Here is a 54,963-nt window from a genome sequence, read left to right as displayed (position 1 = left end):
CTACGATAAAACGGCCAGCAGCTTTTTGGGAATGGTGCACTTCGTTTCGGCCCTGTTGTGGCTCCGCTAATTGTCCGTGCAACCTAAGAAAACGCTGTATAAAATTCTGGCTTTTTTCAGCAAAAGAGTGGCTCTGGCCGCTCTTTTTGCGTATCGGGCACCCCGGCCTATTGTTCGACTCACACCCACTGTGCACTGGTTTGCAATTTTTAGCTTTCTTTACTTCTCACAGACCTACTGATGTTGACGTCGCGGGCCGGATTATTCACCTTTTCACCTTCCTCTATCTGATGTTAGACTACGTGAAAATGATTTTGCTGAAAGTAAGCTTCAGCAAGGCGCTGTTCGAAAAAGAATTGCGCAAAGCCCTCAAAATGCTGCAGCCAGCCGAGTTGCCGGATTTTCGCACCTGGTGCTACCAGCAGTTTTCGCGCCTCTATCGTCGTGTTCTCAAACGGGTTTTCGGCGAACTCAGCCTGGGAGCATAGCAGGAAGCCAACAGTAGCCCGCGCATAAGCACTATTGCGGCGGAACCTCGCTTATAAACCGGATGTTGCGCTTGAGGCCCTCGTAACCGGTGCGCTTCACGGCCGACTGGCGGAATAGCTCGGAGAACAATTCGTGGGTGATTTCGCGCCAGTCGCCGGGCGTAAGGTCTTTAAGGCCCGGAGCAGGGTCGAACTGGGGCTCGCTATGTGGCTTTGAGAAGCGGTTCCAGGGGCACACGTCCTGGCAGATGTCGCAGCCGAAAATCCAATTACCGAACTGTCCGGCTACTTCGGTCGGAATCTGGTCCTTCAGTTCGATGGTGAAGTAGCTGATGCACTTGCTGCCGTCCACCACGTAAGGCTCGGTGATGGCCTGCGTGGGGCAGGCGTCAAGGCATTTCGTGCAGGTGCCGCAGTAGTCGCGGATGGGCCCATCGGCGGGCAACTCTACGTCCACAATCAGTTCGGCAATGAAATAGAAGGAGCCCGTGCCTGGGGTTATTAGGTTGGCGTTTTTGCCTACCCAGCCAAGGCCGCTCTTCTTGGCCCAGGCCTTGTCCAGCACCGGCGCCGAATCGACGAAGCAGCGGCCACCAATCTGGCCAATTTCAGCTTCCATATCGCCCAGCAGCGTCTTCATCTTGTCTTTGACGACAAAGTGGTAGTCGCGGCCGTAAGCGTATTTACTAATTTTGAGGGTATCGTCGGGCTGCTGGTTTTCAGGCGCGGGGTAGTAGTTGAGCAGCAGCGAAATCACCGATTTTGCGCCGTCCACCAGCAGGCGCGGGTCGAGGCGTTTGTCGAAGTGGTTTTCCATGTAGCCCATCTTGCCGTTCATGCGGCGCGTGAGCCAGGTTTCGAGGCGCGGGGCTTCTTCTTCCAGAAACTCCGCCTTCGAAATGCCGCAGGCCATAAAGCCCAGCTCCGCCGCGCGGCGCTTGATGAAAGGGGCCCATTCGGACTGTGGAAGCATTGGCAACAGCTAAGGAAACACCTAAAAATAGTCATCCTGAGCGCAGCGAAGGACCTTATCACCTCTGAACACCACCACAGCATTTCGGTGCGGCAAATCGTTCTAGGGTGATAAGGTCCTTCGCTGCGCTCAGGATGACAAATATGAAACCGCTTTAGCCCTGGGTAATCTCGTCAAACAAGCTAGCGCCGTTGTTGCCGCGCAGGTGGTTGGGTAACAGGCGGCCCAAGTGCTGGTAAGCGGCTTCGGTCGCCTCCCGGCCGCGCGAGGTGCGCTTGATGTAGCCTTCCTGAATCAGGAACGGCTCGTACACTTCCTCGATGGTTTCGCCCTCCTCGCCGCAAGCCGTGGCAATGGTGCTGATGCCCACCGGGCCACCCTTAAACTTGTCGATAATGGTGGTGAGAATGCGCTTGTCCATGTCGTCGAGGCCGCGGGCGTCCACGTCGAGGGCATTCAAAGCAAACTGCGCAATATCGACCGTGATGGTGCCGTCGCCTTTGATTTGAGCGAAGTCGCGGGTGCGGCGCAGCAGGTTGTTGGCAATGCGGGGCGTACCGCGCGAGCGGCGGGCAATTTCGAAGGCCGCATCCTCGTGAATGGGCGTGCCGAGAATCTCCGCCGAGCGTTTTACAATGCTGGTAAGCAGCTTCGAATCATAGTACTCCAGGCGGGCCGAGATGCCGAAACGGGCGCGTAGCGGCGCCGTGAGCATGCCCGAACGCGTGGTAGCGCCCACGAGGGTGAAGGGCGACAGCGAAATCTGCACCGAGCGGGCATTAGGGCCCGAGTCGAGCATGATGTCGATGCGGTAGTCCTCCATCGCTGAGTACAGGTACTCTTCCACCACGGGGTTGAGGCGATGAATTTCGTCGATGAACAGCACGTCGTGCGGCTCCAGGTTGGTGAGTAGGCCGGCCAAGTCGCTGGGCTTGTCGAGCACCGGGCCGCTGGTCATTTTAATGCCCGCACCTAGCTCGTTGGCGATAATGTGCGAGAGGGTGGTTTTGCCCAAGCCGGGAGGGCCGTGTAGCAGCACGTGGTCGAGGGCATCGCCGCGCTGCTTGGCGGCGGCCACGAACACCTTCAAGTTTTCCAGAATCTTTTCCTGGCCGGTAAAGTCGTCGAACGACAGCGGCCGCAGGGCCTTGTCGATGTCCTTGTCGGTGGCGTCGAAATGTTCGTTTTCGCCAGTGAGGAAGGCTTCGCGCATAATGTTATTGCTAAAATGATTGGTCGGCGCTTGCTAAGCTATTGAGTAACTGTTTTGGAAGCAGAAAAGCTCCCTTCGTGTCGATAATTGTCCTCCCAAGCGCCATTTGTCATCCTGAGCTTGCGAAGGACCTTATCACCTAAGAACCGTTTGCATTAGGTGAGTTGGCGCAAGATTGATAAGGTCCTTCGCAAGCTCAGGATAACATGAAGTGCCCAGAATTACCTCAATTACTCGTGTAGTAGCACTTCAATATCCAGATGCAGCCAGTCGGTTTCCCAGGATTTGTGGTTGAGGCGGGCCGAGAGGTGCTTGCCGGCGTCGAGCAGGCGAGCCACGGTTTCGTTGCGGCCCTCGGGCAGGTAACCCAACCACACGTTGGCCGGGTCGGTGGCGGGAGCAGTGTGTACCTGCACGGCCCAGTCGTCGTACTTGCTGTCCACTTCACGGGTTAGGTGCAGGGCCTGGCCTACTTGTAACTTGGGTTCGTACTTCTCCAGATTGGGGCGATGCGAAGTCCCCGCCACGAGGCATTCAAGCAACACAAGGGGGTCAGAAGTAGGGACGATTTTCATCATGGGGCCAAATTACGGTACGGGCGGCGGGTTTTGCTGAGCGCGACGACTTTAGTCCAGGCCCAAATCGTTGGTGAAGCTGCTGCCAAGCCGGACTTCCTCAACGCTTAGCCCGCATTGGTCGCAGGTGAGACCAATGACGGCCTGTTCCACGTCGTATTGATTGTGGTACGGTGGCGGCAGCAGCAGCTCGAAATTCAGGGCTACGGTCCAGTCGATGAGCTCGCCCAGAGTGCTGGTGCTCAGGGCGGGCCGGGGCGGCAGCCTGTCGCTGCCAAACAGCCGGGCCAGCCAGCCAAGGGCCGGGGTGGAGGGAACCAGGGGCAGCCCTGGCAGCTTCAGGCCATGCTGGGCCTGCAACTGAGCAGCGGAGTCTTTCCAAGCAGATGGGTCGGGCCGCAGCGGCAGCAGCGGCGTCGCTTCAGCCACTGCGGCGGCCAGGGTAGCGGGTAGCGAAAATAGCGCCCGCAGCTGCGTGGCCACCGCCGCACGGGCAGCCGAATCGCGCCGGCCGGTGGTGCCCAGCTGCTGGCCTAGCCACGCAGCCATCTCGCCCACAGTACCGATACGCTCAGCCACCCGGTCGGGAATAACCAGTCCAAAATGCTTTTCGAAGTTGACAATCAACTCTACGGTATCGAGTCCCATAATCGAACCTATGCCAAGTAGATAATAAGCGCCTGCCCCTGCGTCGCAGCCCGCCGTAGAAACCCGCGCAGCCCGGCGGCGGCCTCAGTTAGAAATCCGAAGTTGTTTTCGGCCTCATCTGGCCGTTCCCATATCCCAGGGTAAATATCGAGCCGGGTCATCTCGGCGGGCTGGTAGCGCAGCTCGATTTCGGCCGGCGTAAGGGCCGCCACAGCGAAATTGAAAGCGGCGACCTGCGCAGGCATCAGGATGCGGGCGGGGCCATAGCCGAAGACATCGTGCTCTTCCTCGTCGCCTACCTGCTCTCCGCCGGCCAGCAGGTAACAGGCAGGTTCGGTACCAGCCCAGGCCGTCCCCGTGAGCAGGTAGTGTAGGCCATGCCAGGCCTTATCCAAATTAAGGTCTTCGCCTTGGGCGGCTTTGGGCAAGCGGCCCGATTCGACACGTTCGGCGTAGTGCAGCACTCGGTCAGGGTCGGCAAGCAACTGGCTGGCATAGTCGGGATTGAGCTGGCGCAGCTCGCAGTACATTCCCATATAATAATCAACTGAATCAGCAGCCACTCTTACCATAGTGGTAGCGAGGGCCTATTAGGCTGCCAAACTACACCGCAGTTTATCTTTAAAGCGTTTCACGCTTTCACCCTGTCCCGATTTCTCATGAAAAAGATGTTTCTCTCCGCCGCATTGGCGCTGGCCGTGGCCGGCTCGTGGGCGTTTTACCCGAAGGCTCCGGCTGATGCTTCAGGTTATATGATGGTCATCAGCCGCTTTACTGGCGGCGGCTTCAGCGCCAAAAACACCATTTCTGTCATTACTCCTGAGGGGCAGATTCAAACGCAGGAGGCCGACGCCAAAACAGGTACTATAACCAAGGTAGCCAGTTCTTTCGACCAGATGCACCTCACTGAGCTGAAAAAAATCAATGAACTTCAACAGGTGGGCTGGCGCGTGGTTAATTCTACACAAAACAGCGTGGGGAATGGAGCCATCACCGAAACCATCTACCTGCTGGAGAAACGTTAATAAACAAAAGCGGCCACCCCATTGCTGGAGCGGCCGCTTTTGTTTTTGCAGTTGATAAGCTACATCATGTACCAAGCCTACTTGAACGCCTGAATGCCCGTAATATCCGCCCCCGTAATCAGCAGGTGAATGTCGTGCGTGCCCTCGTAGGTAATCACCGACTCCAGGTTCATCATGTGTCGCATGATGGGGTACTCGCCCGTGATGCCCATGCCGCCGTGAATCTGGCGGGCTTCGCGGGCCACGTGCAGAGCCATGTCCACGCTGTTGCGCTTGGCCATCGAAATCTGCGCTGAAGTGGCTTTGCCTTCATTTTTGAGCACCCCGAGGCGCCAGGCCATGAGCTGGGCTTTGGTGATTTCGGTAATCATCTCGGCCAGTTTCTTCTGCTGCAGCTGGAAGCCGCCGATGGGCTGGCCGAACTGTTCGCGCTGCAGCGAGTACTTCAGGGCCGACTCGTAGCAGTCGATGGCCGCGCCGATGGCTCCCCAGGCAATGCCGAAACGGGCCGAATCGAGGCAGGACAGCGGGCCTTTCAGGCCGTCGATGTTGGGCAGAATGTTCTCCTTGGGGATTTTCACGTCCTCAAACACCAGCTCGCCGGTGCAGGAGGCGCGCAGGCTCCACTTGTTGTGAATTTCGGGCGTTGAGAAGCCTTCCATGCCGCGCTCCACAATCACGCCTTTGATGCGGCCTTGCTCGTTTTTGGCCCACACCACGGCCACCTGGCACTCGGGCGAGTTCGAAATCCAGAGCTTGGCCCCGTTCAGCAGGTAATGGTCGCCCATGTCCTTGAGGTTGGTGGTCATGCCGCCGGGGTTCGAGCCGTGGTCGGGCTCCGTCAGGCCGAAGCAGCCGAGCCACTCGCCGCTGGCGAGCTTGGGCAGGAATTTCTTGCGCTGCTCCTCGGAGCCGTAGGCGTAAATCGGGAACATCACCAGCGAGCCTTGGACCGAGGCGGTGGAGCGCATGCCCGAGTCGCCGCGCTCAATTTCCTGCATAATCAGGCCGTAGCTGATGTAGTCGAGGCCGCCGCCGCCGTACTCCTGCGGGATGGTGGGGCCGAACGCGCCCACATCGCCAAACTTGCGCACGATTTCCGAAGGGAAGTGCGCGTCCTGCGCCCATTTCTCGATGTTGGGGTTGATTTCCTTTTTGACGAAGTCGCGGATGGACTGGCGAATGAGCAGGTGCTCTTCGGTCAACAAACCGTCGAGGTCGAAATAATCGGTGAAGCCGTTGGCGTTGGTGCTGCCTTTTTGGGCAGTGTGGGCTTTGGATTCGGGGGAGAGAACGTCTGCTTCCGAGGACATGGGTGGGGTGGTGAGGTGGGGATTCGGACAAAGATAACAGGCGGGCGGAAGGAGTGTTGCCTCAGGTTGGCAACAGTCCTTAACCGCCTGCTGCCCGGAATCCCCTACCGGCTATCGCTGCCTGCGAACCACTAGCGGAATAGAGGTGTTTAGATTCAGTATCTTTGCAGTCTATCTGATTATTTTCCGAACACCCGATGCTCGATAAACTAGAAGCCATCAACCAGCGCTACGAAAACGTCAACGAGGAGTTGATGCAGCCCGACGTGATGTCGGACCTGAAGCGCTACAAGTCCCTGAACAAGGAATACAAGGAGCTGGGCAAGATTGTGGCCCAGTACCGCAACTACCAGGGCGTGCTCAGCAACATCGAAAACGCCCGCGAAGTCATTGCCACCGAAAAGGACCAGGACTTCCGCGAAATGGCCAAGGCCGAGCTCGACGAGTTGCAGCCCGAACAGGAGCGCCTTGAAGAGCTCATCAAAGACCTGCTGCTGCCCAAGGACCCCAACGACTCGAAGGACGTCATCATGGAAATCCGGGCCGGTGCGGGCGGCGACGAAGCCGCCATTTTTGCTGGCGACCTGCAGCGCATGTACATGCGCTTCGCCGAAAAGCAGGGCTGGAAGATGGAGTTGATTGACGCCATGGACGGCACCGCCGGTGGCTACAAGGAAATCATCGTGGCCGTGCGCGGCGAGGACGTGTACGGCAAACTCAAGTTTGAAAGCGGCGTGCACCGCGTGCAGCGCGTGCCGGCCACCGAAACCCAGGGCCGCATTCACACCAGCGTGGCTTCCATCGTGGTGATTCCGGAAGTGGAGGAATTCGACGTGGAGCTGAACATGGGCGACATTCGGAAGGACTACTTCTGCTCGAGCGGTCCCGGCGGTCAGTCCGTGAACACCACGTATTCGGCCGTGCGCCTCACCCACTTGCCTTCGGGCCTCGTGGCCCAGTGCCAGGACCAGAAATCGCAGCTCAAAAACTTCGACAAGGCCCTGGCCGTGCTCCGCTCCCGCGTGTACGACATGGAGCTGGCCAAGAAGAACGAAGCCGACGGCATCGTGCGCAAAAGCATGATTGGCGGCGGCGACCGTTCCGATAAAATCCGGACTTATAACTACCCGCAGGGCCGCGTGACCGACCACCGCATCGGCTACACGGTGTACAACCTGGCCAGCGTGATGGAAGGCAACGTCGACGACTTCGTGGAGCAGCTCCGCATCGCCGAAAGCGCCGAGCGCCTGCAGGAAGGCGTCACGAAATAAGCGTGGGGCGGGGCTGGTTTTACTGGTCCCGCCGCTGCTGCTGCAATACCAAACCGGCTTTATCGTTTCGTGGGGGCGCTGCCCCTTTTGCTGCGCCCCTGCTTATGCGCTACCTCTTCCCGCTGTTTCTGGTACTGAGTTGCCTGCTCACTATCCTGCCCGGCTGCGAGCCGAAGGAGGACCTGATACAGACCACCGGCCGCCTGGAATTCGACCAGGACACGGTGCTATTCGACACGGTTTTTACCACCATCCGCACGGTAACGAAGCGGCTGTGGGTGTACAATCGCAACAGCGGCGCGGTGAAGACAGACATCAGCCTGGCAGGCACGGCAGGCACCACGTATTCGCTGATTATTAACGGCGACGCGGGCGTGGCGCAGAGTGGCGTCCTCATTCGCGGCAACGACAGCCTGCAGGTGCTGATACGAGCCGTGCTCGGCGACAACGGCCAGGCCACCGCGCCCAAGAAGTTTCTGGTAGAAGACCAAGTGAACTTCCGCACCAACGGCAACGACCAGAACGTGAAGTTGGTCGCTTATGGCCAGAACGCCTATTTCCACCGGGCCGACCTCATTCTGACCAATACTACTTGGCGTACCGATAAGCCTCATGTCATCATTACGGCGAGCCGGGTGATAGTGCAAGGGCAACCGCCCCTTGTGTTTGGCGTGCTGGTTGGCGAAAACATCACGCTCACCATTCCGAAAGGGGCTCGCATCTATAGCCACGCCGGGGCTTACCTACAAGTGAATGGGACCCTGCGTGTGAACGACAACTTTGTGCCGGGCACTGGCGCAACCGATACAGTTAAAGCTAACAACCCTAATATCGTGCGCTTTCAGGGCGACCGGCTGGAAACTTATTATGATGATATCCCTGGTCAATGGGGTGGCATTGTGTTCACATCCACCAGCCGCAACAACAGCATCCGCTACGCCGAAATCAAGAACTCCACGTTCGGGGCCCTGTTGCTGAACCCTGAGGACAAGCTTCCTCGCCCGGACCTGACGTTAACCAACACGGTCATCCGCAACATTTCGGGCTCCAACCTCTCGTTTGCTAACACAACGGCCACCTCCGGCGGTGGCGTCATCAGTTACTCGGGCAACCTGACGGCCACCAACTGTCTGTTCACCAACTGCGGCGAATATGCCGTGGCTGGTGTGGGCGGGGCGTACGACTTCAATTTCTGCACCTTCGCCAACTATACGCCCGCTTTCCGCCGCGAAACTCCTTCGCTTGGCTTCACAAACGTTAACGCCCTGAACGCGAAGAGCCCGCCGCTTAGCCTCAGCCTCAGCCTTCGTAATTCCATCGTGTGGGGCTCCAACCTTGGTCTGGGCACCATCGATGACGAGCTTTTCCTCGAGAATTACCCGCAGTACGTCAGCAACGTCAGTATCCGCAACACCCTGCTGCGCACCAAGGACTACGCCAGTACGCCCGCCGTGGTGGGCGCGCCCGGCATCAACCTCCTGAATGTGGACCCATTGTTCGTGCGCACGGCTCTTATCAGCAGTCGGCCCGACTACACCTTGCAGGCCACCTCGCCGGCCAACGCACCCCGCCGGCCAGCCGCCGGCAACGTCCCGCCGCGCGACCTGCGCAACCTGCCCCGCCCGGCCACCGGTCAAACGCAGCCTGCCCTGGGAGCCTACGAGCACAAGTAGTCCCATAGTGCGGGCTTTGCTAGTTCACTCACTGCCCCAGCTTTTGCTTATTCGCAGTTGCGCTACTGCTCCACTACGCCGGCCGCTGAGTAGCGCAACGTATCGAATAACACAAGTTTCTGGGTGCCTACTACCTCATAGCGGCGCAGCTGGCCATGCTGCAACTGCATCCGCAGCTGCTTTTGGGCTGAGAATAACGCGTTGCTCTGGATGATAGTAGCCGCGATTTCCTGCGGTTCCGTCCCTTGCTGCACTACTACCAGGCGGGTTACCGGTGCATTGGGCTGGCCCGACCGCCGCGTATAAGTTCGGCGCAACGCTCCATCGGGCAGTGCCACCGAATCGACGGCGTATGCCCCGCGCAAAGCAGCTTTGTTGATATCCGCCTGAAAAAATATCTGTAGCTCGTCGGCCCACTTCACAGCGGGTACCCGCACGGTTTCGGGCGCTTCGGCCCGCAGCCGCACATGCTTGGTTACTGTGGCATGGCGCTGCTCCAGTTGTGCCACCTGCTTTGTGAGCAGGCCTTTCACATCAAAATAGAGCGGCCGGCGGGGCTGCGGCGCAGCCGGGCTGGCCTCGCCGCAGCCCGCCAGCAGCAGGGCCAATACGCCGCCCGCCCAGGCGGCCACACTGCGCCTACGCATTCGGCACGAGGCTGGGGCGCAACAGACTCAGGCCGGTCATCTCAACTGGCTTAGGCACGCCCATCAGCTCCAGAATGGTGGGGGCCAGGTCGCCAAGCTTGCCCTCGGCGAGGGAGCCGTGGTAGTCGTTATCGACCAGAATGCAGGGAACCAAATTGGTGGTGTGCGCGGTGTTGGGCGAGCCGTCGGCGTTGCGCATAAACTCGGCGTTGCCATGGTCGGCGATGATGATGCTGGCGTAGCCGGCGGCCAAGGCCGCTTCTACCACCGCTTGGGCGCAGGCATCGGTGGTTTCCACGGCCTTCACCACGGCTTCGAAGACACCGGTGTGGCCCACCATGTCGGGGTTAGCAAAGTTTAGCACCACAAAATCGGCCGAATTAGCCTGCAGCTCGGGAATGAGGGCATCGCGCAGGTCGGCGGCGCTCATCTCGGGCTGCAGGTCGTAGGTGGCCACTTTGGGCGAGGGGCGCAGGATGCGGCGCTCGCCTTCAAACTCATTCTCGCGGCCGCCCGAGAAGAAGAACGTTACGTGCGGGTACTTCTCGGTTTCGGCAATGCGAATTTGGGTTTTGCCGTGCGCGGCCAATACCTGACCCAGGGTGTTATCGAGGTTGTCCTTTTGGAAGATGGGCGTCACGCCCACGAACGTTTCGTCGTAGTTGGTGAGGGTGAGGTAGTGCAGGTTCAGACGCTGCATCTGGAAAGCGTGCATATCCTGCTGCGTGAGCACCTCCGTGATTTCGCGGCCACGGTCGGTGCGGAAGTTGAAGCACAACACCACGTCGCCTTCCTCGATAGTAGCCAGGGGCTGGCCATCGGGGCCGGTTTTCACGATGGGCTTCAGAAACTCATCGGTTACGCCCTCCTTGTACTGCTCCTGAATGGTCTGAATCAGGTTTTGCGAAGGCGTGCCGATGCCGTGTACCAACAGGTCGTAGGCAATTTTCACGCGCTCCCAGCGGCGGTCGCGGTCCATGGCGTAGTAGCGGCCTACCACCGAGGCAATTTTGGCCCCGCTGCGCACCATCGATTCTTCCAGCTCATTAATGAAGCGCACGCCGCTCTTGGGGTCGGTGTCACGCCCATCGGTAAACGCGTGCACAAATACCCGGCGCACGCCAGCCTCGTGGGCAATGGTGCACAGGGCTTTTACGTGGTCGATGTGGGAGTGCACGCCGCCATCGCTGAGCAGGCCGATGAGGTGCAGGGGTTTGTCGTTGGCAAGGGCGTATTCCAGCGCTTTGGCTAGGGCTGGCACTTGGGCCAGCTTGCGCTCGCGAATGGCTTTGCCAATGCGCACCAGCTCCTGGTCGACCACGCGGCCGGCCCCGATGTTCATGTGGCCCACCTCGGAGTTACCCATCTGGCCCTCGGGTAAGCCCACTGCCTCGCCCGAAGCCTGCAGTGTGCTGTGCGGAAAGCGCTGTAACAGTTCATGGAAGAACGGCGTACGGGCCGTGTCAACGGCCGAGACCGTGGTATTCTGGGCAATGCCCCAGCCATCCAGAATCACCAATAAAACCTGCTTAGTCATCCGGCAAAGATACGGCGGGCTCGTGCGAAGGGCTTAATTTTTCTACCTTCGCAGCAACTTTAGCCGGCCGGGCCCGAACCCGCTTTCGCAGCACCCTAATTCATCCTGGCACCATTTTAGCTTCACTTTCTGCTGCGTATGACGCACTTATTACCCCGCTAATGAAACGCTATCTAATTCGAACGCTATTACTCGGGTGGCTATTCCTCCTCGGGGCCGGGGCTGCACAAGCTCAGGCCGATAACCTCGGCGCTGTGCGCTCGGCTCTCCGCAATGGTTCTTCCCGCGAGCTCTCGCAATATTTTGCTGCTACAGTCGAAGTCGGTTTCGACGGCGACAAGCAGGGCTACAACGCCACCCAGGCCGAAATCGTCATCAAAGACTTCTTCGCCAAAAACACGCCCAGCAGCTTTGAATTCATCCACCAGGGCGAAAGCCAGGAGCACATTCAGTACGCCATCGGGCGCTACGTGGGCCGCACGGGCACCTTCCGGGTGTTCGTTAAGCTCAAGCCTTCGCGCGGTGCGCCGGTGATTGACACCCTGGACTTCACGAAAGAATAATCTGAAATCATCTTAAAAAGCCCTGGCCTGCCGCCGGGGCTTTTTTTGTGAGTAATCGGAAGCAACCGTTCTGTAGAATAGGCTACGCCGTGCTGGCTGCCCAAGGCCCTACCGGGCCATCGGCAAGCTCACAGTGACGCTGGTTCCCGCTCCGGGACGACTCTGGATGACCAGCGTACCGCCGTGCCGGTGCACAAATGCCCGGCATAGCACGAGGCCCAGGCCAAAGCCGGTGCCGTGAAGGTTGGGGCCCGGCGTAGGCTCGGGAAGCGCGGGGCCACTCATCAGGGCGTTAACGGTGGTTGCACTCATGCCCGAGCCGGTATCGGTGCAGGTGAGGAGCAGCATGCCCGCGTCGTCGGGGTCGGGGGAGGCATCGAGGTGCACGTGGCCGCCGGCGGGCATAAACTTGAGCGCATTGCCCACGAGGTTGCGCAGGATGGTACGCGTCATGTTGCGGTCGGCGAGCAGGCGCAGGCTCTCCGGGGCGGTAGCCGTGATGTGCTGCCAGTTGGCAGCAGCCGTGGTTTGGTACAGGGCCTGGCACTCGGCAAACATCTCGGACACCGGCAGCGGCACGGGGCGGCACTCCAGTTCACCGGTCTGGCTCACGGCCCAGTTCAGTACGTTGTCGAGCAGGTGGTTCAGGCTATCAGCAGCCTGGCGCACCATGGCGGGCAAGCGGGCGAGGCCGGCCTGGTCGTTCTGGGCGATGTAGGAATCAATCAGGCTGGTGACGCCGGCAAAAGCCGTGACAGGGCCGCGCAGGTCGTGCGCAACAATGGCATACAGCTTATCCTTGAACACGGCCACCGCCCGTAGCTCTGCCGAGGCCGCTTCGAGGGCACTGTTGTTGGCGGCGAGGGCGGCGCGGCTACGGCGCAGGTTGCGGGAAAGCCATATCATGAAGCCCAGTATCAGGCCCATCACGGCAATTACGCCCACCAGCAGGCGGGTGCGCTGCGATTGGGTGGCCTGCTCGACCGTGAGTTGGCGCAGGCGGCGGGCGCGCTCCTGCGTCTCGTAGTTCACCTGGGACACTGCTAGCGTTTGCATGGTCTGGCGGCTGTTCAGCGAGTCGTTCAGGGCCACGTAATGGGTGTTCCAGTCATAGGCTGCCCGGTAGTCACCCTGGCCCGCAGCCAGACCGGCTAGTTGGCTGTAGGCATCGAGGGCGCACTCAAGGTAATGGCCCTGGCGGGCTAGCTGCAACGCTTGCTCGGCGGCAGCAATGGCCTGGTCGGGCTCGTTGGTTTTGGTGTAGTACTCGGCCAACTGGGCCTGGAGCTCGGCCTGCGTGCGCACGGCATGCTGGCGTTGGCTAATATCCAGGGATTGCAGCAGCAGCCGTCGCACGCGGGACAACTGTCCGCTCTTCATGAGGAAGGTGGCCAGGCTCGACAGGTAAGTAGCTTCGGCGGTGGCATCGCGGCTGCGGCGGGCGAGCGCCAGGGCCAGCGAATCGTAGTGCAGTGCCAGCGGGTGCTGGTTGCGCAGGTAAGCCAGGCTGCCCAAGTTGCCCAGCAGCTTCATGCGGGTGCGGGCGCTCACGGCTTCGCCCGCCGGCGTGGCCAGCAGGCGCAATGCGGTGCGGTAGTGCTGCCCGGCAGTAGAAGTATCGCCCCGCGAGTGGTAGATGCTGCCCTGGTTGGAGTAGGTCCGCACCAGCGCGTCGTAGTTGTGCTGCTCGCGGGCCAGGATTTGGGCTTCGGCCAGCAGGCGCAAAGCCTCCGAGCTGTTGGATAAGTTGGCGTAGCACGACGACAGGCTGAGCAAGGCCGGCAGCAACAGCGGGCCCCGCACCGCCGCCGGCAAGGCCCGGGCCAGCGCCGTGGCCGACTCCCCGTAGCTAATGGCCCGGGCCGACTGCTCCTCGCGCAGGGCATAGCTGACAACCGTGAGCAGCCGAACGCGGGTAGTATCGGGCAGCTGGCCGGCCAACTGGCGGCGCAAGGGCTCGATGGCAGCGGGTAACGGGGCCGGGACTGGCGCGGCCCACAGCCCCACCGGCACCAGCAACAGCGCAATCGCTGCTGTTTTCCGCACAAACAATCCAGACCGCGTCATTAAATAATAATAGCCTAGTAACACTTCTTCAAAGATACGCAACCAACGTCAATATTCACGCTTTAGTACCATTTCAAACCGTTCATTTTTTTGAGCAGAAGAATTACTATCCAAATGAGAATAGGCCCAAAGCCTATTAAACCGATAATTCACTAATAACCTCAACTATTGCCTCTCAATTCATGTTGCAACATCGGCCTATCGGATGCAATTTTTACTTTCCGTATAGATTTACACTAAAACCATCCGGGCCCCGGTAGTCTGCTTCCTGCAAGCAGCTACCGGGGCCCGGGTTGAGAGAACGGCTATTTGAGTTGCTACTACTGCGGAGGCTGGCGGGCGGCTTGTGCCTGCTCGCGGGCAAGTTTGGCGTTGAGGCGGGCAGCGTCGCCGCGCCGCACCACGCGGGCAATATGAATGCTAAGCTCGTAGAGCAGCAGGATGGGGATGGTAACGATAATCTGGGCCGAGATGTCGGGCGGGGTGATGACGGCTGCAATAATGAGGATGACCACAATGGCGTGCTTGCGGTACATCTGCATAATTTCGGGCGACACGATGCCGGCCTTGGCCAGGAAGAACACAATCATGGGCAATTCGAACACGAAGGCGCACGACATGCTCATGGTGGTGAGCGTGCTCAGGTAGCTCTGCATGTCAATCTGGTTTTCGATGCTGGCATCGACCACGTAGCCGGCCAGGAAGTTGATGCTGAGCGGCGCAGCAATGTAGTAGCCGAACAGCAACCCCAGCATGAACAGGATGGACACGAAGAACACCGCGCCCTGCGAATTCTGCCGCTCGTGCGGGTAAAGGCCGGGCTTTACGAAGCGCCAGATTTCCCAGAACAAGTACGGAAAAGCCAGCAAAATGCCCACGATGAACGAGGTGCTGATGTGCATGGACAACTGCCCGCTCATCTCGCGGTTCTGGATGACGAAGCCAATTTTATCGATGCATAAATCGGGCGCGTGCACCCACGCCCCGAACTTGCAAAACATGCGGTAGGTCCAGAAATCGGACCGCGAGGGCCCCAGAATGAGGTCGTGGAACAGAAAATCCTTGGCGAAAAAAGCGCCGATGGCGAACACCACCACCGAAATAGCCGCCCGGATGATGTGCCAGCGCAAGGCCTCCAGGTGGTCGATGAAGGACATTTCGTGCTGGTCGCCCAGCGCGGCAGGTTGTTGAGGAGGTTGCGGTTGCACGGAATTCAATGAGTGAATGAGCGAATGAGCAAAGGGGTGGATGAGCACTCGAAGGAGGACTTACGAGAAAACTGGTGCTGGGGCGTAGCCCACGCGCAACCAGCGCCCTCATCTGTCCGTCCGCTCATTCGCTCAGCCATCCATTCACTCATTTTTAAGCGAACAGCGGGTAGTCCTGCAGCCAGGTGTTCACGCGCTGGCGCACCTGGCCGATGCGGGAGTCGTTGTCGTGGTTCATCAGGGTCTCATCAATCAGCTCCACGATGCGGTGCATGTCGGTTTCGCCCAGGCCGCGGGTCGTCACGGCAGCCGAGCCGATGCGGATGCCGCTGGTAACGAAGGGCGACTTGTCGTCGAAGGGCACCATATTTTTGTTGATGGTGATGTCGGCGCGTACCAAGGCGTTTTCGGCCAGTTTACCGGTCAGGCCCTTCGAGCGCAGGTCGATTAGCATCAGGTGGTTGTCGGTACCGCCCGAGATAATGTTGTAGCCGAGGCCCACGAAAGATTTAGCCAGCGCTTGGGCGTTGCGGGCTACCTGCTGGGTGTAGGTTTTGAAGTCGTCGCTCAATGCCTCGCCAAAGGCCACGGCCTTGGCTGCAATAACGTGCTCCAATGGGCCGCCTTGAGTGCCCGGGAACACCCCCGAGTCGAGCAAGGCCGACATGGGACGGATTTCGCCTTTGGGGGTTTTCAGGCCAAAAGGATTTTCGAAGTCTTTGCCCAGCATGATGAGGCCGCCCCGGGGGCCGCGCAGGGTTTTGTGGGTGGTGGTCGTCACGATGTGGCAGTGCTCAAACGGCGAGTTGAGCAGGCCGGTGGCGATAAGCGCCGAAGGGTGCGAGATGTCGGCGAGCAGCAGCGCGCCCACTTCGTCGGCGGCTTCGCGCAGGGTTTTGTAGTCCCAGTCGCGCGAGTAGGCCGAGGCGCCGCAGATAATCATTTTGGGGCGCTCCCGGCGGGCAATGTCTTTGATTTTGCTCCAGTCGATGAGGCCGGTTTCGCGCTCCACGCCATAAAAGCTGGGCTGGTAGAGCTTGCCCGAGAAGTTCACGGCCGAGCCGTGGGTGAGGTGGCCGCCGTGGCTGAGGTCGAAGCCCAGGATTTTGTCGCCGGGCTGAAGGCAGGCCAGCATCACGGCCGCATTGGCTTGGGCACCGGAGTGGGGCTGCACGTTGGCCCAGGCCACGCCAAACAGCTCCTTGATGCGGTCGATGGCCAGCTGCTCGACCTGGTCGACGATTTCGCAGCCACCGTAGTAGCGCTTGCCGGGCAGGCCCTCGGCGTACTTGTTGGTGAGCACGGAGCCCTGGGCGGCCATCACCTGCTCCGACACGTAGTTTTCGGAGGCGATGAGTTCGAGGCCGTGGGTCTGGCGGGTTTTCTCCTGCGCAATGAGGTCGAAAACGGCGGAATCGAGTAGGCGGGCGGGGGCGGCTGTTTGCATGGGCGTAAAGGTAAGGGGGGATGAGGGATAGGGAATAAGGGCTGAGCAGGTGGTGGGGCCGTCTGTCATCCTGAGCGCAGCGAAGGACCTTTTCACGTTAGTGCTAGTTGAAATCACGTCAGCGCCAATCGAGTTATAGCAAACTGTTCAGGCGTGATAAGGTCCTTCGCTGCGCTCAGGATGACAGACGGCCCCACCACCTCCCCACTTCATAACCATTTCCGTTGTTACTTGCTGCAACTGTAAACTACCGCCATGCCAATGCCCCTCGCCGAAACCCTGACCCAGCTGCGCGTCGGCAACCAGAAGTTTCTCATTGACTTCTACCAGCGCAGCCGGCACCTGTTTGCCCGCTGGGCCCAACGCAAGCACCGCCTGGCCGCGCCGCAGGCCCACGAGCTGCTGCAGGATACGCTGCTCGACTTCTACGACCAGGTGGCCGATGGCCGCATCACCAAGCTGCCCGACGATTTGCGGGCCTTCATCTACGGCATGGCCCAGCAGCGCCTCGCCGCGCAGGTGCCGGCCCACGTGCCCCTGCCCGCCGCCGAGGCCCAGCGCCGCCAGCGCCTGCTGGCCCAGTTCAACCAGCTGGGAGCCGACTGCCAGCAGGTGCTCACCTACTTCTATTTCCACAGCTACCAGTTCGAGAAGATGGGCGTGAAAATGGGCTTTCCCAACGCCACCGTGGCCCGCCTCCAGAAAAGCACCTACCTGCGCAAGCTCTACGAGCTGGTGCGCGGCGGCTATGAACCCGGTTGGGCAGTAGGGACCGGGGCAGCGGACAAGGGGTAACGGAGCAACTACCCAACCCGCGTGCCGGGCGGCGGCCAAGCAGCTGTGCCGCTCCCACTAATTGGGTTGATTGAAGTACTATTGCGGTAGAGAAGCCCGCCTACGGCACCTCCGGTTCGGCTCCGCTCAGCATAGGGGCTTTTGCTTCGAGTACCTTCCCTACTGCTGTTTTCCGCTCCTCACTTCCTACTACCCCTGCAAAATGGACCTCCGCCCCTACTTTGACGAACTCGAACGCTTTGCCGATGGCCAGATGAGCCTGGCTGAGCAGGAGGCGTTTGAGCTGCGGCTGGAGCAGGAAGAAGAACTGGCCGAAGCCCACGCTGCTTACGAGCAGCTCACGGCCGACCTGCGCTGGGCTGCCGGCCACGACACCCTCCGGCAGCGCCTGCAGTCGCTCGACGAGCGCATGAACGAGCGCGGCACGGCCCTCGAACGCGCCCAGGACCTGGCCCGCCGCCGCCAGCGCCGCCTGGGGGTGCTGGCCGCACTAGCAGGACTGCTGCTACTGGCCGCCGGCGTGGCGGCCTGGTACTTCAGCCGGCCCAACCAGGCACTGCCTGCCCGCAGCTGGCAGGCCTACTACCAGCCCGACCCCGGCCCGGCCGTGACCGCCAACCTGCTCACCAGCAACCCCCTGTTTGCCGAGGCGCTCGACCAGTACCAGTCGGGCCACTACCCGGCGGCGCTGCACTCACTGGGGCGCGTGTCGCCGACCACGGTGGGGGCTGACACCTTGCTTTACCTGCGCGGCCTGATGCTGCTGCGCCAGGGCCAGGGCAACGCGGCCCAGCTCTACCTGCGCCGCGTAGAGGCCGCAGGTGCTACCGGCGAGCTAACCCGCCGCGCCCGCTACCACCTCGGCATGGCCTACTGGCAGGCCCAGGAGCTAGCCCCGGCACTCAAGGAGTTGCGCGCCGTAGCTGCCGACTCGCTCAACCCCTACCACGCCTCAGCCCAACGCGCCGTCGCGGCTGGCGTGCTCGAAGCCCGCTAAACGGTTGGCATTGGGTGGCAGCGCTGCTTAGCTATCGGCAACAGGATTTTACAGTAAAAGCCCCAGCTACTCGCGCAACCTGGTCCTTGTCCAAAACGGCGGTCGTTGCTCCGGTCCGACCGCCCTAGGCGGTCCGACCGGTTGTTGGCGGGGCAAAATCGGGGGTTCTTCAACCGGTCGGACCGCCTAGGGCGGTCGGACCGGACCGGTCAAGTGCCGCCAGCAGGCAGGCAAAGCGTGTTGGGTAAGGACAAGGCTACTCGCGTAACCGGGGCTTCGACTTGTTTACTCGTTTCGGGTACCGGTTTGGAACCGGTCGCGAGTGGTTGCGAACCGGTCACGAGTGGTTGCGAGCCGGTCCAGAGTGGTTTGGAACCGGTCTAGGGTGGTTCGGAACCGGTCGCAAGTGGTTCCGAACCGGTCGCAAGTGGTTCCGAACCGGTCGCAAGTGGTTCGGAACCGGTCTAGGGTGGTTCGCAACCACTCAAGACCGGTTCCAAACCACTTTTAGGCAGTCAGACTAGGCCCTGGGCTTGGCTTTGGCGGTGCTCAGGCGCTGGGCGTAGCGCTTTTTCATGATTTGCAGGGCGGGTTGTACGGCGGCGGTTTCGCCGTTGTCCTTGCGCAGGTCTTCGTACACGTCATCGGCGGTGACCATCACATCGGCGCCGGCCAGGCGGTAAGTGTCGGCCACTTTCTGGGCCAGGGGGCCGAGCACGGCCTGAATGCCGCGCAGGCTGTCCATCAGGGCCACGTCTTTCTCGAACTCGGCCAGGTCGAAGGTGCGGCGCGTGAAGTCGACGCTGGCGCGGGTAGCATCGAGGGCGGCCTGGGCGAAGGGGACGCCGTCGAAGCCGATGTTGCGCAGGCTGCGGCTTTCCTCGGGCTGCAGAGTGATGAGGAAGGGCAGCAGGGCTTCGGCCTGGCGCAGCAGGTCGACCACCTTTTTGGCGTCGCCGGTAGAGAGGGTTTCGGAAATGCGGTTGCCTTGTTTCATGGGAAAGGAAAGGGTTGGGTAAAAGTGGAAAGTGGTAAGAATGGTGGGCCGGGTATCGACCCGGCCGCTGGCGGGCACAACGGCGGCCGGGCCGGCTTATTATCGAACGAGCTGCAGCTGCTGGCGGCTCACCTGGTTGCGGCCGTGCAGCACGTGCACCACGTAGAGGCCGGCCGGCAGCTTATCCACCCGCAGGCGCAGGCTGGCCGTGCCGTGGCCGGCATGCTCCAGGCGCAGGCGGCCGTAGCTGTCGCACACCTGGGTTTTGTCCACCGCCTGAAACACCGTGTTGACAGCGTCGGCAAAGCCAGTAAGCGGGGCCTCGTTCTCGGGCGCGGAGCTGGTCGTCTGAGCCCTGCTGCTTAGGCTGGCGGCCAGCAGTAGCATGGAGAATAAAAGTTGTTTCATGGGCAAGGAAAGGGTAAATAATGAAAAGTGTTGATTTAGAAAGGGCAATCAAATCGGCCGTCGGTGACCACAACCCGGCCACAACCTGCCTTTTCCAGGGTGAAGGAGAAGCGCCCCGATACGATGCGGGCTATAGGGTCTAGTCTAGTAATTACCAGCGTACCCACTTGCGCTTTTGAAGTGTAGGTTTTACAAGAATTTTCAAAATCCTCGTATGAGCCAACTTTCGTTAAAGAATCAGTCAGAGCATATGTTCCTACATTTTGAATTCCCTCGAACGAGAAACCTATTCTTTGGAAACTACTGATATTATTAACTGGAATCACACGATTTGCCGATACCCCAAGCCTATCATTGGAATAAGCTGCTGATAGTAGCGGCCCGCCTAGCGGGCTTCCAGCCGGGGTCCACGCCTGGCCGTTGACCAGGCAGCCGAAGGTGCGCTGGCCGGTCTGGGTTTCGGGCGGCAGCTGGCTGAGCGGACTGGGCGGCGGCTGGGGCGGGGCGGGGTCTTTGGTTTTGCAGCCGGTGGCCTGCGTGAGCAGGGCCAGGGCCAGCAGGGGCACGAGCTTGTTCATGAGCGAAAGGGAAAAGAAGTGAGGCAAAGCGAAGGCCCGGCCGTGGTGAAGCCGTTGGTACCGGTGAAGGGGGTGTGGTCGATGAACTGCAGGCCGTACTCTTCGAGAATGCCGGAAGACACCCGGTTTTTGTCCACCGCCTGAAACACCGTATTACTGGCGTCGGCAAAGCCGGTAAGCGGGGCCTCATTCTCGGACGCGGTCGGCGTGCGAGGGCCCGGTTGTTGGGCGGCGCTACGGCCAGAAGCAGTTGGTTGGTTCATGGCTGGGAATGGGTAGAATCCGAAATGCCGCAGTACCTGACAGTGGAGCGTCAGTACCCACCAAACGTAGATGTCTTTTAGTTGGAAATCAATTAAATATTTTGTTAATCAGACTTTTAAATTAGCCTATTCTCTTAAAACATCGAATTGAGAAGTGCCTTCATTATTGCCAAGAGGCCAATTATTGGCGCTGAAAAAGGACTTTACAGCATCGAGTATTACATCCGGCCAAGCCTCGTAAAAGCATGGAAGCGGGCCGGCCCAAACGCCAGAAGCCCCAGCTACTTGCGTAACCAGGGCTTCGGCAACAGGCAGAACGGCGCCAGCGCGCGGCTCAGCGCCTCAATCTTTCACCACGCGCTGGTGCAGCACCTGGCCGCCCACGGTAGCCGTGAGCAGGTAGCTGCCGGCGGCGCAGGTGGGCGTCACGCGCAGCGGAGCGGTGCCGGGCTGCACGGCCTGCTCCTGCTGCCACACCGTGCGGCCCGTCATATCGAGCAGGCGCAGGGTGGCGGTGGTAGCGGCGGGCGCGGTGAGGGCCACGGTGAGCTCGGAGGTGAATTGCGTGGGGTAAGCAGCCAGGGCCAGGCCCTCGGCATCGAAGTCGAGGCGCTTAGGGGCGAAGTAGTGGGCGGCGCCGCTGCGGTCGTCCTGGCGCAGGCGGTAGTAGCGGGCGCCGGTTTTGCCGGGCGCCGCATCCAGAAAGCGGTAGTGGCGGGCACTGCTGCTCGAGCCTTCCCCGGCAGCTACGTAGCCGATTTGCTGGTAGGTGCGGCCGTCGGTCGATACTTCGAGGCCGAAGCCGCGGTTGTCCTGCTCCGAGGCCGTTTCCCAGCTTAACAAGGCGTTGCGGCCCTGGCGCTCGGCCCGGAAGGCGGTGAGGCCCACCGGCAGCGGGGCCGTGTTGTCGGCCAGCGTCCAGCGCGAGAAGCCGCCCACGTTGTTGAGCACCGCGTAGCCACTGCCCGCGCTGCTGATGCCCTTGTTCTGCCAATTCACCCCGCCGTCCGTCGACTTAAAGAAACGCAGGTTGGCCGGCGTGATGCCGCTGAGCTCGTGGACGAAGTACTCCATCGTCACGGCCGCATCGAGGCCCATGATGATGGTAGCTGTGATGTCGAAGTAGCGCAGAATGGCGCGGGCGCCGGCCGCGCCGGTGGGGGCCGTGCCGGTTACGCGCGTCACGGTGGTGACACCGGGCAGCAGCGAGCCGGTGGCGGGCTGCAGGCGCAGGCCCACGCCGCCGAAGTTTTCGGCCACGCCCACCACGGGGGTGCGGCGCACTTCCACACGGCCCAGCACGTAGCTGGCTTCGGTTTCGGCGAGGTTGGCCAGGGGGTCGAGCTTGATGCGGAAAGGACCAGTGTCCAGAATGCCGCTCAGCATCTGCACGCCGTTGTACACCTCGGCGTCGTCGGAGAAGGTTTTCACCCCGCCACCGTTCACTTCAAGGTTGAAGTAGAGGCCGCCGCTTACCACCTGGTTGCCGGCCCCGGTGAGCTTCACCTTGCCTGTAGAGCAGTTAAACTGCCCGCTGTTCAACATGTTGCCCTTTATTTCAATGTCGCCCAGCGTTTGAGCGAAGATGCCGGTGGCCGAGTTGGTGAAGTTGCCGTTGATGAGGATGTCGCCGCCGGTGTGGTTGAGGATGCCGGCGTTGGTGAGGTCGCCGAGTACCACGGTCTGGCCACTTTCCACCACCATCAGCTGGCCATTGCTCACATTAAAAGAGGAGAGAATAGTCGTGGCCTGGCTCACCAGGCTATTCACCCCGCTGGTGCCGGTGTTGCTTACGTTGGTCACGGTATTGGCGGTAAGCTCCGAGCGGCCGCCGACTACGCTCAGGGCCGTGAAGGCGGTGCTGCCCACGCCGGTCAGGCTTACTTCGCGCACCACATTGTTCATTACCTCGTTGGTGTACACCGTGCTGTTGCCGCAGCTCATCACAATGCCCCGGAAGTTCTGGATGCCGCCGTTGGTCCAGGTGCCGCCGGTAGCGCCCGCCCCCTGGCCGCCGATGAAGTTGCCATTTACCGTGGCATCGTTGGCCGCCAGGCCGGGCCGGAAATCGATGCCGGTTTGGGCGGCGGTGGGCAAGGCGGCCGCGTTGTAGTAAAAGCTGTTATTGCTGATGTTCCACTGGTTGCCGTTGCCGGCCGCAACCAGCACGCCGGTGCGGTTGAAGTTGAACAGCTCGCAGTTGGTGATAGAGAAGCCGTCGTTCACGCCGCTCACGCTGGCAGCGTACACCAGGTTGGCAGGCAGCAGAGCCGGGTCGGCGTTGCCCACGAGGCACTCGGTGAGGGTGTTGTAGTCGTTGCCGGCCACGCTGCCGTCGCCCACCACCACCACACCGCTGGTGAGCAGGGCGTTGGAGCCGAGCACGGTGGCTTCGCGCACCCCGTTGTAGCTGGCATCGCCCCCAAATGCCACGGCCGGGGCCGTGAGGCTGGGCTGGCGCAAGGTAAGCGCCCGGGCCACGGTGCCGTTGTTACCGCTAAGGGTGGCGTAGGCACAGCCTGCTCCAAACGTGACGGTGCCCGTGAGCACCGTCGCCACGCCAGCCGCCGGCCGAATAAGGAGCGAATTGGCGGCGCTGCCCGTTTTGGTCAACAGCACGTCTTCCAGGTAGCTCGCATCTAGCAGACGCAGCTCGTAGTGCTGGTCCAGGATGGCGGGCACGGCAGCCAGCGCCGCCCCAATGGTAGGGTATTTGGCCCCGACGGTGGCCCCCACCGTGTAAATGACGGCCGCCTGCGCCTGGCTGGCCAAGCCCAGCAACAGGGCCAGCCCGCCCAAGCGGCGCGCCAGCTTCCCCCGGTGCCGCAGTTTTGTGTAATCAAATGGGGAGCATGAGACATTGTGTTTCATAGCAAGGAATAGGAGTGTGAGGCATCAGCAGCGAAGCCAGCAGCTGTGGAGCAGCCAGCAATAATCACATCAACCAAACCTCGAATTCACAGCAGCATTTGATTACTGACTGAAATCAATTTAGATAAATGTAACTTATCAAACTTAGCAACGTCTTTCTCAAAACGCAATACCTCACACAAACTCCCATTAGAATAATTATAGCAATTAATAATTATGTTGCAGCCATCCCATTGATTTATAACTTTATTACCATTATTTTACAAATAACAATCTGCTTAAACGGCTACTTTTGCTTACAAATCACAAATTGCAACCACGTTGTCAAGCCGGACCATACGTGTTACCTATTTGTAATTTTTCCAAGTCACTGAGTTCGCTATTTATCACTTGCCAGCGCATACATTATTTAAGTGATATAAGTCTTATTAGTAAAATACAAAAAATCCGCTACTAGAACATAGCAGCGGCAAGGTCAGAACGAGGTTAAATAGTGTCCGTATCAGCGGCGGCCAATGGGGTAGGCCGGCTCGCAATTGGGCACCTGCGTCAGTTCCCAGGTGTCGAGGTTGAGCGCCGTGAGCGTGGCAAAAGTTGCGTTGTGCCGGTATACGCAGCCACTGTCGAGGCCCAGGGCACCGGGGCGCTTGGCAGCCTGGGTGCGCACCTGCGCGGCCGGCCGGGGCACGTGCCCGTGCAGCAGCCGCTTGCCCGCGAGGCGCGAGGGGTCGAGCACAAATTTCTTGGTGTTGAGCATGGTGAGGTAATCCCGGCGCATCTCGTTGGGCGGCAGGGCAAAGTCGTAGCCGGCATGCACCAGCACAAAGTCAGGCAACTCGATTTCGTAGGGCAGGTTTTCAAGCCAGGCCAGGTAATGGGGAGGAATGTCGCTGGCCCGCCGCACGTCAAAGCTGCGCAGCGTGGGCTGGCGACCGGGCAACCCCAGCCAGGCCCAGCGTTTGCGGTGGCGCGCATCGTCAATCAACGCCTGGTCGTGGTTGCCGCGCAGGCAGTGCACCTGGTAGCCGCTGGCCTGCAAGTGCATCAGGTAGTCGAGCACGCCCTTGCTATCGGGGCCTTTGTTCACGTAGTCGCCCAGCAGGTAAAGCTCGTCGGTGAGCGTCAGGCGCAACTCATCCTCTACCAAGCGGCGAAAGGTGTGCAGGCAGCCGTGCAGGTCGGTGGTGGCGTAGCGGCTCACGGGTAGTTATGGGCTTGGTTAAACACAGAAGCGCCCTGCTCAACGAGCGTTGTCGCAAGTGAGCAGGGCGCTTCTGTTACGCTGCTAAGATATAAGCGGCTGCCTGTTAGTGGCCGCCGCCATAAGAAGGCTTATCCAGCTGTGGCTTGTCGAGGTTGCGGTTGGGGTAGCGCAGGCCGGCGTCGATGGCCTCCTGCTCCAAACGGGCTTCGGTGGCCTCGTCGAACTCATTCACGGGCAGGTCGCCGGTGCCTTTGGGCAGGCCTTCGCCGGCTGGGGCTCCGTGGTTTTCGCCCGACTGCTGGTTGGTGTTATTGCTTTTGTACGGCATGGTAAAAGAAGGTTAGAAGGTGGATAACGGAAACAACTATTCCTTTTAACAGCCTGATACGTGCGCCAATGGACTATTGGTCGATGGCCGTATCGGTGGCGTTGGGGTCGTTGAGCTCGGCGTTGGTGTCGGTGCCGGTAATGGGCTGAATGGGGCGGGGCTCCATCTGGCCCATGCCCACGCGGGAGTTGGGGTTCAGCATTTCGTCCACACCGGGGCGGCGGTCGTGCAGGTCGAGCTCATCGACGGCCCGGCCGCTGGGCACGATGGTGTCGGTGTAGTCGTCGAGCATCGGCATGTCCTGGTTGGCGCGGTCGTCGCGGCCTTCGTCCTGCGAGCGCATGTTGTCCTTGGGCGGGCTCATGTTGTCGGCGGTTTCGTTCACGCCCACGGCGGTTTCACCGCCCGACGTGTCGGAGCCGAAGCCCTCTTTGCCGTCGCGGTTGCCAAAACCGCCGCGCGCGGCCTCGTTCTTGGGCGGGTCGGCGTTGGGAATGTGGTGGCCGGCTTCCATTTCTTCGTTGCTCGTGTCGTCGTTGATGACGCGGATGGGGCGGTTATTCGGGTCGATGGCCATGAGACGGGAGGTGTTTGGAATAAGAAAGTGTAGGGAAGAGTGTACTTTGGTTTGGTCGTTTGGGTTTTGCCCGGCGGCGATGGATGCCAGAATTTCAACCCATTAAATATAGCAAGTTCCATGTGGGAAAATACCGACAATAGCCTTTCGCGCACCTTCCGGTTCAGCGACTTCCACACAGCCTTCGCCTTCCTCACCGAAGTAGCTGCCGAGGCCGAGCGACTCGACCATCACCCCTGGTTCAGCAACGAATACAACGTGGTGAAATTCCGGCTGCGGACCCACGATGCAGGTAATATCGTGACGGCCCGCGACCATCGGCTGGCCGCGGCCATCGACGCCGTGGCGAACCGCTATTTGCTGCAATAGGGAGGCCACCGTCCGAACGTACCTTTGCCCTATGCCCACTCCCACGGTTCTGTACCTTGTGCCCACGCCCATTGGCAATCTGGAAGACATTACCCTGCGCGCCATTCGCGTGCTGGGTGAGGTCGGCACCGTGCTCTGCGAGGACACCCGTACCAGCGGTCGCCTGATGCAGCACCTGGGCCTGAAAAAGCCGTTGCTTTCCTACCACCTGCACAACGAGCACCAACAGGTGCCGCGCCTGCTGGCCCGGCTGGCGCAGGGCGAAACCATGGCCCTTGTTTCGGATGCCGGCACGCCCGGAATCTCTGACCCCGGCTTTTTGTTGGTGCGCGAGTGCTTGGCCCAGGGCCTGGGCGTGGAGTGCCTGCCCGGAGCCACGGCCTTTGTACCGGCTTTGCTGAAATCGGGCTTCGGGGCCGAGCGGTTCACATTCGAAGGCTTTTTGCCGGTGAAGAAAGGGCGGCAGACGCGCCTGCTCCAACTGGCGCAGGAAACCCGCACCATGATTTTTTATGAGTCGCCGCACCGCATTGTGAAGACGCTGGGGCAGCTGGCCGAAGTGCTGGGGCCGTCGCGCCCGGCCTCCGTTAGCCGCGAGCTCACTAAATTGTTTGAAGAAACCGTGACCGGTACGCTGGCCAGCCTGGAGGCTGACTTCGCGGCCCGGCCCACTATTAAAGGAGAAATTGTCGTTGTCGTCGAAGGAAACCTTGCCCCGCCCCCCCGCGAGCCCCGCCCCGGCCGCGATGACCGATACTACCGCCGCGCCGATGACGCCGACGATGAGCTCGACGGAGAAGACTAGTCAGCCCGGCCTTCGCCCTGCTGCCCTGGCCGTGCTGGGCGGCCTGCTGCTGTGCGCCGGCTGGATGCCCTGGCCTACCGTCCTTACGGTCCCGTTGCTGTTCGTAGCTTGGGTGCCCTACCTGCTGCTGGAGCGCCGCCTCACGCTACTCGGGGCGCGCAAGGGCCGCGTATTTGCGCATACCTACCTCATGCTGTTGCTCTGGAACGCCCTCACTACCTGGTGGGTGAGCTACGCCAGCCTGCCCGCTGGCATTGCCGCCGTGGTGCTGAATGCGCTGCTGATGTGCCTGCCGCTGATGGCCTTCCGCCAAACAAAAAAACGTCTGGGCTACCGCTGGGGCTACGCACTGCTCCCGGTGTACTGGATTGCCTTTGAGCAGCTGCACCTGCACTGGGACATTACCTGGCCCTGGCTCACGCTGGGCAACGGTTTTGCAGCCGCGCCGGCCTGGGTGCAGTGGTACGAGTACACCGGTTTTCTGGGCGGCTCAGCCTGGGTGTGGGCGGTGAACCTACTGGTGTTCACCACCATGCTAAAGCCCCGCTCGCCGCTGGCATTCTATGAGCGAACAGCTACAGGTTTGGTTGAAACCACCACGCCAGCCAGCCCCAGCGGCTTAGCAAGGTCGGATGTAAAGGTGCGCAGCTCTTTTGCGTTGCCCGTTCTGGCCATCGTGTTGCCAATTGGCATTTCCTACTTGATTGGGGCCACGTACCAAGAGAAAGGCCCCACGGAAGAAGTGGTAGTGGTGCAGCCCAACTTCGACCCCTACGTGGAGAAATTCGAAGGCGGCCCCAAGTTTATTCCTTATGAGGAGCAGCTGACGCGTTTGCTGGCCCTTTCCGAGCAACACCTTACGCCGGCTACCAAGCTGATAATCTGGCCCGAGACAGCGTTGGAAGAGCCCTACTGGGAAAATACGCTGGAGAGCAACCCCAAAATTCGCCGCATCCGCGAGTGGCTGACGCGGCACCCGGGCGTGGCCCTGCTTACGGGCATCACCACGCTGGGCTCGTACCCAAACAAGGAGGCGGCCAGCGAAACCGCCCGCTACCGCGACGACCTCGGCTACTACGACTTCTTCAACTCCGGCGCGTACTTCGCCGATGCCAGCGCCCGCGTGGTGCTCTACCACAAGTCGCGGCTGGTGCCGGGCGTAGAGAAGGTGCCGCCCCTGCTGGTGTCATTGGTGTCGCACATCGACCTGGGCGGCACGGTGGGCAGCGTGGGCAGCCAGCCCGAGCGCACCGTGTATCCGGCTCCGGCCAATGCCCCGGCCCTGCGCGTGGCGCCGGTTATCTGCTACGAATCCATCTACGGCGACTTTGTGAACGAATACCCACGCAACGGGGCCACGCTGCTGGGTTTGTTCACCAACGACGCGTGGTGGCACGACTCGCCCGGCTATCGCCAGCTGCTGAGCTACGGCCAGCTGCGTTGCATCGAAACCCGCCGCGACCTGGCCCGCTCGGCCAACACCGGCTTCACCGGCTTCATCAACCAGAAAGGCGAAATCACCCAGCGCGAGCCGGCCTGGGTACCCACCGCCAGCCGCGCCACCGTGCACTTGAACGACGAAGTGACCTTTTACGCCCGCTACGGCGAGCTGATTGGGCGCGGTGCGCAGCTGCTGGCAGTGCTGGGCCTGCTGGTGGCCGTGGTGCTGGGCTGGACGCGCAAGGTTTCGCAAGGTTAAAAGAGGTTTCGCGAAGCAGCGGGAGCCGGCAATTAATTCGCCTCTGCTGCCACCGCTGCGTCCGGCCTCTGCAAACTGACTGACAACCTTGCGAAACCTCTTTTAACCTTGCGAGACCTCGCGCTATGGACTTCACCCAACTTTCCCACGACCTCGCGACCCTGTGCCGCCGCACGGCCCAGTTCATCAGTCAGGAGGCAGCCACCTTCGACCGGGGCAAAGTAGAGCACAAAGGCCTGCACGACCTGGTAAGCTACGTGGACCAGGAAACCGAGCGCCGCCTCGTGGCCGGCCTGCGCGAACTGCTGCCCGAAGCCGGCTTCATCACTGAAGAAGGCACCGCAGGCCCCGACGCTCACACCGAGGAGTTCGTCTGGATAATAGACCCGCTCGACGGCACCACCAACTTCGTGCACGGCCTGCCGGTGTACTGCATCAGCGTGGCGCTGGTGCAGCACCGCGAGCTGGTGGTGGGCGTGGTGCACGAAGTGGGCCGCGACGAAAGCTTCCGGGCCGTGCGCGGCGGCGGCGCGTTTTGCAACGACCAGCCCATCCACGTCACCGACGTGGCCAACCTGAACAGCTCGCTCATCGCCACCGGCTTTCCCTATAGCGATTTCGGCAAGCTCGATGACTTCCTGAAAATTCTGGGGGCGTTTTTCACGCGCAGCCACGGCGTGCGGCGGCTGGGTTCGGCCGCGGCCGACCTGGCCTACGTGGCTGCCGGCCGTTGCGAAGGCTTCTTCGAGTTCAACCTGAATTGCTACGATGTGGCGGCCGGCATCCTGCTGGTACGCGAGGCCGATGGCCACGTCACCCAGTTTCTGGAGGATGGCGACCCACTGTTTGGCCGCGAGATTGTGGCCAGCAACCGCCTCATTCACGCCGAGATGCAGGCCGCCATTGGCGAGTTCTGGCAGTAGCACTGGCCCTGACCAACTGCCGGGCCAAACTATTCTTTCTTCACTGCAGTTATTCCGCTATGCTCCTGCTGGCCATTACTTCCGTCGAAATTCAGTACCTGTTGATTGGCGCGCTCTTCGTAGCGGCGGCTTTTTACGTGGGCCGCATCTTCTACCGCGCGTTTTTCAGCAAAACGGCAGCTGGCTGTGCCAAAGGCTGCGGCGGGGCCTGTGGGCAAATAGATGTGGAGGCTTTGCAGCGCACCATCGAGCGCCGGGCAGCGGCTAAATAACTGTGTTTCGCTATTTATCTGGCTTAATAATAACCCGCCCCCGCCCCCGCCCCGTATAGCCGGGGCGGGGGCGGCTGGCTTTCCGGCTCCCGGCCCCGCATTTTTCTACTCTCTCCAAAACACCCCACCGCCATGCAGGACAAAGAAGAAGAACGCTCGCTCGTGAGCGTCGAGAACCGACTCAACAAGGAAGGCTTCACCCAGGATTTCAACGTGGTGGACGGCCGGCTGCAAACCATCGGCAGCGACTCGAATAAGACCTACGCGGCCGACGAGGTAACCATCGTCGATTTCTACCGCTTCGAAGGCGAAAGCAATCCCGACGACATGTCCATCCTTTACGCCATAGAAGCCGCCGACGGCGTGAAAGGCACCATCTCGACCGCCTACGGTACCTACGCCGACGGCGACACCGACGACTTCCTGAAGCAAGTGGAAGACCTCGGGAAAAACCTCACCAAAAAGGTGAAGTAGTTTCCGCGCTTTCAGATTCAACCGGGCTCCTGCCTGCAGCATCGTGCTGCAAGCAGGAGCCCGTTTTTTCGCGCTTACTTTGCGGTGATTTTCCTTTCCAGATACTTTACCGGCCGTTTATGATTCGCCTTTCGCCTCCAGCTTTTTCGGGCAGCAACGATATCAAAGACCTGCTGACGGCCATGCTGCGGCGGCGCGCCGCCGAGTGGGTGGGAAAAGACATGTTGGACGTGCCCGCCGGCAACGGGGAAACTGCGCACCTGCTCAAAGAGCTGGGAGCTAACGTGACAGCTTCGGACCTCTACCCCGAGTTTTTTCGCTACCCCGACATTGCCTGCGTGAAGGCCAACCTGAACGACCAACTGCCCTTTGCCGATGCCAGCTTCGACGTGGTGATTTGCCAGGAAGGCATTGAGCACATGCCCAACCAATTGCACCTGTTTCAGGAGTTGAACCGGGTACTGCGGCCCGGCGGCCGGGCCATCATTACCACGCCCAACTACTCCAATCTGCGCACCCGCCTCAGCTACCTGCTACTCGAGAGCGAGGGCTACAAGCTGATGCCGCCCAACGAAGTCGATTCTATCTGGGCCGCTGACCGCGCTCACAACATCCACGACGTGTACCTGGGCCACATTTTCTTTGCCAATCTCACGCGGCAGCGGGCGCTGGCGGCCCTCTCGGGCATGCGCATCGCGGAGGTGCATCCCAGTCGTGTCAACTACACGTCGCTGTTCCTGCTGCCCTTCTATTACCCGTGGATGCGGCTGCTCGGCGGCGTGGCCCGTCGCCGGGGCCTACGGCGGGGTGTGCCATCGCCCCGCAGGCCCGAAGTATATGCCGAGCTCGACCGCCTCAACGGCAGCCTGAATGTGCTCGTTGGCGGCCACCTCATTGTGGAGTACGAAAAGCGCGCCGAAACCTCGGCCGCCGTGGCCGAGCTCACCGGCAAGCTCAACCTGGCCACTGACCGCACATAAGCTCCTGCTCGCCGTGCCACTTTCTGCGTCCTACTACACTTCGGGCCGGCTCTCGCAGCACCTGCTGTGGCTGGCCGCCGTGGCTGGCGTAGTGGGCCTGCTGGCAGCGCGCTCGCTGGTGGCGCTGGCACCGGTGGTGGGCACGGTAGCAGCTTTGGCTAACCCGCACTTGCGGCGCGACCTACCTCGTTACTATCGGAACGGCGCAGCCTTACGGGCCGCCGCGTTGGTCATCTTCCTGGTTCTGAGCAGGCTGTATACCACCGAAGTAGCTATTTGGCAACACGAAGTATTCCGAAGCTTGCCGTGGCTGGCCGTGCCGTTGGCCTTCACGCTGGCGGTGCCCCTCACCCATTGGCAGCGGCTGACGGTGAGCAGCTTGTTTGTGCTGGGCACGGCGGCCGTCGGGCTTGCTACGCTGGGCCACTACCTGCTAAACTCGGCCGCGGCTAATGCAGCCATTCACATCGGGCACAACGAGCAGGCCATTACGCGCATTTTCCACGTGCCATTCGGGGTAATGCTGGCACTAGCCTTTTTCTGGGGGCTGAACCTGTGGCGGAATAAGTTGGCGGGCCTAGTGCTACGTACGGCATTGCTGGCAGCGGCAGCGGCGGCGGCTCTTACGCTACACGTGCTGGCTTACCGCACGGGCCTGCTGGTGCTGTATGTGGGCTTGCTGGCCTTCGTGGCTTGGCTACTCAGCCGCCGCCACGCGCTGCTTGGCCTAGGCCTGCTGCTGCTGCTGGGAATGGCCCCCTGGGTAGCCTACCAGTCGCTCGAATCGGTGCGGCAGCGAGCCAAAGGCACGGTGTGGGACGTGCAGCAGTTCACCCTAGGCCACGACATCAACGAGTACTCGCTTGCTAAGCGCCTGGCGGCTATCGAGACGGCTGGCGCCATCGTGGGACAGCACTGGCTGCTGGGCGTGGCCCCGGCCGATACCCATGCGGCCATGCAGGCTCAATATCAATGGAAGGACTTCGGCCTGCGGCCTGCCAATCGCATCGAAGTTCATAACCAGTACCTCGAGGCCTTGCTCGGAGGAGGCATTGTGGGCCTGGGGCTGTGGTTGGCAGTGCTGTTCGGGCCGCTGTTTCACCCGGCAACCCGGCGTAACGCAGCCATCCTGTTCTTCATCGTCGTGCAAGCCACCGTCATGCTCACGGCCGACATGCTGAGCCTGCAAATCGGCCTCAACTTATTCATTTTCGGCTACGGCTTTTTGGTAGTTGCGCAGGAAAGAAGCTATAAAGGTTGAGGTCGCAACGTACTCACCCTACCTTCAATCCTTTCCTATCCCCACACCTTCGTGCCTTCCGAGCAGTTGCGGCACATCTCAATCTGGTCGCGGCCCTTCAGCAAGCTGCTGCGGAAGCGCTGGTACTTCGGGCCGCGCCAGAGCTGGCGGAAGGTTTCGGTTTTGAGGTCGCCTTGGCGATATTCGGCATCTTTGTCGAAGCAGCAGGGTACCACTAGGCCATCCCAGGTGATGACGCAAGAGTGCCACATCTTCCAGCAATGGTTGACCAACTTGTTTTTCAGGCTCCAGGTATTGTCGCCGTTGTTCTGGTAGCGCGAGTAGTAGTCGATGGTCGGGATGAGCGGTGAGCCGTTGGCGTGGTCGTAAATCTGAGCTGTTTTAAACCATACGTCGTCTACGCCCAACGCCTCGGCTAGCTGTTTGGCATCCTCAATCTGGTGCTCGTTGGGCCGCACCACCAAAAACTGGAAGATGATGCGTGGCGTGTCCGACTTCAGTTCCTTGCGCCACTTCACCACGTTGCGGGTGCCTTCGAGTACTTTCTCCAGCTTGCCACCCACGCGGTATTGCTGGTACACGTCCTGCGTAGTGCCGTCGAGCGAGATGATGAGGCGGTCCAGTCCGCTTTCCACGGTTTTGCGCGCGTTTTGGTCGCTCAGGTAGTGGGCGTTAGTGCTGGTGGCGGTATAAATGCCTTTATCCGACGCGTACTTCACCAGTTCCAGAAACTGCGGGTGCAGGTAGGGCTCGCCCTGGAAATAGAAAATCAGGTACCACAATCGGCTGGCTACCTCGTCAATCGTGCGCTTGAATAAGTCGCCTTGCAGCATGCCCGTGGGGCGTGTGAACGAGCGCAGGCCGCTGGGGCACTCCGGGCAGCGCAGATTGCAGCTGGTTGTTGGCTCAAAGCTCAGGGCCATGGGCAGGCCCCGTAGCCGAGCCTTGCCCGTGAGCTTGCTCAGGATGTAAGAGCCCACCACTTCGAGCGTGTTCCATACCCGCAGGGGCGTGGCTTTGGCAAGCAGGTTGCGGGTATCAGCGAAGGGTAGAGGCATGGGCAGAGAAGGCGCAGGGTGAGCAAAAATAGGTTATCCTGAGCGCAGCGAAGGACCTTATTACGTTAGTACAGCTGGCGTTAGAATTGCTCTAACGGCTTTTCTACCGTGATAAGGTCCTTCGCTGCGCTCAGGATGACCTATTTTTCCGGGCGTTCCCACTTATTTCTTGGTGGCCGGCGCGAATTCGATGGCGCTGGTATACGTACTGGCTTTGCCGAACGACTGGTTGATTTCGTCCACGGCGGCGCGGCTGCTCAGGCGCTTGGGCTTGGTATTGAGGAAAGTACCATCCTCCCCTACCAGGAAGTACGAGGGCACTTCCTGCAAAGCATAGGCGTGGGCCGTGGCCGAGCGCAAGCCACCGCCGGGCACGCGCACCTGCACGCCGGGCAGTTTTTTGATGTTCACCAGTGACTTCCAGGCTTGCTCGTTTTCATCAAGCGCCACGTTTATAAACACAATGTTCTTGCCTTCAAACTTGCGCATCAGCTCCTGCGCGTAAGCCAGGTCGCGGAGGCACAAGCCGTTGGTCGACTTCCAGAAGTTCAGGTACACCAGCTTGCCGGCAAAGTCGTGCAGGTGCACCGTGTCGCCAGTGGCCGTGGCCAGCTTGAAATCGGGAGCCGGAGCCCCAATGGCGAAGTCCTTGTGCCGGTCGAAGTCGGTCAGCAACGTGGGGTAGTACTGGTTGCGCGAATCGTAATTGCGGAAATCGGCCAGCATGGCCGCCGACTGCTTCACGTGCCCAAACCGGAACGACTCCTGCAGGATGCGGCCCAAAATAACGGCGCGGGTGGGGCCGCCAAGTTTTTTCACCGCCAGGGCATAGCAGGCAGGGTAAAAATCGGGGTCGGCGCGCTGGTGCTTGTCCTGGGCCACGGCGAAGTGCACGTAGTTGAGCAGGAATTCGTGGTACAGCTCGCTTTGGGCAGCGTTGGGCTCGTTCAGAATGCCGGGTTCGCGCAGGAAGTTGTAGTAATCGGGCGCCATCTTCAGGCGGCCCTCGGTGTTTACCACCTGCTCGCGCAGGTCCTGGAAAGTCAGCTTATCGTTGGCATACGAGTAAACGACTTCGGCTTTGGCGTAGTTGTAGAACTCCTGGGTGAACGACTGCTTGGCAGCATGGTCTTCCAGAAACTCAAATTCGTGCTTGCGGCGATACTCTAGAAAGGACAGAAATGGTGCTTCGTAGAGCTGGATGTTGTCGGGCAGTACCTGGAAACCATCGTTTTCCACAAACTGCGCGTCGAACTCTGAGAGGTAGTTGTTGGCGTTGGCGGCTTGCTGACGGTGACGCTGCTGCTCGGTCAGGTTAGCCCCGTTGCGCAGCTTGGTGCCGATACCGGTAGGCACGTCATTGGCCTTAAATTTCAAGGTTGTCGACATGTCGTTGCCCTTAAAGCGCACCTCCAGGTCGGTACCCGCGTCGAGGAAGAGCGGGGCTACATCGTCGCCGTACACCAAATCAGCCTTGGTAGGCCCATAAAGCGGAATCGCCAGCTTGAATTCGCCTTTGTCGTTCACCGGCACCCGAATCAGCTTGTCCTTGGGGTCGAGCGGGTTCTCACGCAGCGACACCGCCACCGAGTCATTGGTCGAACCGCTGATGCGTCCAATCAGAAAGGCTTTGCCGGTTGGCTCAGGGGCTGGCGCCGGCTTGGCCATAGGCCTGGGAGCCACCACCGCCGCTTTAACCGGGGCAGGCGTTGGCGCCACGGGAACAGCCGGTGCGGCGGGTTTAGCCGCGGTCGCAGCGGGAGCCACCGGGCTGGGAGTCGCAGCAGCCGGCGCGTCCGTTGTCCGTTTGGGGGCCGTAGTAGCCGATACCCGAGTATGCTTGGTGTGTTGTCTATGCTGGCCGAAGCTCAGCATAGGCGCAGCGACTAGTGCCGCCACTAGCACTCGATGAACGTAGGTGGTAAATAATGCGGTCATAGCACGGTATACAAGCAGTTGGCGGGGCCAACAATATTACGAAGGGGGAAAGTGCCAGTCAGCCTAATAAAATTCGCGGTAAAAGCCTATCAGCACTCCGAAGATACGGCCTTTTGATTTATAAAATCCAAATCAGCGGCTTACTTTTTTTTTACCCGTCACCCCAAGCTTTAGCCATACGGCTGCGCCGCACTCATGCCCACCGGCTTATCTCGGCTTCTGAGCAGCTATCCAAACAAGCCATCCAATACTTCATCGAGCCGACCTACGGCGTAGGTTTTCATGCCCGACCGAGCCAAATCTAGTCCCTTGCCATTGAATTGGGACACGTACATCTCCCTGAACCCCAGCTTCTCCGCTTCGGCCAGGCGCTGGTCGAGGCGCGTTACGGCCCGGATTTCGCCGCTCAGGCCGACTTCGGCAGCCAGGCACACGTGGCCGGGAATGGGCACATCGTTCAGCGAAGAAACCACGGCGGCACATACGGCCAAGTCGAGGGCGGGGTCGTCGAGGCGCAGGCCGCCGGCAATGTTCAGGAACACGTCGTGCTGCCCCAGGCGCAGGCCGGCGCGCTTTTCGAGCACGGCCAGTAGCATTTGGAGGCGCTTGGCGTCGAAGCCGGTGCTGCTGCGCTGCGGTGTGCCGTAGGTGGCGGGCGTTACCAGGGCCTGCACTTCCACCAGCAGCGGGCGATTGCCTTCCAGCGTGGCCCCAATGGCCATGCCACTCAGGCTTTCGCCGCGTTGCGAGAGCAAGATTTCGCTGGGGTTGCTTACCTGGCGCAGGCCGTCGCCCTGCATCTCGTATATGCCCAGCTCGGAGGTGTTGCCGAAGCGGTTTTTGGTGGTGCGCAGAATGCGGTAGCTCATGTGCCGGTCGCCCTCGAACTGCAGCACGGTGTCGACCATGTGCTCCAGAATTTTGGGGCCGGCGATGCTGCCATCCTTCGTGATGTGGCCGATGAGCATCACCGGCGTGCTGGTTTCTTTGGCAAACTTCAGGAATTCGGCGGTGCACTCGCGCACCTGGCTCACCGAACCCGCGCCGCTCTCGACCAGCGTGGAGTGCATGGTCTGGATGGAGTCGATGACGAGCAGGTTGGGCTGCACCTGGTCAATCTGCCGGAAAATGTTCTGGGTGTTGGTTTCGGTGAGGATGTAGCAGCCGGGGTGCTGGCCGTCGGCCAGGCGCTCAGCGCGCATCTTTATCTGGGCTTCGCTTTCCTCGCCGCTCACGTACAACACCTTCATTTTGCGCATGCTGAGGGCAATCTGGAGCATAAGCGTGCTCTTGCCAATGCCCGGCTCGCCGCCGATGAGGATGATAGAGCCCGGCACCATGCCACCGCCGAGCACGCGGTTCAGCTCGCCGTCGGGGGTGATAATGCGGGGCTCTTCTTCGGCCAGAATGCTGTTGAGCGGGACCGACTTGGCGGCCTTGGCGATGTTGCCGCCGGGCACGGTGCTGGCAGGTTTCCACTGGCCAGTCGTAGTGGCCACGGTTTCTTTCTGGACGACCTCTTCGACGTAGGTGTTCCACTCGCCGCACACGGGGCAGCGGCCTATCCATTTCGATGATTGCGCGCCGCAGGACTGGCAGAAAAAGACGGTTCTGGCTTTGGCCATAAGTGGGGTTATTTTCGATAGAAGGGGAATAATGACAAGGCCTATGGCGGCAAAAAAGTTGCCTCAAAAGCAGCTTTTGGCCCATTGCACGCCATATCATTGGGGCGCAAGGTACGCCGCGCCCCGGCTGGCGTCAGCCCCAAAAAAGCCGGCCCTTCGGATGAGGGGCCGGCTTGCCGCAACAGCTGGTTTGGGGTAGCATTAGGGCGCTACCACCACTTTTTGTTGGTAGAAGCCGTCATCACCATGCACCTGTAGCAGGTAGACGCCAGCGGGCACGGCGTCGAGCGCGAGGCGGGCCGTGGCCTGCCGGGCGGGCACGGTCCAGCGGCGCACGAGGCGGCCGTTCAGGTCGAGCAGCGTGGCGGGACGGGCGGTAGCGGCGGCGGGCAGTTCGATAGTGACGCCCCCTTGCGCGGGGTTCGGATAGAGGCCCAGCGGCCGGATGGCCATAGCCGCGCGGGTAGCCAACTCAACATTGGTGAGGCGGGCCAGGCCAATGCGCGGCTGCCCACCTACGTAGCGGAACGAGCCATAGAGCACGATTTTGCCGTCGGTGGGCTGGAGCACCACGCCGAGCACCACGTCATCGCCAGTGAATATACTGGTGGGAATAGCTATGGGCACGAAGGCGTTGTCCACGCTGCCATCTGTGTTGAGGCGAAGCAACTGGTTGCTGGCGTTGGTGGCCGGGCTGGTGCTGCTGAACACCAGAATGCGGCCATCGGGCTGCACCTGCCGCAGGGAGTAGCTGCCGGCCAGACTGGAAAAAGCAGGGTCGGGCGCGCCGTCCACCGTCAGGCGGGTGAGGCCGTAGGGGGCCGCCTGCCCATTAAAGCTGCTGAAGCCGCCGCTAACCAGCAGCCGGCCATCGGGCTGCACCAGCACGAAATAGCTGCCGCCGGCACCGGCCGCGGTGCCCACCGAAAAGGTGTTGTCGGCGGTGCCGTTGGCATTGAGGCGAACCACCGTTGTAGCGCCGGTCATGATGTCGTTGCTGACCACAATTAGCTTGCCGCCCGGCTGCACCGCCACTGTGCCGACGCGCCCATTGGAGGGCAATCCATTCGGAACAAAGCTATTGTCGGGCGTGCCATCGGCGTTAAGCCGGACCAAACCGCTTAGCCCGGTGAGGGTACCGTAGCGCCCGAACAATCCGAACACCAGCAACTGCCCATTGGCCAACCCCACGGCACCGTTCAGAAAGTAGGTTGAGTTGGCACTGCCCGTGACCCCGCCAAACGCTTGCGCCATGAAGGCATTGTCTAATGCCCCGGATGCCAGTAGCCGCGTCACCGTGCTGCCGGAGGGACCAGCCCCCAGCACATAAAAACTACCGTTGGGCTGCACGGCCTGAATCGTTCCCGTTGGGGTGGGTGGCGCGAAGCTTGCGTCAATGGTACCATCGGGGTTGACGCGACGGATGCTGCTGGTGCTGCCCGCCAGCGTCTGACCATTAAATTGAGTAAAGTTGCCCGCTACCAGCAGCTGCCCATTGGCCAGGGGCACGGCTTGGTTGACAGTGCCCCGCACTTCGATTAAAGCCATGAAGCCGGGGTCTACCTGCCCGGTAGCGTTTAGGCGCGCCACGCCACCATACGGCTGGCCATCGTACTGCGTGAAGCCCCCGCCCACCAGCACCCGGCCCGCCGGAGTAAGGGCCACATCATTGATGGCCACATTTGGGCCGGTGCCGAGGGCAAAATTCGGGTCCAAGCTGCCCAAGGCGTCTAGACGGGCTACCCGGCTTCGGGCTACCCCGTTGTACTGGGTGAAGGTGCCGCCAATTAGGAGGCCGCCATTGGCCTCCACTTCAATGCTTGCAATCGACCCTGACCCGGCCGTAGCGTTGGTGTTTGGCTGAAAAGCCGGGTCGGCGGTGCCGTTGAGCAGCAGTCGCGTGAGGTTTACGGCGGGTTGCCCGTCGAAGGTGGTAAAGCCCCCGCCAACCAAAAGCTTGCCATCGGGCTGCTGTGCCAGGGCGCGCACAACCCCGCCACTGTTAGCTCCCGGCGTTGTGCTGCTGTTGATGTTAAACGAAGCATCAACAGTGCCGGTAGCGTTGAGGCGCACGAGGTTGCCAACGGCTTGGCCATTGAACATCGCGAAGGTGCCTCCTACCAGGATTTTACCGTCGGCCTGAACCAGCAGCGTGCGGGCAAGACCGGCAGTGATGCCGGTTCCAACGTTGAACGTCGGGTCAGCAGAGCCATCCGAGTTGAGCCGCACCACTCCACCCGATGACTGCGTAGTAAAGGTGAGTCCACTGCCCACCAGTATTTTACCGTCGGGTTGCAAGGCGAGAGCCGTTAGCTGCCGGTAGTCGGTAGGTGTCGGGGCGAACGTGAACGAAGGGTCCAGAGAGCCGTTGGCGTTCAGGCGCACCAGCAAGGCCCGCGGCAGGTTATTGAAAGTAGTAAAGCCGCCGGCCACCAGAATTTTGCCATCGGGCTGCAGCAGCATGGCGGCAATAAACCCGTTGGCTCCTGTTCCGCCGGGATTGAAGGTGGCATCGGTGGTACCGTCGGTATTGAGGCGCTGGAGCTTACCGGTGAGGGCACCGTTCACAAAGTCGATTCCGCCGGCCACCAGCACCTTGCCATCAGGCTGCACGGCCAGCGTATTCACCGACAGCTGCAGTCCTGCCTGGAGCGGCGTTTTCAACACCGTTGGTTGGAACGATGGGTCCAGTGTCTGAGCGCGCAGGGGAGCAGCGGCTAGCCAGACCAGAAAAGCACACAAGGAAAAATAGCGGGTAGAAAAGTATTGCATTGATTAAAACGTTGTTTGAATGGAAGCTTCCCAAATTTAGGGTCTGGCGCGCAATATCCACACCAACCGCAACGCCGCATGTTGTTACGCTTCTGAATTACCCATGCCCACCACTACCTCCCTCGCTCCTACCCACCTGGCCACCGTTGCGGCCTTCGCCGAACTACCCGCCGATACGCTGGCCTGGCTGCTGGCCCACGGCGAAGGGCGCACCTACGCCGCTGGCGAAACCATTTTCGAACCCGGGGCACCGGCTGAGTTTATGACGGCTGTGCTGCAGGGCGGCATTCAGTTTTATGCCGTGAAAGGGGCGCAGCGCGACCCAATATTTCGGGTAGATACGGGCCTGGTGTCGGGTGTGCTGCCTTATTCGCGGCTGCGCATCATCGCGGGCCAGGGCGTGGCTGCCGGCGAAACCGTGCTGTATCTACTGCACCGCGACCAGTTTCCGGCCCTTGAAAGCACCAGTCCTGAGCTGGTGCAGCGCCTGGTGGTCATTATGAACGACCGCAGCCGCGACCAAGTGCGGGCGCAGGAGCGCGACGACAAGCTGCGCGCTCTGGGCAAGCTCTCGGCCGGCCTGGCCCACGAGCTCAACAACCCCGCCGCCGCCATTGCCCGCGCCGCCGAAGCCTTGGCCAAACGCTCGGCAGCTAAGCCCGCGCTGTTTGTGGAGCTAGTGGGCCATTGCCCTTCGCGCGAGGCCATGCTGGCCCTCACCGGTCTGGCCGTGCCGGCGCCGGATGCCGCCCCGCTGTCGGCGTTGGAGCGCGCCAACCGCGAAGACGAGCTGGCCGACTGGCTCGAAACCCACGGGGTGCCCCAAGGCTACCACCTGGCCCCAGCCTTGCTCGAAGCCAACCTGACACCCGAAGCGCTGGCCCATGCGGCGGCCCTGTTGCCCCCGGCGGCCCTGCCGGCAGCCTTCGCCTGGCTCGAAGGCCAGCTCACGACCATGCAGCTGGTGCGCGACGTGCAGGATGCTGGCGGGCGCATCAGCAAGCTGGTAGCGGACGTGAAGACCTACTCCCACATGGACCGCGCCGGCGGTTTCGAGCCGCTGGATGTAAGGTCCGGACTCGAAAGCACGCTGAACATGCTGGGCTTTCAGCTGCGGAAGAAGACCATTAAGGTTAACCGCGAGTACGCGGCCGACCTGCCCTCCATTCGCGGCCGGGTGAGCAGCCTGAACCAGGTATGGACCAACCTGATTGATAATGCCATTGATGCGCTGCCGGCGCAGGGCGGCGAGCTCACGCTGCGCACCGTACGGGAAGGCAGTTTTGTGCGCGTGTTTCTGATTGACAATGGTTCGGGTATTCCGGCTGAGGTGCTGCCGCACATCTTCGAACCATTTTACACAACGAAGCAGGCCGGCGACGGCTCGGGCCTGGGGCTGGACATTGCGCAGCAGATTATCCGGCAGCACGATGGCCAACTGGAAGTGCATTCGGTGCCCGGGCAAACGGAATTTTGCGCCTGGCTGCCGGTAGCGGGCAGGTGATTAACCGTCATGCCGAGCGCAGCCGAGGCATCTCGCTCGCTTCGTTAAACGATTTTAACGAAGCGAGCGAGATGCCTCGGCTGCGCTCGGCATGACGTTCTTTACTTCTTCTCCCTTGCCATCCAGAAAACAACCCATGCCTGCCAAGAAACCCATTATTCTTGCCGTTGACGATGACGCCCAGGTGCTGGCCGCCATTGCCCGCGACCTGCGCCAGGAGTTCAGCCAGGACTACCGCATTCTGCGGGTGAACTCGGGCCCCGAGGCTTTGGCTACAATCAAAGAACTGCACGATAAAGAGGAACCGCTGGCTCTGATTCTGGCCGACCAACGCATGCCCGAGCTGGAGGGCGTGGAGCTGCTCACGGCCTCGCGCGAGTTTTTCCCGGAGGCCAAGCGCGTGCTGCTCACCGCCTACGCCGACACCGAAGCGGCCGTGCGGGCCATTAACTCGGCCCGGCTCGACCACTACCTGATGAAGCCCTGGGACCCGCCCGAACAGCTCCTCTACCCCACCCTGCACGACTTGCTAGCCGCCTGGCAGAGCGCGCACAAGCCCAAGTACGACGGCCTGCGCCTCATCGGCTTCCAGTGGTCGCCGCGTTCACACGAGTTGAAAGGCTTCCTGAGCGGGTATATGGTGGGCTACCAGTGGCTCGATTTTGAAACCAATGCCGAGGGCCGCAAGCTACTGGCCAGCAAAGGCTACGAACCCAGCCAGCTGCCCGTGCTGCTGTTTCCGGACGGCAGTGCCCTGGCCAACCCCACCCCGGCCGACATTGGCAGCAAGCTGGGCATTACGCAGCGGGCTTCGCAGGATATGTACGACGTGGTGGTGATTGGCGCGGGCCCCTCGGGGCTGGCGGCAGCCGTGTACGGAGCCAGCGAAGGCCTCAAAACCCTGATAATCGAACGAATGACGCCCGGCGGGCAGGCCGGCTCCAGCTCGCGCATCGAAAACTACCTGGGCTTTCCCACGGGCCTGAGCGGGGCCGAGCTGGCCCACCGCGCCTGGACGCAGGCCGTGCGCCTCGGGGCCGAGTTTCTGGCACCGCAGGAAGTAACCAAGCTCTGCGTGCAGGACGGCTACAAAGTCCTCACCCTGGGCGACGGCACCGAAATCAGCACCCGCGCCGTGGTGCTCACCACCGGCGTGAGCTACCGCACTCTCGACGTGCCGGGCATTGACCGCCTGAGCGGTGCGGGTGTGTACTACGGCGCGGCGCGCACCGAGGCCCGCAGCTGCGACGAGCAGGACGTGTACATCGTGGGCGGCGGCAACTCAGCCGGGCAGGCGGCCATGTACCTGGCTACCTACGCCCGCCGGGTGTTCATCGTCATTCGCGGGGCCAACCTGGCCGCCAGCATGTCGGCTTACCTCATTGAGCAAATCCGCGACACGCCCAACATCGAAATTCTCTCGCATTCTCAGGTGAAAGAGGTGTGCGGCCAGGACCACCTCGAAGCCGTGATGGTGGACGTGAATGGCACCGTGGAAAAGCGTCCGGCCCGGGCCCTGTTCGTGTTCATTGGGGCCAAGCCCAGCACCGAGTGGATTCGCGACCTAGTGGCCTGCGATGCCAAAGGCTTCCTGCTCACGGGCCGCGACCTGGTGGCCGACCCGCGCTACACCCACATCTGGAAAAAGGACCGCGAGCCCTACCTGCTCGAAACCTGCGCCCCGGGCATCTTCGCGGCTGGCGACAGCCGCGCCGGCGCCATGGCCCGCGTGGCCTCGGCCGTGGGCGAGGGCAGCATGGCCATCAAGTTTGTGCACCAGTACTTGGACGAGTAACGCCTTTGGCTTAATGAAGAATGAGGAATTAGGAATGGAGAATTGGAAAGGTGTCCCAATTGCTCATTCTTAATTCCTCATTCTTCATTAAGCGTAGCGTCCTACCCTTCCAGCATCAACTGGTCGGGCAGGTTCATCAGGTAGTCGCCGTAGCCGCTTTTGCGCAGCGGGGCGGCGATGGCGCGCAGCTGGTCGGCGTCGATGAAGCCCTGGCGGTAGGCGGCCTCCTCAATCGAGCCCACCTTCAGGCCCTGGCGCTGCTCGATAACTTTCACGAACTCGCCGGCCTGCATCAGGCTTTCGAAAGTGCCCGTGTCGAGCCAGGCAGTGCCGCGGCCGAGGATGCCCACCTTGAGAGTGCCACGGCGCAGGTACTCGCGGTTCACGTCGGTGATTTCGTACTCGCCGCGGGGGCTCATCTCGAGGTTCTTGGCGATTTCCACCACGTCGTTGTCGTAGAAATACAGGCCCGGCACGGCGTAGTTGCTTTTGGGCTTGGCCGGCTTTTCCTCAATGCTCAAGGCCTTTTTATTAGCATCGAACTCCACCACGCCGTAGCGCTCGGGGTCGTGCACGTGGTAGGCGAACACCACGCCACCCTCGGGGTCGTTGTTCGATTTCAGCAGCTGCTCGAGGCCGGCACCGTAGAAAATGTTGTCGCCGAGCACCAGGGCCACCTTGTCTTTGCCAATGAAGTCGGCGCCCAGCACGAAGGCCTGGGCCAGGCCGTTGGGCACTTCCTGCACCACGTACTGAAAATCGCAGCCCAGGCTTTTGCCGTCGCCAAGCAGCTTCTTGAATTGCGCCTGGTCGTGCGGTGTGGTGATAATGAGCACTTCCCGAATGCCAGCCGAGAGCAGAATCGACAGCGGATAATAAATCATCGGCTTGTCGTACACGGGCATGAGCTGCTTCGAAACGGCCAGCGTGAGCGGGTGCAGGCGGGTACCGGAGCCGCCGGCGAGAATAATTCCTTTCATGTAATCGAATAAAGGGCAGAATGACTGGCACAAAGCTACTGCTTCGGCCGGGTACGCCCGACCCGTTTGCGACGGCACCAAGGTTCCATACGGCTGCACGGCGCAAGTTGATACGGCGAATGTTCCCGCGTCCGGGCAACGCAGCGGCGCGGGTTTTCCGCTACCGGAACCAGCCGATGAGGAGCCATCTGCAGGGTTTCGGCTTTAACACTGATTTGTCGCAACAACGTGGAGCCTCACTTAAACCGAGCTGTAAAGCCTGGTATCGTATATAATTATTTTTATTGTTCCATTATTATTTTTATTGAATTATATAAAGCACAAGGAATAACAACGCCTAATCTTTCAGAGAAATTTACATAGATAAAGTCTCTAATAATCAATCAGTAAAACACTATTTACAAATTGCATAATTATCTGATTAGCGCTACTGTTATTATTGAACATCCAAATAGAGCTGATAAATTAATGTTGCGACCGAATTGAACTATCCTACCTTTGGAGACTAGCTGCACCGATTTCATTTGAAATAGGGGCGGATAGACTACCTCATCTCTTCCTAACTATGAAAACAACCCTACGCATGTGGGCCGGCGCCGCCGGCCTACTGGTCTCCCTGTTGCCCCACCTTTGGGCTCACGCCGAAGGGTCGAAGCAGCTGACGCCTAACCGAGCTGGCACTCCCACCAGCCTCACCGACCCCGCCAACACCGTTGCCGGGTACCTGATGCACGATTCGGGACCGGCCTCGACGGAAACCTTCCTCAAGCCCAACGCCCCCGACGACCACCGCCTCTTTGTGCGGATGAAGCCCGGCGAAACGCTGTACTACGGGCTGCAGCGCACCGACACCGGCGACGGCCGCAGCGGCAACCAGGGCGATGTCATCATCACCATCAGGTACCGCGATGGCGCTGGCAATGAGCAGGTAGCCCAAACCACCACGCTGGCCCGCAGCCAGGCCGCCGCCAACACCAGCCAGGCGCAGCTGCTGCCGCAATCCGGCGTGATTGACGACGCCGTGCAAAACCAGGCCGGCCCGAAAACCACCGCCAACCCCACCGGCTACGAAGCCCTGACCCTAACCTACCCGGCTACCGGTACCGGCCCGCGCGACTATTGGGTAGAGCTGACGCAGGTGGGCGAAAGCGGCCTGGCAGCTGACCTGAAACGCTCGTACTACAACTTCTGGGACTTCACGGTGCTGAGCCCGGCCGGCCAGGAGCAGGCGGGCCGCTTGTTCAGCCAGTTCTGGGGGTTTTCGTCGGGGGCCTCTCCGGGCGCGGCCGGGGCTTACCAGAACCGGCTGTCGGCTGACTTCAGCCTGTTTACGCTGATTCCGAACCCGCAGGACCCCACTAAATTCTTCGTGAAGGAAGTGGAGCTGGCGGGCTTGCGCCCCTACGACTTCGTGTTTGTGGCCAACTCGCGCGGCACCAGCACGCCGGGCACCTTCGCCGAGAGCCGCAAGAGCGTGACCGGAGCTTCGGCCCCAACCGAATACAGCAACTTCGTGAACGACCCCGACCCGAGCCTGTGGCCGTCGGCGACGGCGCCGGTGTTTGTTCGCACGGCCAAGGCGTTCTGCAACCCGCTCACCGGCCTGGGGGGCGTGGCATTCACGACAACCAGCGGCGAGCAGGGCTCGGTAACCGTGCTGATTGACCTGAACGGCAACCGCGTGCAGGACGGCAACGACGTGCTGCTGACCCAAAACGTGGCGGCCAACGTGCCGGCCACCATTGTGTGGGACGGCAAGGACCGGCTGGGCAACGTGGTGGCACCGGGCACCTCCATCGACCTGGCTTTTACCAGCTTTGGCGCGCCGGTAAACTACCCGCTGTACGATGCCGAAGGCAACCCCGACGGCCTGCGTATTCAGAACGTGCGGCCATCGTCGGGCGGGGGGCGCTACTTCGACCGCCTGTACTGGGACGATACCAACCTGAGCGCGGCAGAATTCCCAGACCGGACCCGCCTGAACGGCGAAATCTCGACGGCCGGCGTGCACCGCTGGGGCGACGCCAGCAACCAGGCCGGCAACGTGCTCACCATCAACACCTGGAGCTATGGCTTCATTACGCCCATCGACCAAGTGTACGTGTACGAGTACACCTGCGACAACGACAACGACGGCGTGACGGATGCCACCGACCTCGACGACGACAACGACGGCATTCTCGACACCCAGGAAACCGGCGGCGTGAACCCGCAGCTGGCCAGCGGCGGCACCCTGCTTTACCTCGATGCGGCGTATGTGCACCCGATTTTTGGGCGCTTCCGCGACCGCAACAACGACGGCATCAACGACTGGTTCGACACGGACCTGGACGGCGTGCCCAACCACTTCGACCTCGACGCCGACAACGACGGCCTGCCTGATGCCGTGGAAGCCGGCCTCGCTACCCTGGCCTGGAGCAACGGCGCCAACAGCTCGCAATACAGCCCAACGGAGTCGCGCTTTGCCGGCACCGGCGACGGCGTGGGCCTCAATGGCCTGCCCAACGCCGTGGAAAACCGCCTGCAGCCCGATACGGAAGTTAATTCGGTGCGCTACACCCTGCCCGACAACGACGGCGACACGTTTGTGGGCACCAACTCGTCGGCTCTTAACTACGACTACCTCGACCTGGACTCGGACAACGACGGCCTGACCGACGAGCTCGAAGCCCAGAGCACCGCGGCCTATGCGGCCCGCCTGGGCAGCGCCGGCTTTGCCACCGATACCGACCAGGACGGCCTGCGCGATGCCTACGACGCCAACAACGGCGGCAGCGCCGCGGGCCCAGCGGTCGACACGAACGCCAACGCCGTGGCCGACATGTTCGACGTTGATACCGACGGCGACAACGCGACCAAAAGCGCCCTGCCCATTAACCTGCAAACCGCCGACTGGACGGAAGGCTTCGACACCAACGGCGACGGCCGGGCCGGTGATGAGATTCTGGCCAAAGCCCTGGCGTTTGCGGTGGCCAACCCGGCTCAGGCTGCCTACTACGCCGTGACCGACGGCGTGCGCTCGCCCTTTTTGCAGGATGCGAACGGCAACGGCGTGCCCAACTTCCTGGAGCAGGGCAGCGCCAGCTACCACGACGACAACTTCAACGGCCTGGTCGACCTGTACGACCCAACCTACGGCGGCAGCCCCGGCACCGCACCCCGAGCTTCGGCCGGAGCTGCCGAGGCGGCCTTCCGTACCGCAACGGCGCAGGTGCCCTTGCCCGTGACGCTGGTGAGCTTTGAGGCGCGGGCCGCCGGGGCAGCCGTGGTGCTGAACTGGCGTACGGCGCAGGAGCTGCGCAACCATCATTTCGTGGTGGAGCGCTCCGTTGATGGCCGCAGCTTTGCGCCGCTGGCGACGGTGGCCGGCCAAGGCACTACCATGCAGCCCACAGCCTACGCCCACACCGATGCCGCGGCCGCGGCCGCGGCCCTCGGCGTGTCCACGCTGTACTACCGCCTGCAAGCAGTCGACGACGAAGGCAAGCCCACCCTGAGCCCCGTGCGCACCGTACGCTTCCCACAGGTTGCCGCTGGCCCGCTGGCTCTCTACCCCAACCCGACCGCCGACCGTGCCACCCTCGACCTGCGCAGCCTGCCCGTCGGCCGCTATTCGGTGCAGGTGTTTGATGCGACCGGCCGCCGCTTGCAGCAGGCCACCTACCCAGCCGAGCAGCCGGTGCTGGACCTGCGGAGCTTGCCCGCCGGGGCCTACTTTGTGCAGGTACGAGGCGAAGGCATCAACACCGTGCTGCCGCTGCTGAAGCACTAGCGCAGGTTTCTGTTGGCCACAGATAAAGCCCCCGGCAAGATGCCCTTGCCCTTACCCAACACTCGTTGCCTGCCTGCTGGCGGCACTTGACCGGTCCGGTCCGACCGCCCTAGGCGGTCCGACCGGTTGAAGAACCCCCGGTTTCGCTCCGCCAACAACCGGTCGGACCGCCTAGGGCGGTCGGACCGGAGCAACGACCGCCGTTTTGGGTAAGGACCAGGCATCTTGCCAGGGGCTTTTTTTATGCCACGAGAAAAATGGTGTAGAGACGCGACCCTTCGCGTCTCGGCGTTGAACGGGTGTCAGTAGCCAATCACCGGATGGCGCGGTACCGGAGACGCGAAGGGTCGCGTCTCTACATCGTTCTTCTTACTAAGTAATCGAGCAGAAGTAATCAGGTCATCGTCCGGCCCGGTCCGACCGCCTGGGGCGGTCGGACCGGGCCGATGCCGAATTACTTTTGCTCGACTACTTAAGTAGCTAGCCGTGCGCCATCGGCGTTCACGGTTAGCGTAACCGACTGGCCGACTACCAAAGCCAGGTTGTCGGCCTCATGGCCGGTAGGGAAGCCGTAGGCTACGGGGAAATCATACCGCCGGGCAAACCGGTCGATGATTTCCCAGGCGGCGCTGCCGAAGGGAATGGTGTTATCGCGCATAGCCGAGAAGTGTCCGACCACCAGCCCGGCCAGACCCGCCAGCTGGCCGCTGCGGTGCAGGTGCAGCAGCATGCGGTCGATGTGGTAGAGGTATTCGTCGAGGTCTTCGAGGAAGAGGATGCGGCCCGCGAAGCTGGCCTGCGAGGGCGTACCCGTGATGGTCTGGAGCAGGCTGAGGTTGCCACCCACTAGCTCGCCGGTGGCCGTGCCGGGCCAGTTGAGCGGGTGCGGCGCCACGTCGATGGGCTGGAACGGCTCACCGAAGAGGGCCCGCCGCAGGGTTTCGAGGGCCAGCTCGCCGCCGGTCTGGTGGAAGAGCACGGGCATCACGCCGTGGATGCTGGCGTAGCCCTGGGCCAGCAGGTGGCTGTTGAGCACGGTGACGTCGGAGAAGCCGGCCACCCATTTGGGCTGAGCCGCGAAGCGGGTAAGGTCGAGCCCATCGACGATGCGGGCGGTACCGTAGCCGCCACGGGCGCACAGAATGGCCCGAATGCCGGGGTCGTCGAGCTGCTGCTGGAAGTCGCGGCGGCGCAGGTCGTCGTCGCCGGCAAACTGGTGATGGTCGCCGGCGATGCTTTCGCCCAGCACGACTTCGAGCCCCCAGCTTTTGAGGGTGGCAATGGCGGGAGCCAGCTCGGCAGCCGAGATTTTACGGGCCGGGCTCACCAGCGCCACGCGCTGGCCGGCCTGCAAGGGGGCGGGAAACTGAACGGACATATGCTAAAGACAAAGCGGCGGGAAAACAGTCGCAAATAACGCACGGCCGCACGGCAGTCGGGCCCGCGGACCCAACCCCGGCAGCTGGTTCTGCGTCAAGCTAAAACCGTTGTTCGATTCCCCATTCTTTTCCTGGTCCCTATGAAATCTCTACTCCTTTTTGGGTTGCTGCTGGTGCTCAGCATTGGCCAGTCGGCCCGGGCCCAAACGCCCATCGACACCACCGGCGGGCGGTTTTACCGGCCTATTTTCCCCGCTGTGACGGTGACTTCGGGGGTGGCGTACGGCTCGGCTGTTACCGCCTTCGGCGCCACCCAAACCCTGCTGATGGACGTTTATCAGCCCACCGGCGACGCCGCGGCCGAGCGGCCGGTTATCATTTTTGCGCATCAGGGCGGCTTTTTCAGTGGCCAGCGAGACGAGCAGTATATGGTAGACGTGTGCACCCGGTTTGCGCAGCTGGGCTACATCACGGCCAGCATCGACTATCGGCTGGGGTTTGCCTCGTTCGATACCACGGCCGTGAGTAAGGCCGCCTTGCGCGGTATGCAGGATATGCGCGCTGCGGTGCGGTTTTTCCGGCAGGATGCGGCTACGGGTAACGTGTACCGGGCAAGCCCGAGCCGCATTGTGGTGGGCGGCGCTTCGGCGGGCGGCTTTATGGCGTTGGAAGTCGGCTACCTCGATAAGGTGAGCGAAGTACCCAGCGACGTGGATATTTCCGCAATGGGTGGCATTGAGGGCATGAGCGGCAACCCCGGCTATTCCAGCCTGCCGCTGGCCGTGCTCAACCTGAGCGGGGCCACCAACCCGCCCAGCATAATTGAGGCTGGCAATGCCCCGCTCTACAGCGCCCACGGCACCGCCGACCGCGTGGTGCCCTACCTAAAAGGCCGCACCAATGCCGGCCCACCCAAGTACGTGTTTGGCAGCGGCACGCTGAACCCTTATGCCAGCAGCGTGGGCGTGCCCAATGTGCTGCGGCGCTTCAGCCAGGCGCCTCACATTCCGCAGTATGCCACCAGCGGCAGTAGCAATCCCACCGCCTACGCCGACACCACCTTCCGCGACATCCGTAACTTTCTGCGGCCGCTGCTGGTGCCCGTGGTGGCGGCCACCTATCCGAGCCTGGTTATTAATACCAACACCACCGTGCCCGGCGGCAATTATCAGGACATTACCATTAATAGCGGCACGGCCACGCTGGCCGGCAACATCACCGTGTACGGCACGCTGGTGGTGAAGGGCCTGAGCGGCCAGCCGGCCGGCAGCCTGAGCACCAGCTGCTTTGTGGTGGATGGCCCCGGCAATTTCGATTTACAGGCCGGGGCTTCGCTGCGCATCTGCGACCCGGCGGGCATCAGCGCCAGCGGGGCTACGGGGGCTATTCGCAACACTGGCAGCCGCAGCTTCAGCACGGGCGCGGCCTATGCCTACGTGGGCACCGGCAGCCAGTCTACCGGTTCGGGCCTACCTCGTTTTGTGCGTGAGTTGGAGGTAGCAGTGCCGGCTGGCAGTACCCTTATGCTGGACCGGGAGGTAAGCATCAACCAGCGCCTGCTGCCCACCAGCGGCACTTTGGATAACAGACTGGGCCTGACGCTGCTTTCCAGCTCGACTGGCACGGCCCTGGCCACGCCGGGCGCGGCTACTCTGACTAATCCGCTGGTGGTGCAGCGGTATATCGACCCGAGCGTGAACCCCGGCCCGGGCTACCGCCACTTGGCCGCGCCCGTAACCGGGGCCACCGTGGGCGGGCTGAACAACACCGCCACCGGTGGCAGCTTCGAACCCGAAATCAGCCAGGCTGCCACGTATAACAACTCGGCCACGCCGGGCACCACTACGCCCTTCCCCAACATTTTCTTCTACGACCAAAGCCGCGTGACGCGGGCCAACGCCTACGCCCCCTTCGACCGCGGCTACGAGGCACCCACCAGCCTGGGCGACCCACTGCTGCCCGGCCGGGGCTATACCGTGAACATGGCCGCCAACCAGACGCTGAATTTCACCGGCACGCTCACGAGCAACAATGCAGACTTCAGCACCACCCTGCCCGGGGCCGTATCGGCCGAGGGTGGCTGGCACCTGCTGGGCAACCCCTTCGCCTCGGCCCTGAATTGGGATGCGGTGCCGGTGCCCACTGGCCTCGACGGCGCCATGTACATTTTTGTAAGCACCAGCCGCTACGGCGGCAACTACCGCAGCTACGTGAACGGCGTGGGCGGGGGCAGCACCATTCCGCTGGGGCAGGGCTTTTTTGTGCGCTCGCCGGGGGCTGCGCCCGTCACGCTTACGTTCCCGACCGCCGCGCGCCTCACCGACTTTGCCGCTGCCAACGCCGCCACGGTGCAGCGCCCGGCCGCCGACCCACGGGCCCGCCTGCGCCTTACGCTGGCTCCCGAGACTACGCCAGCAACCACCGACGAGGCCTTTATCTACCTCGAAGCCGGGGCCACCGCCGGCCCCGATGCCCACTACGATGCCCGCAAGCTGGCGAACCCCAGCGGCCTGAACCTGGCCAGCCTTGCTTCCGGCCAGGAACTGGCTATTAACGGCTTGCCCCTACCAACTGCGACGACCGTGGTGCCGTTGGCCGTGGCGGTGCCGCAGCCCGGCCGCTACGCTTTAGCCGCCGCCGACCTGCTGAACTTTGCCCCCGGCACCACCCTTACCCTGACCGATGCCCTGGCCGGCACCCGCACGGCCCTGGCCCCGGGCACGCGCTACACTTTCGCGCTGGCCAGTGCTACGGCCCCGGGCCGCTTTGCACTGGAGCTGCGGCCCGGCACGGTTACGGCTACAACCGGCGCCCAGCTGGCCGAGCAGGTGCAGCTCTATCCGAACCCGGCAGTGGGAAGCTTCCGCCTGGTGTTGCCCGCTACCGGCGCCACGATGGTAACCGCCCGCCTCACCAATACGCTGGGCCAGGTGGTGAGCCAGCGCCAGCTCGCGGCTCCAGCGAGCCAGCCGCTGACGGCTGACTTTGACGTGCGCGGCTTAGCGCCGGGCGTGTACCAGCTGCACCTGGCGGTGGGCGGTACCGCAGTAGTACGCCGCGTGGTGGTGCAGTAAGCAGTTGCTGGTTACTTGTCTATCTTGGGACTAAAGACGTTAAACGATGTAGGGGCGGGGTCGTACCCGGTAGGGCTTGCCCCCGCCCGCCGTTGAACTATACCAGCGCCTGCTGTTTAACGGCGGGCGGGGGCAAGCCCCGCCCCTACATCGCTTGACCTGTTTGGCATAACGGGCGGGCTTTTCTAACCCTAAAAAACAATCCTCATGAATAAAACCCTTCTCTTCTTGTTGCTGCTGTTTGGTGTGAGCACCGCCGTGCAGGCCCAGATTGACACCACCGGCGGCCGCTACTACCGGCCGATTTTCGCCAACGTGACCGTGACGCCGGACGTGATATACGGCACGGCCGTCACCTACCAGGGCACCACCCAAACGCTGCTGATGGACATTTACCAGCCCACCGGCGATGCGCTGGCACGGCGGCCGGTCATCATCTTCGCGCACCAGGGGGGCTTTCTGGCGGGCTCGCGCACCGATGCGTACATGGTGAACATCTGCACGCGCATGGCGCGGCTGGGCTACGTCACGGCCAGCATCGAGTACCGCTTGGGTTTCCCCATTACAGGATTTCCGCCGCCCGCCGCCGATACCGTGGGCGTAGCCAAAGCCGCCATCCGGGGCATGCAGGACCTGCGGGCGGCCGTGCGCTTCTTCCGGAAAGATGCGGCGACCACCAATGCCTACAAAGTGAACCCGAGCTACATCGCGGCGGGCGGCTCGTCGGCGGGGGCTTTTATGGCGCTGGAAATCGGCTACCTCGACAAAGCCAGCGAAGTGCCTGCCTACGCGGACCTGGCCGGGCTGGGCGGCATTGAGGGCAACAGCGGCAACCCTGGCTACAGCAGCGCCGTGCTGGCCGTGCTCAACCTGAGCGGAGCCACCGAGCAGCCCGGCATCATCGAGGCCGGCAACGCCCCGCTGCTGAGCGTGCACGGCACAGCCGACGCCACTGTGCCCTACTTCCAGGGTCGCATCGGTTCGCTGCTGCCGCCCAAGTACGTGTACGGCAGCGGCCGCCTGCACCCGCGCGCGACCGCCGTGGGGGTCCGCAACACGCTGGTGCGCCTGTCGCGGGCCGGCCACATTCCCTTCGAAAACAACGCCGCCTACGCCGACACCACCTTCCGCGCCATCCGCGATTTTCTGCGGCCCAGCCTGGGGCAGGCCGGCACGGTGCTAGCCGCCAAGCCGGGCAGTGCCCAGCCAGCGGCCCTGGCCACCGCTTACCCCAACCCCGCCGACGACCAGCTGCGCCTGCAGCTGCCCGAAGCCTGGGCCCTGCCCACCCAGGTGCGCCTGCTCGATGCCACCGGCCGCCTCGTGCGCAGCTTCCGCCCCACCACCCGCGAACTGCTGGTGCCGCGCGGCAGCCTGCCCGCCGGCCTCTACCTGCTCGCTGTAGCCGGACAGCCGCCGGTGCGGGTTGAGTTTCGGTAAGGCGCTAAGCACGCCCACTTCTCATGCGATACAGGGCGGGCCAATTGGCCCGCCCTGTTGCGTACCGGTCCACCGCCCCGGCGCCCGCTGCACGTTCTGTGGACCAGCCCCTACATTTAGGCGCGCCTTGCTACTGAGGTGCGCCCTTTCCCCCGCTCATGGAAGACCTACCGCCCCCATCTGCTGACCCCACGCTGCCCAATACGCCCGAGGCGCGGGCCGCCTACATCAAAGAAGCGCAAACGAAGCGCGACCTGAATGGGCTGAAGCGCCTGTTTGAGGCCGAGCTGCTGGCGCTGCCGGCGTTCGCGGAGGCCATGGCCCCGTACTTCGACCAGAGCCGGCCGCACGTAGCCAGCCTGTATGCCAACAACAAAGCCGCCGCCTACATCAAAGGGCCCCTGCTGCTGAAGCATTCGGGGGCGCGCTTCGTGGAAATTCGGGAGGCGGCGGCCCACGACCTGTGGGGAATTCAGCAGAAGAAGCTCTTCGACCTGCAGTGCCGCTGGCGGGCCGAGCACATCACGTTGCCCGGCGTGCGCCACACCGAGGAATTCCGGCAGTGGGAGAAGTACATCGAGCACTGCCCGTGGCTGCCGCCCATTACGGCCGATGAGGTGGCGCTCTACGAGGCCTACCTGCGCTCCGATGCCTACGAGCCCAGCCGAAATTGGCCGTGGCAGGACTACAATACCTTCGGGCAAACGGCCGAAAGCGGCCAGCAAGACCCGGACCCCGCCGATGAAGACGACGGCGAAGACGACGGCTACCGCGCCGCCGAGCGCCGGATGTACCGGACCTTGCCGGCGTGGTACCGCTACCACGACGCGGCCACCGGCGCGGGCTCCTTGCTGGCCCTGCCCGACGTGCGCGGCGACAAAGAGGCGTACTACATCGGCCTCACCGAAGCCGACAAAGCCCAGAAGCTGGCCGCCCAGCGCGCCCGCGGCGACATGGCCGCCAGCCTGCCGTGGCACCCATTTATCATCGAGGAGGACCACAGCCCGTATTTTCGGCAGTTTGAAGACCCCGCCGAACTCCCGCGCCTGCTGCGCTGGTACGAGGCCGACCGCGCCGACGCGCGCCGACGCCACGGCTACCTGTCTGAGGCCACCCACTGGATAGCGCGCGCCCTGGAAGGCTCGGCCGCGCCGTGGCCCATCGCCGCCCACGCCGA

General features: G+C 61.8%; 46 protein-coding genes (1 of these 46 cut by a window edge). 21 read left to right on the top strand and 25 right to left on the bottom strand.

Annotated features, from left to right (window positions below; translation table 11 throughout):
- A partial coding sequence (locus ABD837_RS07685; RefSeq protein ID WP_345052449.1) for a hypothetical protein occupies window positions 1-488 on the top strand: 488 nt, incomplete at its 5' end.
- A gap of 31 nt (window positions 489-519) precedes the next feature.
- Here the strand turns inward: ABD837_RS07685 and queG are convergent.
- The 5 genes from queG to ABD837_RS07660 all read right to left on the bottom strand — a co-directional run bounded on the left by queG (window position 520) and on the right by ABD837_RS07660 (window position 4,433).
- Window positions 520-1,461: a tRNA epoxyqueuosine(34) reductase QueG gene (queG, locus tag ABD837_RS07680; protein WP_345052447.1), complete on the bottom strand. Its 942-nt coding sequence runs from the start codon at window positions 1,459-1,461 to the stop codon at window positions 520-522.
- A 154-nt stretch (window positions 1,462-1,615) separates the two neighbouring features.
- Entirely contained in the window at window positions 1,616-2,674 is a 1,059-nt protein-coding gene (gene ruvB, locus ABD837_RS07675; protein ID WP_345052444.1) for a Holliday junction branch migration DNA helicase RuvB, read from the bottom strand.
- Between the two features lie 230 nt (window positions 2,675-2,904).
- Complete coding sequence (locus ABD837_RS07670; protein ID WP_345052441.1) at window positions 2,905-3,252, bottom strand: HIRAN domain-containing protein; 348 nt, start codon at window positions 3,250-3,252, stop codon at window positions 2,905-2,907.
- Between the two features lie 48 nt (window positions 3,253-3,300).
- The gene (locus ABD837_RS07665) at window positions 3,301-3,897 is read right to left on the bottom strand and encodes an acyl carrier protein (protein WP_345052438.1); all 597 of its coding nucleotides are present in this window, start codon (window positions 3,895-3,897) and stop codon (window positions 3,301-3,303) included.
- Window positions 3,898-3,905: 8 nt separating this feature from the next.
- Window positions 3,906-4,433 (bottom strand): YfbM family protein, encoded by a 528-nt coding sequence (locus ABD837_RS07660; RefSeq protein ID WP_345052435.1) that lies wholly within the window; start codon window positions 4,431-4,433, stop codon window positions 3,906-3,908.
- Window positions 4,434-4,556: 123 nt separating this feature from the next.
- Between ABD837_RS07660 and ABD837_RS07655 the strand changes: the two genes are divergently transcribed.
- Complete coding sequence (locus tag ABD837_RS07655; RefSeq protein ID WP_345052432.1) at window positions 4,557-4,922, top strand: hypothetical protein; 366 nt, start codon at window positions 4,557-4,559, stop codon at window positions 4,920-4,922.
- 77 nt (window positions 4,923-4,999) lie between these two features.
- Here ABD837_RS07655 and ABD837_RS07650 read toward each other — a convergent pair whose 3' ends face one another.
- Window positions 5,000-6,235, bottom strand: a complete 1,236-nt coding sequence (locus ABD837_RS07650) for an acyl-CoA dehydrogenase family protein (protein WP_345052429.1) — start codon at window positions 6,233-6,235, stop codon at window positions 5,000-5,002.
- A 197-nt stretch (window positions 6,236-6,432) separates the two neighbouring features.
- Between ABD837_RS07650 and prfA the strand changes: the two genes are divergently transcribed.
- Window positions 6,433-7,506: a peptide chain release factor 1 gene (gene prfA / locus ABD837_RS07645; protein ID WP_345052427.1), complete on the top strand. Its 1,074-nt coding sequence runs from the start codon at window positions 6,433-6,435 to the stop codon at window positions 7,504-7,506.
- 104 nt (window positions 7,507-7,610) lie between these two features.
- Complete coding sequence (locus ABD837_RS07640) at window positions 7,611-9,179, top strand: hypothetical protein (RefSeq protein WP_345052424.1); 1,569 nt, start codon at window positions 7,611-7,613, stop codon at window positions 9,177-9,179.
- 62 nt (window positions 9,180-9,241) lie between these two features.
- Here the strand turns inward: ABD837_RS07640 and ABD837_RS07635 are convergent, their stop codons facing one another.
- Both ABD837_RS07635 and gpmI read right to left on the bottom strand, forming a co-directional pair.
- Window positions 9,242-9,826 (bottom strand): hypothetical protein, encoded by a 585-nt coding sequence (locus ABD837_RS07635; protein ID WP_345052421.1) that lies wholly within the window; start codon window positions 9,824-9,826, stop codon window positions 9,242-9,244.
- On the bottom strand, window positions 9,819-11,363 hold the full coding sequence (gene gpmI / locus ABD837_RS07630; RefSeq protein ID WP_345052418.1) for a 2,3-bisphosphoglycerate-independent phosphoglycerate mutase: 1,545 nt from the start codon (window positions 11,361-11,363) through the stop codon (window positions 9,819-9,821). The genes ABD837_RS07635 and gpmI overlap by 8 nt, the downstream gene beginning before the upstream one ends.
- A 161-nt stretch (window positions 11,364-11,524) precedes the next feature.
- Here gpmI and ABD837_RS07625 point away from each other — a divergent pair, with 161 nt between their 5' ends.
- Window positions 11,525-11,926: a DUF4783 domain-containing protein gene (locus tag ABD837_RS07625; RefSeq protein ID WP_345052416.1), complete on the top strand. Its 402-nt coding sequence runs from the start codon at window positions 11,525-11,527 to the stop codon at window positions 11,924-11,926.
- A gap of 108 nt (window positions 11,927-12,034) precedes the next feature.
- Here ABD837_RS07625 and ABD837_RS07620 read toward each other — a convergent pair whose 3' ends face one another.
- From ABD837_RS07620 to ABD837_RS07610, 3 genes are all read right to left on the bottom strand, one after another.
- Complete coding sequence (locus ABD837_RS07620) at window positions 12,035-13,993, bottom strand: ATP-binding protein (protein ID WP_345052413.1); 1,959 nt, start codon at window positions 13,991-13,993, stop codon at window positions 12,035-12,037.
- 320 nt (window positions 13,994-14,313) lie between these two features.
- Window positions 14,314-15,201, bottom strand: a complete 888-nt coding sequence (gene tatC / locus ABD837_RS07615; RefSeq protein ID WP_345052410.1) for a twin-arginine translocase subunit TatC — start codon at window positions 15,199-15,201, stop codon at window positions 14,314-14,316.
- 154 nt (window positions 15,202-15,355) lie between these two features.
- Window positions 15,356-16,648, bottom strand: a complete 1,293-nt coding sequence (locus ABD837_RS07610) for a serine hydroxymethyltransferase (RefSeq protein ID WP_345052408.1) — start codon at window positions 16,646-16,648, stop codon at window positions 15,356-15,358.
- 255 nt (window positions 16,649-16,903) lie between these two features.
- Between ABD837_RS07610 and ABD837_RS07605 the strand changes: the two genes are divergently transcribed.
- On the top strand, window positions 16,904-17,443 hold the full coding sequence (locus ABD837_RS07605) for an RNA polymerase sigma factor (RefSeq protein ID WP_345052406.1): 540 nt from the start codon (window positions 16,904-16,906) through the stop codon (window positions 17,441-17,443).
- 202 nt (window positions 17,444-17,645) lie between these two features.
- Window positions 17,646-18,440 (top strand): hypothetical protein, encoded by a 795-nt coding sequence (locus tag ABD837_RS07600; RefSeq protein WP_345052403.1) that lies wholly within the window; start codon window positions 17,646-17,648, stop codon window positions 18,438-18,440.
- Between the two features lie 520 nt (window positions 18,441-18,960).
- On the opposite strand, the gene ABD837_RS07595 is transcribed toward ABD837_RS07600, so the two are convergent.
- From ABD837_RS07595 to ABD837_RS07560, 8 genes are all read right to left on the bottom strand, one after another.
- The gene (locus tag ABD837_RS07595; protein ID WP_345052401.1) at window positions 18,961-19,437 is read right to left on the bottom strand and encodes a hypothetical protein; all 477 of its coding nucleotides are present in this window, start codon (window positions 19,435-19,437) and stop codon (window positions 18,961-18,963) included.
- Window positions 19,438-19,536: 99 nt separating this feature from the next.
- Complete coding sequence (locus ABD837_RS07590) at window positions 19,537-19,845, bottom strand: hypothetical protein (protein ID WP_345052398.1); 309 nt, start codon at window positions 19,843-19,845, stop codon at window positions 19,537-19,539.
- A 35-nt stretch (window positions 19,846-19,880) separates the two neighbouring features.
- A complete protein-coding gene (locus ABD837_RS07585; protein ID WP_345052395.1) occupies window positions 19,881-20,423 on the bottom strand; it encodes a Riean_0653 family protein in 543 nt (180 codons plus the stop codon).
- Complete coding sequence (locus tag ABD837_RS07580) at window positions 20,420-20,686, bottom strand: hypothetical protein (protein WP_345052394.1); 267 nt, start codon at window positions 20,684-20,686, stop codon at window positions 20,420-20,422. Before ABD837_RS07580 ends, ABD837_RS07585 begins: the two co-directional genes overlap by 4 nt.
- Before the next feature lie 342 nt (window positions 20,687-21,028).
- Window positions 21,029-23,557 carry a T9SS type A sorting domain-containing protein gene (locus tag ABD837_RS07575; RefSeq protein WP_345052391.1) on the bottom strand — a complete coding sequence of 843 codons (2,529 nt, stop codon included), beginning with the start codon at window positions 23,555-23,557 and terminating at the stop codon, window positions 21,029-21,031.
- Between the two features lie 502 nt (window positions 23,558-24,059).
- Window positions 24,060-24,758 (bottom strand): metallophosphoesterase family protein, encoded by a 699-nt coding sequence (locus ABD837_RS07570; protein WP_345052388.1) that lies wholly within the window; start codon window positions 24,756-24,758, stop codon window positions 24,060-24,062.
- A 106-nt stretch (window positions 24,759-24,864) separates the two neighbouring features.
- Window positions 24,865-25,089 (bottom strand): hypothetical protein, encoded by a 225-nt coding sequence (locus ABD837_RS07565; RefSeq protein WP_345052385.1) that lies wholly within the window; start codon window positions 25,087-25,089, stop codon window positions 24,865-24,867.
- 73 nt (window positions 25,090-25,162) lie between these two features.
- On the bottom strand, window positions 25,163-25,666 hold the full coding sequence (locus ABD837_RS07560; RefSeq protein ID WP_345052383.1) for a hypothetical protein: 504 nt from the start codon (window positions 25,664-25,666) through the stop codon (window positions 25,163-25,165).
- Between the two features lie 120 nt (window positions 25,667-25,786).
- Here ABD837_RS07560 and ABD837_RS07555 point away from each other — a divergent pair, with 120 nt between their 5' ends.
- The 8 genes from ABD837_RS07555 (at window position 25,787) to ABD837_RS07520 (ending at window position 32,449) form a co-directional block, all read left to right on the top strand.
- Window positions 25,787-26,035 carry a 4a-hydroxytetrahydrobiopterin dehydratase gene (locus ABD837_RS07555; protein ID WP_345052380.1) on the top strand — a complete coding sequence of 83 codons (249 nt, stop codon included), beginning with the start codon at window positions 25,787-25,789 and terminating at the stop codon, window positions 26,033-26,035.
- Between the two features lie 31 nt (window positions 26,036-26,066).
- Window positions 26,067-26,840: a 16S rRNA (cytidine(1402)-2'-O)-methyltransferase gene (gene rsmI, locus ABD837_RS07550; protein WP_345052377.1), complete on the top strand. Its 774-nt coding sequence runs from the start codon at window positions 26,067-26,069 to the stop codon at window positions 26,838-26,840.
- Window positions 26,782-28,539: an apolipoprotein N-acyltransferase gene (lnt, locus tag ABD837_RS07545; protein WP_345052375.1), complete on the top strand. Its 1,758-nt coding sequence runs from the start codon at window positions 26,782-26,784 to the stop codon at window positions 28,537-28,539. Before rsmI ends, lnt begins: the two co-directional genes overlap by 59 nt.
- Before the next feature lie 125 nt (window positions 28,540-28,664).
- A complete protein-coding gene (locus ABD837_RS07540; protein WP_345052373.1) occupies window positions 28,665-29,462 on the top strand; it encodes an inositol monophosphatase family protein in 798 nt (265 codons plus the stop codon).
- A gap of 59 nt (window positions 29,463-29,521) precedes the next feature.
- Window positions 29,522-29,734, top strand: a complete 213-nt coding sequence (locus tag ABD837_RS07535; protein ID WP_345052370.1) for a hypothetical protein — start codon at window positions 29,522-29,524, stop codon at window positions 29,732-29,734.
- Between the two features lie 132 nt (window positions 29,735-29,866).
- Entirely contained in the window at window positions 29,867-30,208 is a 342-nt protein-coding gene (locus ABD837_RS07530; protein WP_345052367.1) for a hypothetical protein, read from the top strand.
- A 119-nt stretch (window positions 30,209-30,327) separates the two neighbouring features.
- On the top strand, window positions 30,328-31,188 hold the full coding sequence (locus tag ABD837_RS07525; protein WP_345052365.1) for a methyltransferase domain-containing protein: 861 nt from the start codon (window positions 30,328-30,330) through the stop codon (window positions 31,186-31,188).
- 13 nt (window positions 31,189-31,201) lie between these two features.
- The gene (locus ABD837_RS07520) at window positions 31,202-32,449 is read left to right on the top strand and encodes an O-antigen ligase family protein (RefSeq protein ID WP_345052362.1); all 1,248 of its coding nucleotides are present in this window, start codon (window positions 31,202-31,204) and stop codon (window positions 32,447-32,449) included.
- 35 nt (window positions 32,450-32,484) lie between these two features.
- On the opposite strand, the gene ABD837_RS07515 is transcribed toward ABD837_RS07520, so the two are convergent.
- From ABD837_RS07515 to ABD837_RS07500, 4 genes are all read right to left on the bottom strand, one after another.
- Window positions 32,485-33,507 (bottom strand): SPASM domain-containing protein, encoded by a 1,023-nt coding sequence (locus ABD837_RS07515; protein WP_345052360.1) that lies wholly within the window; start codon window positions 33,505-33,507, stop codon window positions 32,485-32,487.
- Window positions 33,508-33,669: 162 nt separating this feature from the next.
- On the bottom strand, window positions 33,670-35,445 hold the full coding sequence (locus tag ABD837_RS07510; protein ID WP_345052358.1) for a TlpA family protein disulfide reductase: 1,776 nt from the start codon (window positions 35,443-35,445) through the stop codon (window positions 33,670-33,672).
- 227 nt (window positions 35,446-35,672) lie between these two features.
- Window positions 35,673-37,070 (bottom strand): DNA repair protein RadA, encoded by a 1,398-nt coding sequence (radA, locus tag ABD837_RS07505; RefSeq protein ID WP_345052355.1) that lies wholly within the window; start codon window positions 37,068-37,070, stop codon window positions 35,673-35,675.
- Window positions 37,071-37,271: 201 nt separating this feature from the next.
- On the bottom strand, window positions 37,272-39,842 hold the full coding sequence (locus ABD837_RS07500) for a T9SS type A sorting domain-containing protein (RefSeq protein ID WP_345052352.1): 2,571 nt from the start codon (window positions 39,840-39,842) through the stop codon (window positions 37,272-37,274).
- A gap of 103 nt (window positions 39,843-39,945) precedes the next feature.
- Between ABD837_RS07500 and ABD837_RS07495 the strand changes: the two genes are divergently transcribed.
- Window positions 39,946-41,346 carry a sensor histidine kinase gene (locus ABD837_RS07495; RefSeq protein ID WP_345052350.1) on the top strand — a complete coding sequence of 467 codons (1,401 nt, stop codon included), beginning with the start codon at window positions 39,946-39,948 and terminating at the stop codon, window positions 41,344-41,346.
- A 136-nt stretch (window positions 41,347-41,482) separates the two neighbouring features.
- Window positions 41,483-43,141, top strand: coding sequence for an NAD(P)/FAD-dependent oxidoreductase (locus tag ABD837_RS07490; RefSeq protein ID WP_345052348.1), 1,659 nt, complete (start codon window positions 41,483-41,485; stop codon window positions 43,139-43,141).
- Between the two features lie 101 nt (window positions 43,142-43,242).
- On the opposite strand, the gene rfbA is transcribed toward ABD837_RS07490, so the two are convergent.
- Entirely contained in the window at window positions 43,243-44,121 is an 879-nt protein-coding gene (gene rfbA / locus ABD837_RS07485; RefSeq protein ID WP_345052346.1) for a glucose-1-phosphate thymidylyltransferase RfbA, read from the bottom strand.
- A 565-nt stretch (window positions 44,122-44,686) separates the two neighbouring features.
- On the opposite strand from rfbA, the gene ABD837_RS07480 reads away from it, so the two are divergent.
- Window positions 44,687-47,893: a T9SS type A sorting domain-containing protein gene (locus ABD837_RS07480; protein WP_345052343.1), complete on the top strand. Its 3,207-nt coding sequence runs from the start codon at window positions 44,687-44,689 to the stop codon at window positions 47,891-47,893.
- A 472-nt stretch (window positions 47,894-48,365) separates the two neighbouring features.
- Here ABD837_RS07480 and ABD837_RS07475 read toward each other — a convergent pair whose 3' ends face one another.
- Window positions 48,366-49,271, bottom strand: a complete 906-nt coding sequence (locus ABD837_RS07475; protein WP_345052340.1) for a S66 peptidase family protein — start codon at window positions 49,269-49,271, stop codon at window positions 48,366-48,368.
- 141 nt (window positions 49,272-49,412) lie between these two features.
- Here ABD837_RS07475 and ABD837_RS07470 point away from each other — a divergent pair, with 141 nt between their 5' ends.
- The 3 genes from ABD837_RS07470 to ABD837_RS07460 all read left to right on the top strand — a co-directional run.
- Window positions 49,413-52,346: a carboxylesterase family protein gene (locus ABD837_RS07470; RefSeq protein ID WP_345052338.1), complete on the top strand. Its 2,934-nt coding sequence runs from the start codon at window positions 49,413-49,415 to the stop codon at window positions 52,344-52,346.
- Window positions 52,347-52,553: 207 nt separating this feature from the next.
- Window positions 52,554-53,786: an alpha/beta hydrolase fold domain-containing protein gene (locus ABD837_RS07465; RefSeq protein WP_345052336.1), complete on the top strand. Its 1,233-nt coding sequence runs from the start codon at window positions 52,554-52,556 to the stop codon at window positions 53,784-53,786.
- A 158-nt stretch (window positions 53,787-53,944) separates the two neighbouring features.
- On the top strand, window positions 53,945-54,963 hold the 5' portion of the coding sequence (locus ABD837_RS07460; protein ID WP_345052333.1) for a hypothetical protein. Its footprint extends 247 nt past the window's final position; 1,019 of the gene's 1,266 nt are visible here — the first part of the coding sequence; its start codon is at window positions 53,945-53,947; its stop codon lies beyond the right edge, outside the window.

Source organism: Hymenobacter glaciei (assembly GCF_039539585.1).
In the GTDB taxonomy this organism is placed as follows: domain Bacteria; phylum Bacteroidota; class Bacteroidia; order Cytophagales; family Hymenobacteraceae; genus Hymenobacter; species Hymenobacter glaciei.
This window is presented reverse-complemented; position numbering and strand designations above follow the sequence as displayed.

Bases quoted from the DNA above. Each gene is read 5' to 3' on its own strand.
- ABD837_RS07590 (WP_345052398.1), bottom strand. From the start codon at position 19,845: ATGAAACAACTTTTATTCTCCATGCTACTGCTGGCCGCCAGCCTAAGC.
- ABD837_RS07465 (WP_345052336.1), top strand. From the start codon at position 52,554: ATGAATAAAACCCTTCTCTTCTTGTTGCTGCTGTTTGGTGTGAGCACC.
- ruvB (WP_345052444.1), bottom strand. From the start codon at position 2,674: ATGCGCGAAGCCTTCCTCACTGGCGAAAACGAACATTTCGACGCCACC.
- ABD837_RS07490 (WP_345052348.1), top strand. From the start codon at position 41,483: ATGCCTGCCAAGAAACCCATTATTCTTGCCGTTGACGATGACGCCCAG.
- rfbA (WP_345052346.1), bottom strand. From the start codon at position 44,121: ATGAAAGGAATTATTCTCGCCGGCGGCTCCGGTACCCGCCTGCACCCG.
- ABD837_RS07595 (WP_345052401.1), bottom strand. From the start codon at position 19,437: ATGAAACAAGGCAACCGCATTTCCGAAACCCTCTCTACCGGCGACGCC.
- ABD837_RS07560 (WP_345052383.1), bottom strand. From the start codon at position 25,666: ATGGCCATCGACCCGAATAACCGCCCCATCCGCGTCATCAACGACGAC.
- ABD837_RS07585 (WP_345052395.1), bottom strand. From the start codon at position 20,423: ATGAACAAGCTCGTGCCCCTGCTGGCCCTGGCCCTGCTCACGCAGGCC.
- ABD837_RS07580 (WP_345052394.1), bottom strand. From the start codon at position 20,686: ATGAACCAACCAACTGCTTCTGGCCGTAGCGCCGCCCAACAACCGGGC.
- ABD837_RS07640 (WP_345052424.1), top strand. From the start codon at position 7,611: ATGCGCTACCTCTTCCCGCTGTTTCTGGTACTGAGTTGCCTGCTCACT.
- gpmI (WP_345052418.1), bottom strand. From the start codon at position 11,363: ATGACTAAGCAGGTTTTATTGGTGATTCTGGATGGCTGGGGCATTGCC.
- lnt (WP_345052375.1), top strand. From the start codon at position 26,782: ATGACCGATACTACCGCCGCGCCGATGACGCCGACGATGAGCTCGACG.
- ABD837_RS07510 (WP_345052358.1), bottom strand. From the start codon at position 35,445: ATGACCGCATTATTTACCACCTACGTTCATCGAGTGCTAGTGGCGGCA.
- ABD837_RS07525 (WP_345052365.1), top strand. From the start codon at position 30,328: ATGATTCGCCTTTCGCCTCCAGCTTTTTCGGGCAGCAACGATATCAAA.
- ABD837_RS07635 (WP_345052421.1), bottom strand. From the start codon at position 9,826: ATGCGTAGGCGCAGTGTGGCCGCCTGGGCGGGCGGCGTATTGGCCCTG.
- ABD837_RS07530 (WP_345052367.1), top strand. From the start codon at position 29,867: ATGCAGGACAAAGAAGAAGAACGCTCGCTCGTGAGCGTCGAGAACCGA.
- ABD837_RS07565 (WP_345052385.1), bottom strand. From the start codon at position 25,089: ATGCCGTACAAAAGCAATAACACCAACCAGCAGTCGGGCGAAAACCAC.
- ABD837_RS07475 (WP_345052340.1), bottom strand. From the start codon at position 49,271: ATGTCCGTTCAGTTTCCCGCCCCCTTGCAGGCCGGCCAGCGCGTGGCG.
- ABD837_RS07575 (WP_345052391.1), bottom strand. From the start codon at position 23,557: ATGAAACACAATGTCTCATGCTCCCCATTTGATTACACAAAACTGCGG.
- ABD837_RS07665 (WP_345052438.1), bottom strand. From the start codon at position 3,897: ATGGGACTCGATACCGTAGAGTTGATTGTCAACTTCGAAAAGCATTTT.
- radA (WP_345052355.1), bottom strand. From the start codon at position 37,070: ATGGCCAAAGCCAGAACCGTCTTTTTCTGCCAGTCCTGCGGCGCGCAA.
- ABD837_RS07600 (WP_345052403.1), top strand. From the start codon at position 17,646: ATGGACCTCCGCCCCTACTTTGACGAACTCGAACGCTTTGCCGATGGC.
- ABD837_RS07470 (WP_345052338.1), top strand. From the start codon at position 49,413: ATGAAATCTCTACTCCTTTTTGGGTTGCTGCTGGTGCTCAGCATTGGC.
- ABD837_RS07555 (WP_345052380.1), top strand. From the start codon at position 25,787: ATGTGGGAAAATACCGACAATAGCCTTTCGCGCACCTTCCGGTTCAGC.
- ABD837_RS07610 (WP_345052408.1), bottom strand. From the start codon at position 16,648: ATGCAAACAGCCGCCCCCGCCCGCCTACTCGATTCCGCCGTTTTCGAC.
- ABD837_RS07660 (WP_345052435.1), bottom strand. From the start codon at position 4,433: ATGGGAATGTACTGCGAGCTGCGCCAGCTCAATCCCGACTATGCCAGC.
- ABD837_RS07650 (WP_345052429.1), bottom strand. From the start codon at position 6,235: ATGTCCTCGGAAGCAGACGTTCTCTCCCCCGAATCCAAAGCCCACACT.
- ABD837_RS07500 (WP_345052352.1), bottom strand. From the start codon at position 39,842: ATGCAATACTTTTCTACCCGCTATTTTTCCTTGTGTGCTTTTCTGGTC.
- ABD837_RS07620 (WP_345052413.1), bottom strand. From the start codon at position 13,993: ATGACGCGGTCTGGATTGTTTGTGCGGAAAACAGCAGCGATTGCGCTG.
- ABD837_RS07480 (WP_345052343.1), top strand. From the start codon at position 44,687: ATGAAAACAACCCTACGCATGTGGGCCGGCGCCGCCGGCCTACTGGTC.
- ABD837_RS07495 (WP_345052350.1), top strand. From the start codon at position 39,946: ATGCCCACCACTACCTCCCTCGCTCCTACCCACCTGGCCACCGTTGCG.
- ABD837_RS07535 (WP_345052370.1), top strand. From the start codon at position 29,522: ATGCTCCTGCTGGCCATTACTTCCGTCGAAATTCAGTACCTGTTGATT.
- ABD837_RS07605 (WP_345052406.1), top strand. From the start codon at position 16,904: ATGCCAATGCCCCTCGCCGAAACCCTGACCCAGCTGCGCGTCGGCAAC.
- prfA (WP_345052427.1), top strand. From the start codon at position 6,433: ATGCTCGATAAACTAGAAGCCATCAACCAGCGCTACGAAAACGTCAAC.
- queG (WP_345052447.1), bottom strand. From the start codon at position 1,461: ATGCTTCCACAGTCCGAATGGGCCCCTTTCATCAAGCGCCGCGCGGCG.
- ABD837_RS07515 (WP_345052360.1), bottom strand. From the start codon at position 33,507: ATGCCTCTACCCTTCGCTGATACCCGCAACCTGCTTGCCAAAGCCACG.
- ABD837_RS07655 (WP_345052432.1), top strand. From the start codon at position 4,557: ATGAAAAAGATGTTTCTCTCCGCCGCATTGGCGCTGGCCGTGGCCGGC.
- ABD837_RS07625 (WP_345052416.1), top strand. From the start codon at position 11,525: ATGAAACGCTATCTAATTCGAACGCTATTACTCGGGTGGCTATTCCTC.
- rsmI (WP_345052377.1), top strand. From the start codon at position 26,067: ATGCCCACTCCCACGGTTCTGTACCTTGTGCCCACGCCCATTGGCAAT.
- ABD837_RS07540 (WP_345052373.1), top strand. From the start codon at position 28,665: ATGGACTTCACCCAACTTTCCCACGACCTCGCGACCCTGTGCCGCCGC.
- ABD837_RS07670 (WP_345052441.1), bottom strand. From the start codon at position 3,252: ATGATGAAAATCGTCCCTACTTCTGACCCCCTTGTGTTGCTTGAATGC.